Annotated in this window: 60 protein-coding genes (2 of these 60 only partly in view); 29 read left to right on the top strand and 31 right to left on the bottom strand. The window is 63.6% G+C overall.

Annotated features, from left to right (window positions below; translation table 11 throughout):
- On the top strand, positions 1–456 hold the 3' portion of the coding sequence (locus tag CK218_RS20970) for a 2OG-Fe(II) oxygenase (RefSeq protein WP_095828809.1). Its footprint begins 288 nt before the window's first position; only the last 456 of its 744 coding nucleotides appear in the window; the start codon falls outside the window, past its left edge; it ends in the stop codon at positions 454–456.
- 28 nt (positions 457–484) lie between these two features.
- Here CK218_RS20970 and CK218_RS20965 read toward each other — a convergent pair whose 3' ends face one another.
- A complete protein-coding gene (locus tag CK218_RS20965) occupies positions 485–811 on the bottom strand; it encodes a GYD domain-containing protein (protein WP_170950344.1) in 327 nt (108 codons plus the stop codon).
- A gap of 217 nt (positions 812–1,028) precedes the next feature.
- Here CK218_RS20965 and CK218_RS20960 point away from each other — a divergent pair, with 217 nt between their 5' ends.
- Positions 1,029–2,651, top strand: a complete 1,623-nt coding sequence (locus CK218_RS20960) for an ABC-F family ATP-binding cassette domain-containing protein (protein ID WP_095828752.1) — start codon at positions 1,029–1,031, stop codon at positions 2,649–2,651.
- Positions 2,652–2,811: 160 nt separating this feature from the next.
- On the opposite strand, the gene htpG is transcribed toward CK218_RS20960, so the two are convergent.
- The 3 genes from htpG to groES all read right to left on the bottom strand — a co-directional run bounded on the left by htpG (position 2,812) and on the right by groES (position 6,972).
- On the bottom strand, positions 2,812–4,704 hold the full coding sequence (gene htpG, locus CK218_RS20955) for a molecular chaperone HtpG (RefSeq protein ID WP_095828751.1): 1,893 nt from the start codon (positions 4,702–4,704) through the stop codon (positions 2,812–2,814).
- A 271-nt stretch (positions 4,705–4,975) separates the two neighbouring features.
- Positions 4,976–6,604 carry a chaperonin GroEL gene (gene groL, locus CK218_RS20950; protein ID WP_095828750.1) on the bottom strand — a complete coding sequence of 543 codons (1,629 nt, stop codon included), beginning with the start codon at positions 6,602–6,604 and terminating at the stop codon, positions 4,976–4,978.
- A gap of 53 nt (positions 6,605–6,657) precedes the next feature.
- Positions 6,658–6,972, bottom strand: a complete 315-nt coding sequence (gene groES, locus CK218_RS20945) for a co-chaperone GroES (RefSeq protein WP_066992870.1) — start codon at positions 6,970–6,972, stop codon at positions 6,658–6,660.
- 348 nt (positions 6,973–7,320) lie between these two features.
- On the opposite strand from groES, the gene CK218_RS20940 reads away from it, so the two are divergent.
- The 3 genes from CK218_RS20940 (at position 7,321) to CK218_RS20930 (ending at position 10,200) form a co-directional block, all read left to right on the top strand.
- Complete coding sequence (locus tag CK218_RS20940; protein WP_095828749.1) at positions 7,321–7,800, top strand: Hsp20 family protein; 480 nt, start codon at positions 7,321–7,323, stop codon at positions 7,798–7,800.
- Between the two features lie 84 nt (positions 7,801–7,884).
- Positions 7,885–8,394 (top strand): Hsp20/alpha crystallin family protein, encoded by a 510-nt coding sequence (locus CK218_RS20935; protein ID WP_066993187.1) that lies wholly within the window; start codon positions 7,885–7,887, stop codon positions 8,392–8,394.
- A 378-nt stretch (positions 8,395–8,772) separates the two neighbouring features.
- The gene (locus tag CK218_RS20930) at positions 8,773–10,200 is read left to right on the top strand and encodes a hypothetical protein (RefSeq protein ID WP_066992875.1); all 1,428 of its coding nucleotides are present in this window, start codon (positions 8,773–8,775) and stop codon (positions 10,198–10,200) included.
- Between the two features lie 41 nt (positions 10,201–10,241).
- Here the strand turns inward: CK218_RS20930 and CK218_RS20925 are convergent, their stop codons facing one another.
- A complete protein-coding gene (locus tag CK218_RS20925; RefSeq protein WP_095828808.1) occupies positions 10,242–11,135 on the bottom strand; it encodes a hypothetical protein in 894 nt (297 codons plus the stop codon).
- A gap of 555 nt (positions 11,136–11,690) precedes the next feature.
- Between CK218_RS20925 and CK218_RS20915 the strand changes: the two genes are divergently transcribed.
- On the top strand, positions 11,691–13,247 hold the full coding sequence (locus CK218_RS20915) for a serine hydrolase (protein WP_095828748.1): 1,557 nt from the start codon (positions 11,691–11,693) through the stop codon (positions 13,245–13,247).
- 66 nt (positions 13,248–13,313) lie between these two features.
- On the opposite strand, the gene CK218_RS20910 is transcribed toward CK218_RS20915, so the two are convergent.
- Positions 13,314–14,249 carry a hypothetical protein gene (locus tag CK218_RS20910; RefSeq protein ID WP_095828747.1) on the bottom strand — a complete coding sequence of 312 codons (936 nt, stop codon included), beginning with the start codon at positions 14,247–14,249 and terminating at the stop codon, positions 13,314–13,316.
- A gap of 181 nt (positions 14,250–14,430) precedes the next feature.
- Here CK218_RS20910 and CK218_RS20905 point away from each other — a divergent pair, with 181 nt between their 5' ends.
- From CK218_RS20905 to CK218_RS20890, 4 genes are all read left to right on the top strand, one after another.
- Positions 14,431–15,537 carry a KamA family radical SAM protein gene (locus CK218_RS20905; protein ID WP_095828746.1) on the top strand — a complete coding sequence of 369 codons (1,107 nt, stop codon included), beginning with the start codon at positions 14,431–14,433 and terminating at the stop codon, positions 15,535–15,537.
- A gap of 79 nt (positions 15,538–15,616) precedes the next feature.
- A complete protein-coding gene (locus CK218_RS20900) occupies positions 15,617–16,453 on the top strand; it encodes a BA14K family protein (RefSeq protein ID WP_095828745.1) in 837 nt (278 codons plus the stop codon).
- Between the two features lie 538 nt (positions 16,454–16,991).
- Positions 16,992–17,864 carry a ferritin-like domain-containing protein gene (locus CK218_RS20895; RefSeq protein ID WP_095828744.1) on the top strand — a complete coding sequence of 291 codons (873 nt, stop codon included), beginning with the start codon at positions 16,992–16,994 and terminating at the stop codon, positions 17,862–17,864.
- A 90-nt stretch (positions 17,865–17,954) separates the two neighbouring features.
- Positions 17,955–19,475 (top strand): FAD-dependent oxidoreductase, encoded by a 1,521-nt coding sequence (locus CK218_RS20890; protein WP_095828743.1) that lies wholly within the window; start codon positions 17,955–17,957, stop codon positions 19,473–19,475.
- A 91-nt stretch (positions 19,476–19,566) separates the two neighbouring features.
- Here CK218_RS20890 and CK218_RS20885 read toward each other — a convergent pair whose 3' ends face one another.
- Both CK218_RS20885 and CK218_RS20880 read right to left on the bottom strand, forming a co-directional pair.
- Positions 19,567–19,755, bottom strand: a complete 189-nt coding sequence (locus CK218_RS20885; RefSeq protein WP_095778968.1) for a hypothetical protein — start codon at positions 19,753–19,755, stop codon at positions 19,567–19,569.
- Between the two features lie 217 nt (positions 19,756–19,972).
- Positions 19,973–20,182, bottom strand: a complete 210-nt coding sequence (locus tag CK218_RS20880) for a cold-shock protein (protein ID WP_066992896.1) — start codon at positions 20,180–20,182, stop codon at positions 19,973–19,975.
- A gap of 516 nt (positions 20,183–20,698) precedes the next feature.
- Between CK218_RS20880 and minC the strand changes: the two genes are divergently transcribed.
- The 3 genes from minC (at position 20,699) to minE (ending at position 22,755) form a co-directional block, all read left to right on the top strand.
- The gene (minC, locus tag CK218_RS20875) at positions 20,699–21,562 is read left to right on the top strand and encodes a septum site-determining protein MinC (protein ID WP_095828742.1); all 864 of its coding nucleotides are present in this window, start codon (positions 20,699–20,701) and stop codon (positions 21,560–21,562) included.
- A 108-nt stretch (positions 21,563–21,670) separates the two neighbouring features.
- Positions 21,671–22,486 carry a septum site-determining protein MinD gene (gene minD / locus CK218_RS20870; RefSeq protein WP_067321964.1) on the top strand — a complete coding sequence of 272 codons (816 nt, stop codon included), beginning with the start codon at positions 21,671–21,673 and terminating at the stop codon, positions 22,484–22,486.
- Positions 22,483–22,755: a cell division topological specificity factor MinE gene (gene minE, locus CK218_RS20865; protein ID WP_042638296.1), complete on the top strand. Its 273-nt coding sequence runs from the start codon at positions 22,483–22,485 to the stop codon at positions 22,753–22,755. The genes minD and minE overlap by 4 nt, the downstream gene beginning before the upstream one ends.
- A 362-nt stretch (positions 22,756–23,117) precedes the next feature.
- Here minE and CK218_RS20860 read toward each other — a convergent pair whose 3' ends face one another.
- The 4 genes from CK218_RS20860 to CK218_RS20845 all read right to left on the bottom strand — a co-directional run bounded on the left by CK218_RS20860 (position 23,118) and on the right by CK218_RS20845 (position 28,288).
- Complete coding sequence (locus CK218_RS20860) at positions 23,118–24,890, bottom strand: ABC transporter ATP-binding protein (protein WP_245435120.1); 1,773 nt, start codon at positions 24,888–24,890, stop codon at positions 23,118–23,120.
- Entirely contained in the window at positions 24,887–25,912 is a 1,026-nt protein-coding gene (locus CK218_RS20855; protein WP_095828740.1) for a glycosyltransferase, read from the bottom strand. The genes CK218_RS20860 and CK218_RS20855 overlap by 4 nt, the downstream gene beginning before the upstream one ends.
- Positions 25,913–26,024: 112 nt before the next feature.
- A complete protein-coding gene (locus CK218_RS20850; protein ID WP_095828807.1) occupies positions 26,025–27,137 on the bottom strand; it encodes a glycosyltransferase family A protein in 1,113 nt (370 codons plus the stop codon).
- Positions 27,137–28,288 carry an acyltransferase gene (locus tag CK218_RS20845; RefSeq protein WP_095828739.1) on the bottom strand — a complete coding sequence of 384 codons (1,152 nt, stop codon included), beginning with the start codon at positions 28,286–28,288 and terminating at the stop codon, positions 27,137–27,139. The genes CK218_RS20850 and CK218_RS20845 overlap by 1 nt, the downstream gene beginning before the upstream one ends.
- Positions 28,289–28,866: 578 nt before the next feature.
- Between CK218_RS20845 and CK218_RS20840 the strand changes: the two genes are divergently transcribed.
- From CK218_RS20840 to CK218_RS20830, 3 genes are all read left to right on the top strand, one after another.
- Positions 28,867–29,754, top strand: coding sequence for an EamA family transporter (locus tag CK218_RS20840; protein WP_095828738.1), 888 nt, complete (start codon positions 28,867–28,869; stop codon positions 29,752–29,754).
- 238 nt (positions 29,755–29,992) lie between these two features.
- Positions 29,993–30,571 carry a hypothetical protein gene (locus CK218_RS20835; protein ID WP_348628730.1) on the top strand — a complete coding sequence of 193 codons (579 nt, stop codon included), beginning with the start codon at positions 29,993–29,995 and terminating at the stop codon, positions 30,569–30,571.
- A gap of 592 nt (positions 30,572–31,163) precedes the next feature.
- A complete protein-coding gene (locus CK218_RS20830; RefSeq protein ID WP_095828736.1) occupies positions 31,164–31,652 on the top strand; it encodes a hypothetical protein in 489 nt (162 codons plus the stop codon).
- A 182-nt stretch (positions 31,653–31,834) separates the two neighbouring features.
- On the opposite strand, the gene CK218_RS20825 is transcribed toward CK218_RS20830, so the two are convergent.
- Positions 31,835–32,479, bottom strand: a complete 645-nt coding sequence (locus CK218_RS20825; RefSeq protein WP_066992920.1) for a response regulator transcription factor — start codon at positions 32,477–32,479, stop codon at positions 31,835–31,837.
- Positions 32,476–33,876, bottom strand: coding sequence for a sensor histidine kinase (locus CK218_RS20820; protein WP_067321944.1), 1,401 nt, complete (start codon positions 33,874–33,876; stop codon positions 32,476–32,478). Before CK218_RS20820 ends, CK218_RS20825 begins: the two co-directional genes overlap by 4 nt.
- A 567-nt stretch (positions 33,877–34,443) precedes the next feature.
- Here CK218_RS20820 and CK218_RS20815 point away from each other — a divergent pair.
- On the top strand, positions 34,444–34,617 hold the full coding sequence (locus CK218_RS20815; RefSeq protein WP_210201073.1) for a hypothetical protein: 174 nt from the start codon (positions 34,444–34,446) through the stop codon (positions 34,615–34,617).
- Positions 34,618–34,634: 17 nt separating this feature from the next.
- On the opposite strand, the gene CK218_RS30705 is transcribed toward CK218_RS20815, so the two are convergent.
- Both CK218_RS30705 and CK218_RS30700 read right to left on the bottom strand, forming a co-directional pair.
- Entirely contained in the window at positions 34,635–34,793 is a 159-nt protein-coding gene (locus CK218_RS30705) for a hypothetical protein (protein WP_164747355.1), read from the bottom strand.
- 493 nt (positions 34,794–35,286) lie between these two features.
- Positions 35,287–35,481, bottom strand: coding sequence for a hypothetical protein (locus CK218_RS30700; protein ID WP_179294548.1), 195 nt, complete (start codon positions 35,479–35,481; stop codon positions 35,287–35,289).
- Between CK218_RS30700 and CK218_RS20810 the strand changes: the two genes are divergently transcribed.
- Genes CK218_RS20810 through arsC form a run of 3 tightly spaced genes read left to right on the top strand, consistent with a single transcriptional unit; the run spans position 35,467 to position 36,919 of the window.
- Positions 35,467–35,817 carry a metalloregulator ArsR/SmtB family transcription factor gene (locus tag CK218_RS20810; RefSeq protein WP_095828734.1) on the top strand — a complete coding sequence of 117 codons (351 nt, stop codon included), beginning with the start codon at positions 35,467–35,469 and terminating at the stop codon, positions 35,815–35,817. The genes CK218_RS30700 and CK218_RS20810 overlap by 15 nt on opposite strands.
- The gene (locus CK218_RS20805) at positions 35,814–36,512 is read left to right on the top strand and encodes an MIP/aquaporin family protein (protein ID WP_095828806.1); all 699 of its coding nucleotides are present in this window, start codon (positions 35,814–35,816) and stop codon (positions 36,510–36,512) included. The genes CK218_RS20810 and CK218_RS20805 overlap by 4 nt, the downstream gene beginning before the upstream one ends.
- Positions 36,509–36,919 (top strand): arsenate reductase (glutaredoxin), encoded by a 411-nt coding sequence (gene arsC, locus CK218_RS20800; protein ID WP_067321933.1) that lies wholly within the window; start codon positions 36,509–36,511, stop codon positions 36,917–36,919. Before CK218_RS20805 ends, arsC begins: the two co-directional genes overlap by 4 nt.
- A 178-nt stretch (positions 36,920–37,097) precedes the next feature.
- Here the strand turns inward: arsC and CK218_RS20795 are convergent, their stop codons facing one another.
- Complete coding sequence (locus CK218_RS20795) at positions 37,098–37,280, bottom strand: hypothetical protein (protein WP_066992937.1); 183 nt, start codon at positions 37,278–37,280, stop codon at positions 37,098–37,100.
- Positions 37,281–37,484: 204 nt separating this feature from the next.
- Between CK218_RS20795 and CK218_RS20790 the strand changes: the two genes are divergently transcribed.
- On the top strand, positions 37,485–37,634 hold the full coding sequence (locus CK218_RS20790) for a hypothetical protein (RefSeq protein WP_095778956.1): 150 nt from the start codon (positions 37,485–37,487) through the stop codon (positions 37,632–37,634).
- A 166-nt stretch (positions 37,635–37,800) separates the two neighbouring features.
- Entirely contained in the window at positions 37,801–38,073 is a 273-nt protein-coding gene (locus tag CK218_RS20785) for a PilZ domain-containing protein (RefSeq protein WP_095783349.1), read from the top strand.
- Between the two features lie 212 nt (positions 38,074–38,285).
- On the opposite strand, the gene CK218_RS20780 is transcribed toward CK218_RS20785, so the two are convergent.
- From CK218_RS20780 to CK218_RS20760, 5 genes are all read right to left on the bottom strand, one after another.
- Positions 38,286–38,570, bottom strand: a complete 285-nt coding sequence (locus tag CK218_RS20780; protein WP_095778953.1) for a photosystem reaction center subunit H — start codon at positions 38,568–38,570, stop codon at positions 38,286–38,288.
- A gap of 100 nt (positions 38,571–38,670) precedes the next feature.
- On the bottom strand, positions 38,671–38,994 hold the full coding sequence (locus CK218_RS20775) for a DUF2934 domain-containing protein (RefSeq protein WP_095828733.1): 324 nt from the start codon (positions 38,992–38,994) through the stop codon (positions 38,671–38,673).
- Positions 38,995–39,096: 102 nt separating this feature from the next.
- Positions 39,097–40,206, bottom strand: coding sequence for a mandelate racemase/muconate lactonizing enzyme family protein (locus tag CK218_RS20770; protein WP_095828732.1), 1,110 nt, complete (start codon positions 40,204–40,206; stop codon positions 39,097–39,099).
- Positions 40,206–42,644: an FAD-dependent oxidoreductase gene (locus tag CK218_RS20765; protein ID WP_095828731.1), complete on the bottom strand. Its 2,439-nt coding sequence runs from the start codon at positions 42,642–42,644 to the stop codon at positions 40,206–40,208. Before CK218_RS20765 ends, CK218_RS20770 begins: the two co-directional genes overlap by 1 nt.
- A gap of 148 nt (positions 42,645–42,792) precedes the next feature.
- Positions 42,793–43,791, bottom strand: coding sequence for a L,D-transpeptidase (locus CK218_RS20760; protein ID WP_095828730.1), 999 nt, complete (start codon positions 43,789–43,791; stop codon positions 42,793–42,795).
- Positions 43,792–44,165: 374 nt separating this feature from the next.
- On the opposite strand from CK218_RS20760, the gene CK218_RS20755 reads away from it, so the two are divergent.
- Genes CK218_RS20755 through CK218_RS20745 form a run of 3 tightly spaced genes read left to right on the top strand, consistent with a single transcriptional unit; the run spans position 44,166 to position 44,798 of the window.
- Positions 44,166–44,360: a DUF3606 domain-containing protein gene (locus tag CK218_RS20755; RefSeq protein ID WP_066992956.1), complete on the top strand. Its 195-nt coding sequence runs from the start codon at positions 44,166–44,168 to the stop codon at positions 44,358–44,360.
- Positions 44,344–44,526 carry a hypothetical protein gene (locus CK218_RS20750; protein WP_095828729.1) on the top strand — a complete coding sequence of 61 codons (183 nt, stop codon included), beginning with the start codon at positions 44,344–44,346 and terminating at the stop codon, positions 44,524–44,526. Before CK218_RS20755 ends, CK218_RS20750 begins: the two co-directional genes overlap by 17 nt.
- A gap of 23 nt (positions 44,527–44,549) precedes the next feature.
- A complete protein-coding gene (locus tag CK218_RS20745) occupies positions 44,550–44,798 on the top strand; it encodes a helix-turn-helix domain-containing protein (RefSeq protein ID WP_095828728.1) in 249 nt (82 codons plus the stop codon).
- Between the two features lie 255 nt (positions 44,799–45,053).
- On the opposite strand, the gene CK218_RS20740 is transcribed toward CK218_RS20745, so the two are convergent.
- Positions 45,054–45,272, bottom strand: coding sequence for a hypothetical protein (locus CK218_RS20740; protein ID WP_095824617.1), 219 nt, complete (start codon positions 45,270–45,272; stop codon positions 45,054–45,056).
- 239 nt (positions 45,273–45,511) lie between these two features.
- Between CK218_RS20740 and ligD the strand changes: the two genes are divergently transcribed.
- Positions 45,512–47,281 carry a DNA ligase D gene (gene ligD / locus CK218_RS20735; RefSeq protein WP_095828727.1) on the top strand — a complete coding sequence of 590 codons (1,770 nt, stop codon included), beginning with the start codon at positions 45,512–45,514 and terminating at the stop codon, positions 47,279–47,281.
- A gap of 288 nt (positions 47,282–47,569) precedes the next feature.
- Here ligD and CK218_RS31420 read toward each other — a convergent pair whose 3' ends face one another.
- A complete protein-coding gene (locus CK218_RS31420) occupies positions 47,570–47,692 on the bottom strand; it encodes a hypothetical protein (protein WP_280940525.1) in 123 nt (40 codons plus the stop codon).
- 44 nt (positions 47,693–47,736) lie between these two features.
- Positions 47,737–47,925 carry a DUF3606 domain-containing protein gene (locus CK218_RS20730; RefSeq protein ID WP_095828726.1) on the bottom strand — a complete coding sequence of 63 codons (189 nt, stop codon included), beginning with the start codon at positions 47,923–47,925 and terminating at the stop codon, positions 47,737–47,739.
- 212 nt (positions 47,926–48,137) lie between these two features.
- On the opposite strand from CK218_RS20730, the gene CK218_RS20725 reads away from it, so the two are divergent.
- Complete coding sequence (locus tag CK218_RS20725) at positions 48,138–48,647, top strand: DUF892 family protein (RefSeq protein ID WP_095828725.1); 510 nt, start codon at positions 48,138–48,140, stop codon at positions 48,645–48,647.
- A gap of 51 nt (positions 48,648–48,698) precedes the next feature.
- On the opposite strand, the gene CK218_RS20720 is transcribed toward CK218_RS20725, so the two are convergent.
- The 4 genes from CK218_RS20720 to CK218_RS20705 form a co-directional block, all read right to left on the bottom strand.
- Positions 48,699–48,986, bottom strand: coding sequence for a DUF982 domain-containing protein (locus tag CK218_RS20720; RefSeq protein ID WP_095828724.1), 288 nt, complete (start codon positions 48,984–48,986; stop codon positions 48,699–48,701).
- A 22-nt stretch (positions 48,987–49,008) separates the two neighbouring features.
- On the bottom strand, positions 49,009–49,308 hold the full coding sequence (locus CK218_RS20715; protein ID WP_095828723.1) for a DUF982 domain-containing protein: 300 nt from the start codon (positions 49,306–49,308) through the stop codon (positions 49,009–49,011).
- A 342-nt stretch (positions 49,309–49,650) separates the two neighbouring features.
- Positions 49,651–49,956, bottom strand: coding sequence for a hypothetical protein (locus CK218_RS20710; protein WP_066992982.1), 306 nt, complete (start codon positions 49,954–49,956; stop codon positions 49,651–49,653).
- 362 nt (positions 49,957–50,318) lie between these two features.
- Entirely contained in the window at positions 50,319–50,549 is a 231-nt protein-coding gene (locus CK218_RS20705) for a hypothetical protein (RefSeq protein ID WP_066992985.1), read from the bottom strand.
- A gap of 325 nt (positions 50,550–50,874) precedes the next feature.
- On the opposite strand from CK218_RS20705, the gene CK218_RS20700 reads away from it, so the two are divergent.
- On the top strand, positions 50,875–51,207 hold the full coding sequence (locus CK218_RS20700) for a hypothetical protein (protein ID WP_143749669.1): 333 nt from the start codon (positions 50,875–50,877) through the stop codon (positions 51,205–51,207).
- Between the two features lie 54 nt (positions 51,208–51,261).
- On the opposite strand, the gene CK218_RS20695 is transcribed toward CK218_RS20700, so the two are convergent.
- On the bottom strand, positions 51,262–51,447 hold the full coding sequence (locus CK218_RS20695; RefSeq protein ID WP_066992988.1) for a hypothetical protein: 186 nt from the start codon (positions 51,445–51,447) through the stop codon (positions 51,262–51,264).
- Between the two features lie 270 nt (positions 51,448–51,717).
- Positions 51,718–53,253: an FAD-dependent oxidoreductase gene (locus CK218_RS20690; protein ID WP_095828721.1), complete on the bottom strand. Its 1,536-nt coding sequence runs from the start codon at positions 53,251–53,253 to the stop codon at positions 51,718–51,720.
- A 402-nt stretch (positions 53,254–53,655) separates the two neighbouring features.
- Between CK218_RS20690 and CK218_RS20685 the strand changes: the two genes are divergently transcribed.
- A protein-coding gene (locus tag CK218_RS20685; protein WP_245435118.1) for a GGDEF domain-containing phosphodiesterase crosses the window boundary here: on the top strand, positions 53,656–54,379 show its 5' end (the start). 1,226 nt of this gene lie beyond the right edge of the window; only the first 724 of its 1,950 coding nucleotides appear in the window; its start codon is at positions 53,656–53,658; the stop codon falls past the right edge of the window.

Here is a 54,379-nt window from a genome sequence, read left to right as displayed (position 1 = left end):
CCACGGCTCGCCGGCGTCGCCAATGACTGGAACGAGAAGATGGGCGCCGCGCTCCGTTACCCTTCCGACCACGCCGCCTTCCTCAAGCGTTGCCACGACGAGGGCCAAACCAAGCCGACGCCGCTTCTGCTGCAATACGGCCCCGGCGACTTCAACTGTCTGCACCAGGATCTCTATGGCGCGCTCGCCTTTCCGCTGCAGGTGGCGATCCTGCTCTCCGAACCCGGCAAGGATTTCACCGGCGGCGAATTCGTGCTGACCGAGCAGCGCCCGCGCATGCAGAGCCGCGCCGAGGTGGTGCCGCTCAAGCGCGGCGACGCGGTGATCTTCGCCGTGCACAACCGGCCCGTGGAGGGCACGCGAGGTTACTATCGCGTCAACCTGCGCCACGGCGTCAGCCGCCTGCGCTCGGGCAGGCGACATACGCTCGGTATCATCTTCCACGACGCGAGGTGACACCCCTCCGAGGCGGCTTTTCTCGGCTCTACGTTCCAGGCCGCCGATAACGGATCGATTTCGCCCTGCTTAGCGCGTCCATCGTCTCCTCGACGCTGAGGAGGACGGTGGTCTCGCAGGAGCTGAGTGCCCCTCCGGCACCGATGGCGAGCACGACGGACGCCATCGAAACATTGTCCGGCGCCTCCCACAGGTTCCACCCGTCGTGTTCGCCGAACGCATACCAGAACCCGTGCAGCTTTCCGCCGACCGATTCTATGTATGAGCTGGCCGCCTTGCGGCGATCCTCGGGGTTTTCGATCATTCGCGCCCAGGTCTCGGGCGTGTAGCTGAAGCGCGTCAGGTACATGGCCATGGTTGACCTCCCTTGCCAGAGCCCATCAAGTGGTTGGCTCCAGCACTAAGCGCTCGATCGGTCGGCGACGCCAATCAATTTCACCGCGGCTGGGTTCTGCCTCGAAGGAATAGCCGAGCGCGCGGGATGCGGCGCTTCTGCCTCTTCCCTCCGCACCCTCATTCGCGTATGCCCCGGGCAAATCCCGCCATCTCAGCGCAGTTTCCCGGACCGTCCCATGATCCGTCTCGAAAATATCGGCAAGCAGAACGGCCGTCAGATTGTCTTCATCGAAGCCTCGGCCGCCCTGCAGAAGGGCGAGAAGGTCGGCCTCGTCGGCCCGAACGGCGCCGGCAAGACGACGCTCTTCCGCATGATCATCGGCCAGGAGCAGCCGGACGAAGGCCAAGTCTCGGTCGATCGCGGCGTTACCATCGGCTATTTCAGTCAGGATGTCGGTGACATGGAGGGGATGAGCGCCGTCGCCGAGGTGATGGAAGGCGCCGGCCCGGTGAGCGCCGTCGCAGCCGAGATGCGCGAGCTCGAGAACGCCATGGGCGATCCCGACCGCGCCGACGAGATGGACGCGATCATCGAGCGCTATGGCGAGTTGCAGCACCGCTTCGAGGAACTCGACGGCTATGCGCTCGACGGCCGCGCCCGCGAGGTGCTCGACGGCCTCGGCTTCTCCCAGGAGATGATGGACGGCGACGTTGCAAAACTCTCCGGCGGCTGGAAGATGCGCGTCGCGCTCGCCCGTATCCTGCTGATGCGGCCCGACGTCATGCTGCTCGACGAGCCGAGCAACCATCTCGATCTTGAGAGCCTGATCTGGCTGGAGAAATTCCTCAAGGACTATGACGGCGCGCTGCTGATGACCTCGCATGACCGCGAGTTCATGAACCGCATCGTTTCGAAGGTGATCGAGATCGACGCCGGCGCGCTCACCTCCTATTCCGGCAACTACGAATTCTACCAGGAGCAGCGGGCGCTGGCCGACAAGCAGCTGCAGGCGCAGTTCGACCGCCAGCAGGCGATGCTTGCCAAGGAGATCGCCTTCATCGAGCGCTTCAAGGCGCGCGCCTCGCACGCCGCCCAGGTGCAGAGCCGGGTGAAGAAGCTCGACAAGATCGACCGCGTCGAGCCGCCCAAGCGTCGCCAGACGGTGGCCTTCGAGTTCCAGCCTGCGCCGCGCTGCGGCGAGGACGTGGCGACGCTGAAGGGCATCCACAAATCCTATGGCAGCCGCTCGATCTATGCCGGCCTCGACTTCCAGATCCGCCGCCGCGAGCGCTGGTGCGTGATGGGCGTCAACGGCGCCGGCAAGTCGACGCTTTTGAAGCTCGTGGCCGGCGCCTCCGAGCCGGATGAGGGCTCGGTGGCGCGCGGTCCGAGCGTCAAGATGGGCTATTTCGCCCAGCACGCCATGGAACTGCTCGACGGCGAGCGCACCGTGTTTCAGACGCTGGAAGACAATTTCCCGCAGGCCGGCCAGGCGCCGCTCAGGGCTTTAGCCGGCTGCTTCGGCTTTTCCGGCGACGAGATCGAGAAGAAGTGCCGCGTGCTCTCGGGCGGCGAGAAGGCAAGGCTGGTCATGGCGCTGATGCTATTCGATCCGCCGAACCTTCTGGTGCTCGACGAGCCGACCAACCACCTCGACATGGCGACCAAGCAGATGCTGATCGAGGCGCTGGCGCAATATGAAGGCACGATGCTGTTCGTCTCGCACGACCGCCATTTCCTGTCCGCCCTATCGAACCGCGTGCTGGAGCTCACGCCGGATGGCATCCACACCTATGGCGGCGGCTATACGGAATATGTCGCCAGGACGGGGCAAGAGGCACCGGGGCTGAGGGGGTAGGGCGGCGCTCTGACCTCCGAGCGTAGTAGCGTGGAGAAGCCTTGACCCGTCGGCAGGACAGAGGGGGGCGCGAAGGATCGCGACCGATCTCACCCTTGCGCCGCCTCCTCGTGAGAAGTCACGGCAGGATCCGGGCTCCGTGAGGCGCCCAACGCCCCCACTACTCCCTCGCCAAACCGCGCTCGATCAGGCGAGCAAGCCGCGCCGAAAACGCCCTGGCATCGGCCGGCCTGTCGCCGTCCAGCACGCGCGCCTCGTCGTAAAGCAGATGCGCGGCGTCTTCCTTGAAAGCGCGCTCGCCGTCGCCGAGCTTCGCCAGCGCCGTGACGCGCTCGTGCCGCGGGTTGATCTCGAGGATCGGCTTGGCCGCCTTGTCGAGGCGGCCGGCGGCGTTGAGCAGCCGCTCGAACTGGCGGTCGGGACCGTGCTCCGGTGCGACCAGGCAGACCGCGCTTTCGGTCAGGCGGTCGGAGGCCTTCACGTCCGAGACCTCGTCTCCCAGCGCCGTCTTCACGAAGGCCAGGAAGGTCGCGATTTCGGACGAGATTTCGGCATCCGGCTTGGACGCGGTGTCGAGCAGCGGGATCTCCGACAGTTCGGCCGCGCCCTGCGTCACCGATTTGAACGGCTTGCCGTCGAATTCCGGCGCCATCGTCGTCCAGAAACTGTCGACCGGATCGGTCAAAAGCAGCACTTCGATGCCGCGCGCCCGGAACCCTTCGAGCTGCGGCGAGACCTCGAGCCGGGCGCGGTCTTCCCCGGCCATGAAGAAGATCGCCTTCTGCCCTTCCTTCATCGCGGCGACATAATCGGCCAGGCTGCGCAGCGTCTCGCCGGAAGCGGTCGAGCGGAAGCGGGCGAGCTTCAGCAGCTGCTCGCGCCGCTCGTAGTCCTCGTAGATGCCTTCCTTGAGCACGACGCCGAAATTCTCCCAGATCTTGGCGTAGGCCTCGGCATCGTTATCGGCGAGTTTGCCAAGATCGCCGAGGACGCGGTTGGTGACACCCTTGCGGATCGCGGCGAGCAGCGGGCTTTCCTGGATCATCTCGCGCGAGACGTTGAGCGGCAGATCGGCGGAATCGACCAGGCCGCGCACGAAGCGCAGATAGCGCGGCAACACGTCGACCTCGTCGGTGATGAAGACGCGCCGCACGTAGAGCTTCATACGACCCTTGCGGTCCTGGTCGAAGAGATCGAACGGACGCGAGCCCGGCACGAAGGCAAGCGCGCTGTATTCGTGCCGACCCTCGGCGCGGAAGTGGATGGTGGCGGCCGGCTCGTCATACTGGCCGGCGATGCTGCGGTAGAAGTCGGTATATTCCTCGGGCTTTATGTCGCTCTTCGGCCTCACCCATAGCGCCGTGCCGTCGGCGATATCGCGCGGCTCGGCGCCCGGCTTCTCAACAAGCGTGATCGGCACCGGCACGTGGCCGGACTGCGACTTCGCCAGCCCTTCGAGCCGGTAAGGCGTGGTGTAGGAACTCGCATCGTCCATCAGATGCAGCACGACGCGCGTGCCGCGCCTGGGAGCTGCCGCAAGCGGCACGGGAGCGATCTCGTAGGTGCCCTTGCCGTCGGAAGACCAGCGCCAGGGTTCCTCGCTGCCGGCCTGCCGGCTGATGACATCGACATGATCGGCCACCATGAAAGCGGAGTAGAAGCCGACGCCGAACTGGCCGATGAGTTGCGAGTCCTCAGTCGCCTTGCCGGCCTCGACGCGCTCGATGAAGGCACGGGTGCCGGAGCGTGCGATGGTGCCCAGAGCCTCGGCCATCTCCTCGCGGCCCATGCCGATGCCGTTGTCCTCGACGGCAAGCTGCTTGTTGTCGGGGTCGGCCGAAATGGTGATGCGCGGCTTTGCGTCCTCGCCCAGCAGCTCGGGACGGGTGATCGCTTCGAAGCGCAGCTTCTCGCACGCGTCCGCGCCGTTGGAGATCAGCTCGCGCAGGAAGACGTCCCGGTCCGAATAGACCGAATGTACCATCATGTGCAGCAGCCGCGAGACATCCGCCTCGAATGTCCTGGTTTCCGTCGTCTTGGTATCCGTCGTCATTCAGAATCTTCCCACATAGTAACTCTGGCCCGTCGCGCCGCGGCGTGTCGAACCTGCCGATCTCCGCCGATGAGGGGAGATGTCCGACAGGACAAAGGGGGCGCGTCCCGCCAGCCGATCTGTCGCGGAGTGCTTTCTCGCTTTTCCGGTTCTTGTCAATTCAGAAGGGTGCCGTTTCCCTCGCGCTCCCTTTTGCCCTAACGACCAATCTCCCCCGATTGGACCCTGTCGGGGGAGATTGGCTGTGTCGGCGCCGCGCCTCCCCAGCGTCCTAGAAGTCCATGCCGGCGCCGGCGGGCATGGCGGGTGCCGCTTCCTTCTTCGGCTTCTCGGCGACCATCGCCTCTGTGGTGACGAGCAGGCCGGCGATCGAGGCTGCATCCTGCAGCGCGGTGCGCACGACCTTGGCCGGATCGATAACGCCCTGGCTGAAAAGATCGCCATATTCGCCGGTCTGGGCGTTCCAGCCATAGGCGAAATCGGTCTTCTCGCGCAGCTTGCCGACGATGATCGAGCCTTCCGCCCCGCTGTTCTCGGCGATCTGACGCGCCGGCGCGTCGATGGCGCGCCGCACGATGTCGACGCCGTATCTCTGGTCGGGGTTGTCGGCAGCCACCGCGTCGAGCGCATTGGCGGCCCTGAGCAGCGCCACGCCGCCGCCCGGAAGAATGCCTTCCTCGACCGCCGCGCGCGTCGCATGCATGGCATCGTCGACGCGGTCCTTGCGCTCCCTGACCTCGACCTCCGTCGAACCGCCGACGCGGATCACAGCCACGCCGCCGGCGAGCTTGGCCAGACGCTCCTGCAGCTTCTCGCGATCGTAGTCCGAGGTGGTCTCCTCGATTTGCGCCTTGATCTGCGCGACGCGGCCCTGGATCTCCTCCTTCTTGCCGGCGCCATCGACGATCGTGGTGTTCTCCTTCTCGACCACCACTTTCTTGGTGCGGCCGAGCATCTCCAGCGTGACGTTCTCAAGCTTGATGCCGAGATCCTCGCTGATAGCGGTGCCGCCGGTGAGGATGGCGATGTCCTCCAGCATGGCCTTGCGGCGGTCGCCGAAGCCCGGAGCCTTGACGGCCGCAACCTTCAGGCCGCCGCGCAGCTTGTTGACCACCAGCGTCGCGAGCGCCTCGCCCTCGACATCCTCCGCGATGATGAGCAGGGGCTTCGCCGACTGAACCACCGCCTCCAGAACCGGCAGCAGCGCCTGCAGGTTGGAAAGCTTCTTCTCGTGGATCAGCACATAGGGCTCTTCGAGCTCGACGCGCATCTTATCTTGATTGGTGATGAAGTAAGGCGAGAGATAACCGCGATCGAACTGCATGCCTTCGACCACTTCCAGCTCGGTGTCGGCGGTCTTGGCTTCCTCGACGGTGATGACGCCCTCGTTGCCGACCTTCTGCATCGCCTCAGCAAGGAAACGGCCGATCTCGGCATCACCATTGGCCGAAATCGTGCCGACCTGGGCGATCTCGTCATTTCTGGTCACCTTGCGGGCGTTGGTCTTCAACTCCTGAACAATAGCCTCGACGGCTTTGTCGATGCCGCGCTTCAGATCCATGGGATTCATGCCGGCGGCAACGGCCTTGGCACCTTCCCTGACGATGGCCTGGGCGAGAACGGTCGCGGTGGTCGTGCCGTCGCCGGCGATATCGCTGGTTTTCGAGGCGACCTCGCGCACCATCTGCGCGCCCATGTTCTCGAACTTGTCCTCGAGCTCGATCTCCTTGGCGACGGTGACGCCGTCCTTGGTGATGCGCGGGGCGCCGAACGACTTGTCGATGACGACATTGCGGCCCTTAGGGCCGAGGGTGACTTTCACCGCGTCGGCGAGAATATTGACGCCGCGCAACATGCGGTCGCGGGCGTCGGAATGGAATTTCACTTCCTTGGCAGCCATTGGAACACTCCTTCAGCAGGCAGCTTTCATTCACCGGATCGGGTTGGGCCGGTTCAAGCCGCTTTTCCCAACGCCGATGTCTGCTCGACCACACCCATCACGTCGCTTTCCTTCATGATAAGCAGGTCTTCACCGTTGAGCTTGATCTCGGTGCCGGACCACTTGCCGAACAGGATGCGGTCGCCGACTTTGACGTCGAGGGGAATGAGCTTGCCGCTCTCGTCGCGCGCGCCGGAACCGACGGCGATGATCTCGCCTTCCTGCGGCTTCTCCTTCGCCGTGTCCGGGATGATGATGCCGCCGGCCGTCTTCTCCTCGGCCTCGACGCGGCGGACCAGAACGCGGTCATGCAATGGATGGAACTTCATATCGTTCTCCTTCGGGACAAACAGATTTTGAGAGGTTCCTCCACTCCGGACCGGAAGGACCGGAGCGGGGCTCGCGATCCTTTTCGGCCTCGCGCATGTGGATTTGGTTTTGCACGCGCCGGTTTCAAGAGGCCGCAAGAAATTTTTTGGCACTCGCAACAGCCGAGTGCTAGCGCCGTGAAAACAAAGGTAATTATGCAGCTTTGACGGGCACGTCCCGGACCCCTTGACGGCAAAGGAATCAATTCCCAAATCGAACCTGCCGGCGCCTGAAGTGGCCGGCAAGGTCAAGGAGCGCCGCTGCCTTGGCGCTCCTCGTATCTATGTTGCTCAATGGAGGATGTAGCTATGAGAACCAGTTTCGACTTTTCTCCCCTGTTCCGGTCGAGCATCGGCTTCGATCGAATGCTGAACGCGCTCGAGACCGCAAGCCGCATCGAAACCGCTGACAACTGGCCGCCCTACGATATCGCCAAGAGCGGCGAGGACGACTACCGCATCACCATGGCCCTGGCAGGCTTCAGCCAGGACGAACTGGCCATTACCCAGGAGCAGAACATGCTGATGGTTTCTGGCCAAAAGGCAGGCGAGGACAACGGCGAGTACCTGCATCGCGGCATTGCCGGCCGCGCATTCCAGCGTCGCTTCGAGCTTGCCGATCACGTCAAGGTCGTCGATGCGAGCCTCGTCAACGGCCTGCTGACAATCGACCTCAAACGCGAGATCCCGGAAGAAATGAAGCCGCGCCGGATCGAGATCACGGCGGACAAATCATCGCCAAAGGCCGCGGCGACAAAGAAAATCGAGGCCGACAACAAGGCGGCCTGAGCCTTCTCGCCGCGCTTTGCGCCAAGCGCCGGGTGATGTTCCCGGCGCTTCCTGTGTCTTCCGGATGAACAGAAAGGAGGAAAAATGAGTGTTCGTGATCTGATTCCCTGGGGCCGAAACAATGGCAACCAGGTTCCAAGTGTCTTCCGCGACGGCGAACGCGATCCTTTCCTGTCGCTGCATCGCGAGGTGAATCGGCTGTTCGACGACGTCTTCCGGGGTTTCGGTTCCGGCTTGCCATCCCTAGGCGGCGTATCAGCCTTTGGTGCCGGCTGGCCGAGCGTTGAGATCTCCGACAACGAGAAGGAGATCAAGGTGGCGGCCGAAGTCCCGGGCCTGGACGAGAAGGACATCGAGGTGCTGCTTGATGATGGCGTGCTGACGCTGAAGGGTGAAAAGCGCTCCGAGACGGAGGACAAGGAGCGGCAGTTCTCCGAGCGCGTCTATGGCCGCTTCGAGCGTCGCATCCCGCTGGGCTACGAGATCGAAGAAGACAAGATCGATGCCCGCTTCAAGAACGGCGTGCTGACGGTAATGCTGCCCAAGACCGCGAAGGCGCAGTCGCAGGCCAAGCGTATCGAAATCAAGAGCTGATGTCTCAGTGCAGGGGTTGGACCGACCGGTCCGGCCCCTGCGGCATGACGGAACTCTCGTGGCTAGATGGAACGGCCAACGCTGGCGTGGGTGCTGGCTGGAGCGTGGAACGGCTCCCTTTCCAAACGAGTGATCCGCTCGCAGCGGGCGCAAGAGGCTCGCTTGCGGCTCGATGACGTGCGGCCGACGCAGGCCATTCTAACCGTTTACCGCGCTGAGCGCAGATGCCGCTGACGGAACACCGCGCAAGCCTCTGGAAATCCGCGATAACCTTAATTCCTTCCTTCTTTTGGTCAGGCTTCCCGTACGGAACGTTAAGGGCTAGATTAGCAATTCGTTAAGTAATACGGCGGGTGTGAGCGTAAGAGGTGTGCCGTTATGAATTTCAAATCCCTGATCAAACGGGCCGAGGACGTAGACAAGGAATTTCAAGAGCTCCAGTCGGATCTGGCAGAGGCTTTCGAAGAATGTCTTTCGGCTGACGAAGAGACGTCCCCGGGATACGATTCTGCCGCCGACCTGGCGGCAAGCGAGGAGGATCCGCCGGGCGAGACTCAGTCCGAGGCTTCCGCCTCCCGGCTGACGCCGCACACCCAGACACGGTTGGCCGCCTTGGAAGCCGTTTCCGGACTCTTCCGCGACGGACAGGGTCATCTGGAGGAGATCGGGTCAAGGCTGGCCGAGATCGCCACAGCGCACCACATGACGCGCGATATCCTGAACGCCCTGCATCGCGATGCGCTGCGCGCCAATGAGCTGGAGCTGGAGAACGCCGCTCTGGGCGCCGAACACAAGGCCTTGTCGGAACAATTGCTTGACGCTACGCGCAAGCAGCGCGAACGCGACGGCGCGGCCGAGGCCTGGCAGCAGCGCGAGGCAAGTCTCGTCCAGGACAGGGAGTCGCTGCGCGAGGCGCTTGCAGCGGTGCGGCTCGAAATGGTCGAGATGGGCAATGAGAGCGCCAGGCGCGAGGCTGAGTTCGGTGAGATCGTCAAGACCCTGACGGCCAAGACCGTCGAAGCCGACAGGCGCGCTGTCGAGAACAAGCTGCTGCGCGAGAAGCAGGTCGGGCTTTCGATCGAGCTGGAGCAGGCGCAAAAGCGCGAGGCCGAGGCCCGGCACAAATTCGACGAGTTCGCGGCGACCCACGCCAACGAAGCCACGCGCGTTGCCGAACTGATGGCCCAGCTCGGTAGCCACGAGAAGGAGGAGGCCCGGCTGCAGAAATCGTTGGAGACGACGCAGGCCAAGCTTGCCGAGGTAACCGAAGCCGCCCGCATTGCCGAAAGCGATGGCGCGGCGGAGCTTGCGCGGAGCCGGGCGGAGCTGCGCGGCTTGCGCTCCGAAATCCAGGAGCTGCAATCGCGGCTCGAGCAGGCCTCCATCGACAAGACCGATGCGGTCGCCGAGGCGACAGGACTGAGGGCGCAGTTGAATGACGCCGTGACCGAGCGGCAGATCGCGGAAGAGAAGCTTGCCGTTCTCAGGAACGAGAGCGAATTGGACAAGAAGAATTTGTCGGTGATCAGCACCAATCTCTCGCAGCTATCGCTGCAGCAGGCGTCGGAGCAGATCCAGCTCGATATCCAGAAACAGGAATGCGAGGACCTGCGCGCCGAGGTCGAGACGCTGAATGCCCGCATCAAGGAGCTGCTGCCTTACGAGCGGCTGCACAGGGTGACGGACGCCCGGGCTCGGCAGGATGTTGTGCCCGTGACGAATGGGCATGTCACCAACGGGCATATCGTGGAGCCGGCGCGGCCCACCGCCAGGCGCCGGCGCAACATGAGGGCCGCCGCGAGCTGAGGGAAGGATGTTAGCCAGCTCGGCGCTTCACCGCTCTGGGCCTACTTCCCGGTCATCCGGTCAGCAAGCTGCTGGGCCTCGGCAAGCAGTGCCGGGAAGGCCGGATCGCCCGGCAGGCGCTCGCCCATGCAGGCGCGATAATCGCCGTCGCCTTTTTCCCAGGCGGCGTTGGCGGAATCATAGGCCTGCTGGTCCTTCAGGTCCGAGTTCTGATAGGTCTGCTGAAATTTCTGGGCAGCCGCGTCCGCCGCGGTCCAAAGCGCCTCGCAGGCCGCGATCTTCGGCACGGCCGGTGACGCGGGCGCCTCGGCGATCAGGACGCGGTCGCCCTTTACCACCGCGACGACGACCTGCTGGTCGTAGATCGGTCCGACATCCTGCGTCCAGCCGCCGAGCCGCGCGACGGCGATATCGGCGCCTTCGGGCTTCTTCAGCGAAAAGTCGAGCGTCTTCACGAATGCGGCGTCGCTGCCGATAGCCTGGGTATAGAAGGCGTCTAGCTTGAGCGCCTCGTCGATGCCGGCGGGCAGCCGGAGGCTTTCATCCTCCTCGTCAGCCTTGGACCGCAGCCAGCGCTCGACCAGCCCGCGTGTCGTCGCGACGATGCTCGGGCCGGCGTCGCTCTTGGCGTAGCGCAGCCCGTCCAGCATGCCGAAGCCAATATCGGAGGCGCTCAGGCTCTGCAGATTGATCGTGCCGGTTGCCGGAAAATCCTTGACCGAAAGCGGGCCGAGAACGGCGGAAAGACGCTTTTCCAGATCGGCCAGCGCCTTGGTGTTGGCAGCATCGAGTGTCTCCACTTCCGCGTTCGAGCTCTCTTGCGCCGCGATGTTGGAAATCGCCTTGTCGCGCGCGGCGATATAGTCGTCCTCCGGCGATGCCGCGAAAACCACGCCGCTCGCCAGCGCGAACGAAAACGCCCAGACCAGCCGCATTCTATAACCCCAATTCAAACCAAAGCCCCTGTGGCCTTCGCCTGACTTGGCGGCTTTTGCGTGGCGGAATCCCCGGGAGAACCCGAATTTTATCCGGCCTTCCGCTTCTCTACCTCCGCCTTCCTCAGCAGGAACCGCTGGATCTTGCCGCTCGATGTCGGCGAGGAGGTGAGGCACGCCGCGACAGTTGCGCTCTACGGCGCTACCCTCTGCCCTGCCGGACATCTCCCCCACGAGGGGAGAGATTGGCAGTGCCGCTGACGGCTCTCCCTTTGCACCGTCGATGATTGGCGAAAGCCGGCGCCACATCTGATCTCCCCCCAAGTGGGGGAGATGTCCGGCAGGACAGAGGGGCGAAGGAACGCAAGCTTTCGTGTCCAGAGCACAGCCATGATGTCGGGGACGGACCTTCTAAGGCGGGCGCAGGCCCAGAGGTGAGGGACGCACCCGGCGCCACACCAGTCGATTGGGAGGATGATCAGGGCGGCGCAGGGCTTGGCCAGGCCGGTGCCGGCCTGTACAATCTTAGGGTGAATGCAGGGAAGGGAGCGCGCGATGCGGCTTGGTCGGGATCTCTGTCATTTGACGGTTTTGGCCTTCATCGCCGGACTGGCGCTTTGGCCGCACGCGGCATCGGCCGATCCCGTCACGCCCGCGCGCATCGCCGCCGCCTTGCCGAAGCTCGAAGCGCTGGCGCAAGCCGCCGTCGCCGATGGTGCCGTCCCCGGCCTTGCCATCGGCGTCGTGCATGACGACAAGGTGATCTTCCTCAAGGGTTTCGGGCATCGCGAAGCCGGCAGACCGGAGCCGGTCGACGCCGACACGGTGTTCCAGATCGCCTCCCTTTCGAAGCCGATCTCGGCTACCGTCGTGGCAGCGCTGGTCAGCGACGGGGTGGTATCCTGGGATTCGAAGATCGCCGACCTCGATCCGGCCTTCCGCCTTGCCGATCCCTATCCCACCGGCGAACTCACCATCCGCGATCTTTTCACGCATCGCAGCGGCCTTCCCGGCACTGCCGGAGACGACCTTGAGGGCATCGGCTACGACCGCGCCGAAATCCTTCGCCGCCTCCGCTTTGTGTCGCCATCATCGAGCTTTCGCGCCGGCTATTCCTACAGCAATTTCGGGCTGACCGAGGGTGCCGTGGCGGCCGCGAAGCCGACAGGCAAGCCCTGGGAGACGGTCGCGGAGGAAAAGCTCTACCGCCCGCTTGGAATGGCAGCGACCAGCTCCCGTCACGCGGACTTCATCAGCCGCGCCAATCGCGCCGCGCTGCATGTCAAAATCGACGGCGTCTGGGCCGCAAAGGTCAAGCGCAATGTCGATCCTCAGGCGCCGGCGGGCGGCGTGAATTCCAGCGCGCGCGATCTCATGCAATGGATGCGCCTGGTGCTCGGCGACGGGGTTTATGCCGGCCGGACGCTGATTGCTTCCGATGCGCTGCGACAGACGCATTTGCCTCACATGGCGCTCGGCCGCAATCCCGTAACCGGAGGCGAGTCTTTCTATGGCCTCGGCTGGAATATTGATTTCGGCCGGCACGGCCTGAGCTGGGGCCATGCAGGCGCCTTCAGCGTCGGTGCGCGTACGGTGGCGACGCTGTTTCCGCAGGAGAAGCTTGGCATCGTTATCCTTACGAGCGCCTTCCCGACCGGTGTCCCGGAAGGGTTGTCCGACAGCTTTGCCGATCTGGTCTTCGACGGAAAAGTCGAAAAGGACTGGGTCGAGGCCTGGGACGGAATCTATGCCGGGATGCTGGGTCCGGCGATCGCCGCGGCCAAGGCCGAATATGCCGCGCCACCGTCTCCGCCAAGGCCGGCCCGGCCGGCCAGCGCCTATTCCGGCCGCTACGCCAACGACTTCATCGGCGACGCGACCGTGTCGAGCGCGGGCGACGGCCTTGTGCTCGAGGTCGGGCCGGCCGGAGCGCGGTCCTATTCGCTGACGCATTTCGACGGCGATCTGTTCCTGACCCATCCCGACGCCGAGACGCCAGACCGGCCGGCGGGCGTGAGCTTCGTCGTCGGCCCCGATGGTAAGGCCTCGGCGATCACGATCGAGTTCCTCGACGACAATCGTCTTGGCAGGCTGCAGCGGGTGGGTGACTGATCGCTTCACCCGGAGCCGTGCGGCTATTCTGGGTGAACGACAGTATCAAAACAAAGACCAGCGGGCTCAGGATGCCTGCGCGTAGCGGAGCAGCTTGAAGCAGTCGCCGCTGCCCGACTTCGTCTGCGTCAGCACCGGTTTCGCGCGGTCGATCCATTCCTGCTGCGATTTGGTGTCGGTCTCGATCGCATCGACCGGTGCAAGGGCGACGAAACTCTTTCCCTTGCTGAACAGCCAGCAGGCGCGGGCGAGAAACCGCCTGCTGCGCTGGCGCAGCAGGTCGGCGTCATAGAGGATGTCGAGCACCTCGTGCTTGATCTTCGGTTCCTTGTCGGGCTTGGCGACCGCGGCTTCGACCGCCTCGTCGCCGATCGCCTCATGCAGGTCCTTGTAGTCGAGGGCTAGCTGCGTCGTCGCGTATTTGATCTCGTTCTCGTCGCGGACGATGTTGAACCACAGCGTCGGATCGATCTCGTTGACGACAAAGGTGGCTTCGAGGTCGCGCGACAGGTTCAGGATTTCGAAGTCTCGAACATCGACATCACGTTCGACCAGCAGGATCTTTTCGATCTGCTTGGCGAGCTCCGTTCCCGTGGCGGTGATCGCGGCGTTGCTTCCGCCGTGTTCGGGGCCGACATAGGCGCTGCCCTCATCCAGTATCTCGTCGAACTCGCCCAGCGTTTCGATGACCGGGGCGCCGCGGGCAACGCGCGCCGCCAGTTTGGCGAGAACCTGCTGCAGCTCGGTCTCGCGCTTGCGCTGGTCCTGATAGTTCTGCTGGAAGAAGAAGATGAACAGAGAAACGCCGATGCCGATCAGGATCACGCCCAGCTGCGAAAAGATGTTGCGGTAATATTCCAGCAGCTTTTCGCGATGGCGCAGTTCCTCGCGCACGCTGTGCGCCACGCGCAGATTGACGATCAGCGAAATGATCAGCAGCCCGGCACCGACCAGGATGAGTCCACCGATGAGAAGGTAGCCATGGCCTGCGCTGAAATCCATTCGTGTCCCCCGAAGCCTGCGCCAAATTAGCGCCAATTTCGTCGCGCTCAAAGCCACGAGACAAGCCGGGCATCAGGCCCAGCCGGTCTCGCGCGCCGCTCCACCGCTCTGCGGCAACCAAAACGATTGACCCGGCCATCCATCCGGCCGATATCCCGCGCAAGTTCGTACCGAGACCCCAATGACCTCAGATACCGATCTCAAGGAAGCCGCGCGCGGCCCCGACGCCGCCTGGCAGGACGACGTGCGTGCCGGCGTGCGCCATGTGCGCGACCTCGCAGCCCTGCCGCTCTCACCGGCCGAGCGCGCCGCTGCGCAGCAAGCCGCCGCCGCCCACAAGGTGCGCGTGCCGAAAGCCTATCTCGACCTGATCGACTGGAACGATCCGAACGATCCGATCCGCGCGCAGGTGATCCCGTCGCCGGACGAATTGATCACTGCCGAGGGCGAGCTCGGCGATCCGATCGGCGACCACGCCTTCAGCCCGGTGCCCAGGCTGACGCATCGCCATGCCGACCGCGTGCTCTTGTTCCCGACCTATCAATGCGCGGTCTATTGCCGCTTCTGTTTTCGCAAGGAGTCGCTGACTTCGATCGGCCGCGGCTATACGCGCGAGGCGCTGGAGCCGGCCCTCGCTTACATCGCCCAACATAGCGAGATCCGAGAAGTGATCCTGACCGGCGGCGATCCGCTGTCGCTGCCCGACAAGGCGCTCGCCGAAATCCGCGCCCGTATCGAGGCCATCCCGCATGTGCGGCTCCTGCGCATCCACACCCGCGTGCCGGTGGCGCTGCCGTCGCGCATCACGCCCGGCCTGACGGCATCCCTGCAGGGAAGACTGATGGTGACGGTGGTCACCCACTTCAACCACCCGCGCGAGATCACGCCGGACACCGAAATGGCCTGTCGGACCATGCGGCAGGCGGGTTTTGTTCTGCTCAACCAGAGCGTTCTCTTGAAGGGCGTCAACGACAAGGTCGAGTTGCTGGAAGAGCTCTGCCGCGAGCTGATCTATCGGTTAGGCGTAAAACCTTACTATCTTCACCATGGTGATCTGGCGCCGGGCATGGCGCACCGCCGCACCACGATTGCCGAGGGCCAGGCGCTGGCCGCGGAACTGCGCCAGCGCCTCTCCGGCATCTGCAACCCGACCTATGTCATCGATCTGCCCGATGGCGGCGGCAAGGTGCCGCTCGGCCCCAGCCACATCGAGGGCCGGGACAGCGAGACATGGCGGATTCGCGGGCAGGACGGGAAGGTGAGGAAGTATCGCGAGGTGGTTGCCTAGTTCCTCATTTCGTCAGGCGGCAGAGGAACTCCCATCCCGCCCCCCGCATTCTATAAGCGGGGGCTCGAAGGAGAGCAGCGTGAAGGCATTGTTGGGAATCGTCGGCGGCTTCGTGCTGACCCTGGCCGTGTTTGCCTCAGGGCTCGCCTTCGCCACTTGGCTGCTGGCCGCCAAGCCGGTGCGCCAGGCAACGCCGGCGATCGGCGTTTCCGAGCTCTGGACCAAGGACGCCAGGCCCGTCGATCCGGCGAAGCAGGATCTCGAGCGCATCCCGGCCCAGCAGGCCGCCGGCGCGTCCGTTAAGGCGGACGAGGGGGCCAAAGCGGCGGATACGGCCACGCAGACCGCAGCTCTCCCAACGCCGCAAGCCGCCGCGCCGCGGCAGTTGCAGCCCTTGCCCGAGGTCTCTCCGCCAAATGGTTCACAGACGGGCCAGGCCGATGCGGCTGAACAGCCTTCGGAGCAGGCGCCGGCCCAGCAGGCACAATTGCCCGACGCGCATCTCGAATGGTGCGCCAACCGCTATCGCAGCTACCGCCCGCAAGAAAACAGCTACCGCTCCTACAGCGGGGAGATCCGCCCCTGCATCTCGCCCTATTTCGATCCGGGCGGCGATCGCACAGCCTCGACCGACGGGCACCAATCCGATCAGCCCTGGATGAACAATCAGGGCGAGGTGACTGACGACCAGGCCGAGATGGAAGGCTACCCCACGACACGGGACGGCTACGCGACGACCTATGGCGGCCCGCCGGAAGAGATTTTGCCGGAAGATCAGCCTTCCAGAGATCGGCTGCTGGGCCCGCAAATGTCGGGCGATCATATCGAGTCCTGCTTCAGCCGCTATCGCTCCTACGATCCGCAGGACAACACCTACCAGCCCTATGACGGCGGCCCGCGCCGGCAGTGCGAGTAGGGCAGGCCCACGTTCCTGCGAAGTGACGCTGGGCCGCTGAATCTGGCGCGAGGCACTCTTTTGTAACTCAACATTGGCCGAATGCGTTATTGTTGCGGACGCAGTGGCGGACTGTAGGCGGCCTTCACGCCTCAGGTGCGCGAGGCCCGGCAAGCCGCCTACGGCCTGCTCGCCGGCGTCATGATCGCCGCAGCCGGTGAGGGTGCAACTGGCGGCTTGAGCTCTCGTCAGGCTGGAGCGGGAAGCCGAGCGCGGCAGGCCATCTCCCGGGCCTTTGTTCATGGCGCCGAGGTGAAAGTGAGACACCCGTCGCCGCCCCGCATGCAAGCCCGGCGCCCGCCCGGGCGACAGGGCTCGAGCCATTGCCTGCGCAAAACCGCACCAGCGCCGCGACCGGTCCGTTTTACGGTCGCACAGACTTCGCCGAGCAAAGCCATATCGGCTGCCTTTTCAGGAACATTCTGCCTTCTGCGAAGTTTGGCGGCTGGCCCGCTCATTGAGGCCAAACCGGTTGACAGGCGGGCTTCGGGAGGAAGCTATGACCGCTGTCACGCCTTCACTTCATGTTTGTCGCCGCCGGGCACTGCAAATCGGTCTTGGAGCGACCCTCGCTTCAGCGGCCGGCATTGCTGCGACTTCGTCTGCTGTCGCGCAGGACGACATAAAAGACGAAGACATTTTCCGCTTCGCGCTCAATCTGGAATATATGGAGGCCGAATATTACCTCCGCGGCACCACGGGAAAAGGCATCGAGGACTCGGACATCGGCTCCAAACCCGGCGACGTCGTCGGCGGCAAAAAGGTTGCCTTCGATACGCCCGCGCTCGGTGAATTCATGCGCGAGGTCGCGGAAAACGAACTCGCCCACGTCAGGTTCTATCGCAAGACGCTGGCGTCGAACGCGGTGGACCGGCCGGCGATCGATTTCGATGCCGGCTTCGCCGCGGTCGCCAAGGCGGCCGGCCTCGGCGACGATTTCGATGCGTTTGGCAATCAGATGAATTTCGTGCTCGGCGGTATGCTGTTCGAGGACGTCGGTGTCACCGCCTACGCCGGTGCGGCAACTGTCCTGAAGAACAAGGAATTCCTCGCTGCCGCGGCTGGAATTCTCGCGGTCGAGGCCTATCACATGGGAATGGCGCGATCATCGCTCTATCGCATGGGCGAGAAGGCCTGGAAGGCGGCGAATGCGGTTTCCGACGCACGCGACAAGATCGATGGGAACGAGGACAAAGACCAGGGCATTCAGGTCGACGGCAAGGCCAACGTCGTTCCTTCGACGCCGGATGCGATTGCCTTCACAAGGACGCCGCAGGAGGTGCTGCGCATCGTCTATCTGACCGATCAGTCGGGTGTGAGCAAGGGCGGCTTTTACCCGAACGGGATGAACGGAACGCTCAAGAGCACCTAGCCGTTAGGGTGGAGCCGGTCACGATGATCTGCAACCCGGGCCGAGCAGCATTCGGCGCGGGCATCCGATTTCGTTTCGACGAGGCAGGCAATGAACGTCAGCAGCGAAGCGACCAGATCTTTTTGGACACTCGACACCAGCTTGCCCAACGCGCCTTGCCTCGAGCAGGATGAGCATTGTGACGTAGCCGTCATCGGCGCCGGCATCGCCGGCGTTTCCATCGCCTACGAACTGGCATTGGCGGGACGCAAGGTAGTGCTCGTAGATCGCGGTCCCTTGCTCGGCGGCATGACATCGCGCACGACCGCCCATCTGGCACCCATCTGCGACGACGGCTTGAGCGCGCTGATCGACATGCGCGGCGAGGCTCTGGCGCGGGGATTCCAGGAAAGCCAGCAGGCCGCCGTCGACCGCATCGAACGCCATGTCGCCACGCTGGAGATCGACTGCGATTTCCGCCGGCTGGACGGCTTCCTGTTCCCGGCCGCATGGATGGACGAGAAGGAGGCCGCCAGAGAATGCAACAAGGAGTATGCGGCTGCGGCAAAGATCGGCGCCGAGGCTGAGCATGGCAAGGGTGTGCCGCTCAAGGGCCATGAATCGGCGCCCATCCTGCGCTATCCAGACCAGGCGACCATCCACCCGCTGAAATATTTGCGCGCGCTGCTGGCCGATTTCGAGAAACGAGGCGGCAAGGCATTCGCCGACAGCGCCGTCATCGAAATCGAGGAGGGGGACAAGGTTCGCCTGAAATGCGACGGCGGCTCCACCGTCACGGCTTCGAACGCGGTGTTTGCCACCAATTCCCCGATCAACACCTGGGTCAAGATCCACAGCAAGATGGCGCCTTACCGCACCTATGCAATGGCTTTCGACATTGCCAGGGGAACCCTTCCGGATGCGCTCTACTGGGACATGGATGATCCCTATTACTATGTCCGCCTCAATCCCGGTCCCGGCAAGACGGACTGTCTCATCGCCGGCGGCCGCGATCACAAATCGGGCGAAGCGGATGACGGCGCGGCGCGCTTTGTCGCGCTCGAAGCCTGGATCAGGGCATTGGTGCCCGATCTTGGCGGAGAACGAGCGCGATGGTCCGGCCAGGTCCTCGAAACGATCGACTTTTGCGGCTTCATTGGCCGAAGCCCCGGCAACGGCAACGTCTTCATCGCCACCGGCGACTCCGGCCAGGGCATGACGCATGGCGCCTTGGCCGGACTGCTGATCCGCGATCTGATCGTGGACGGCTCGAACTCCTGGGAAGCCGTCTACGCCCCCGACCGGACGCCGCCCGCCGCGCTCGCGCACTACGTCAATGAGAACCTTACGACGGTGAAGAACCTTGCCGGCTATTTGCTGCCCGGTGAGGTCAAGTCGGCCGACGCCTTCGAGCTTGGCGAAGGCGGCATACTTCAGGACGGCTTGAGCAAGTTCGCCGTGTGCCGCGATCGCGACGGCAAGCTGCACCGGCATTCGGCGAGTTGCACGCATCTCGGCTGCATCGTGCACTGGAATTCGACCGAGCAATGCTGGGATTGCCCCTGCCACGGCTCGCAGTTCGCGCCGGACGGGACTGTCCTCAACGGCCCGGCCATCCGGCCTTTGGGATAGTTCGGCTGGAGGGCATTGGATCGGCGATTCCCAGCCGCGGGAAGTCGAGTCGAATCGCGTCGGGAGAAGTGGGACTTTCCCACCTCTGTCGCTATTTTCGCCTTGCCGGCTTCTTCTTTGGCTCCGTTTCAACCGGCCCGCGGGCGAGCCTGGCCGCGCGGAGCCGTTCCGTCTTTGCCTGCCGCGCTGCCGCTTCGCCCTCGATTATCGTGCGCGCCGTCTTCGTGGTGGCTTCGCTCTTGGCGTCGCCCTTCGGCTTGAACACACTGGTTTCGGCCATGGTCTACCTCGCTATTTGAAACGAAGAAGGCCGGGCAAGCCCGACCTCCCAAAGCATGTCTCCCGAAGTGGGAACCGGTTACGGAAAGACATGCGTGAAATCCCAAAACATGTCGCCCGAAAACGGGAACCGGTTTCGGGCCGAAGACATCCGCAAACCAAAGTGCTCCAAGGCCAATGCCGGTACATCCGCGGTCAAAGGCCATGGATGCACGGCATCAGCCCGCCTGGATATTCTCCGCCGAGCTTTTGCCGTTCCGCTGGTTCTTCACGATGTCGAAGCTCACCTTCTGGCCCTCCGCTAGCGAGCGCATTCCGGCCCGCTCGACGGCGGAGATATGGACGAACACGTCCGGCTGCCCATTGCCCTGCTCGATGAAGCCGAAGCCTTTCGTGGCGTTGAAAAACTTCACGGTTCCAGTAGTCATACGATTTTGCCTTTCAAATCGACGCAAATCATCGTCGCCTGGCTGCGTGCCAAACGTCGCAGTCTTCGAAATTGAGAGGGAAGATCGTCAGGGCGCCGAGGCGCAGAAACAACATTCGTTCAACAAGTTCGATTGGAAAAACATAGCGCTTAACCGCAGCGGCGACAAGGCGAGGCGAAATAATATTATCGACGGCCGTTGTCTGAAAAGCTTCCGGGCGACTAATTGCGCCTGCGTCGCCCGACTCCAATAGCGGGCTTCCGCTTTGCGTCGATGAAAGCGCCGAGAACCGAAATTCCGAGCAGATTGTTGGCCCGCTAGCCCCGCTGAGCGTTCCCTGCCGGCTCACGCCATGTGTCGAATTGTGTGCTGGATAGACGCTGCGGCGGGTACTGTGACCACCCCGCCACAAAACTTAGACGCGCCAGTTCCTCAGCGGCCGCCACCCGCAAAATTAACCTTTTGTTAACCATTCGCCCGGCACCCTTTAACCATTGAGTAAGGATTCGTCTGGCCGTGACCTTCGCCGCCCCTTTGCACAACAAATCCATCCGCTTCCGCGCCCGCTCCTTCGTCGCTTTCACGCTGACGCCGGAGGCGCCGATCGACGAGTGGCTGGAGGGGCTCGATCACTGGATCGGCAACTCGCCGGGCTATTTCAACGGCCGCCCGGTAGTGTTGGATCTCAACATTTTGAAGCCGGGGCCGGAGGAGATCGCAGCACTTGTCGGCACGCTCGCCCGGCGCGGCATCCGCGTCTACGCGATCGAGCTCGAAGGCGCCGAGCTCGGCCCCGATTTGCCGCCGCTGCTCGCCGGCGCCAAGGAGGCGACCGCCGAGGGGTTGCTGGGCAGGGCCGCGCGCAAGGCGAAGGCGGAAGAGATCACGGTCGAGACGGCTACGGTCGAGGACGTGCAGCCGGGGCAAATGAGGGCGCCGCAGGATGAGCTGGCGAAGCTCGATGCGCAGAACGCGCGAGCCGCCGAAGCAGCCAAGTCGGAACCGGCCGGGTCGGGGCAGGGTGCTGCACCGGCACGGCACGAGCCTTCCGCCGGCACCCTGATGATCAAGGCGCCGATCCGCTCCGGGCAGTCGGTCTTTCATCCGCATGGCGACGTCATCGTGCTGGGCTCCGTCGCGTCCGGCTCGGAAATCGTCGCCGGCGGTTCGATCCATGTCTACGGCACGCTGCGCGGTCGGGCGATCGCCGGCTCGGAAGGCAACACATCGGCGCGCATCTTCTGCCGCAAGAACGAGGCCGAGCTGCTCGCCGTCGACGGCTGGTACACCACGGCCGAGGAGATGGAAGGTGTTTCGCGCGGCAAGGCGGTGCAGGCCTTCCTCGAAAACGATGCGCTGTGCGTGGTGCCGCTCGGCTGAGTCTTTGGCCGCGCAAGCTTCGGACCGGTTTCGCGTGCCATTGTCCTTCATGAGTCCGCCGTGCCCGGCACGGCCAGAGAATAAAAATCGCCAACGGAGGCTGGATATATGGGCAAGGTAGTCGTGGTCACCTCGGGCAAGGGGGGCGTCGGCAAGACAACCTCGACGGCCGCGCTCGGCGCTGCCGTGGCCAAGACCGGCAAGAAGGTTGCGCTGGTCGATTTCGACGTCGGCCTGCGCAATCTCGACCTCATCATGGGTGCCGAGCGCCGCGTTGTGTTCGACCTCGTCAACGTTATCCAGGGCACCGCAAAACTGTCGCAGGCGCTGATCCGCGACAAGCGGCTGGAGACGCTCTATCTGCTGCCGGCCTCGCAGACGCGCGACAAGGACGCGCTGACCGAGGAGGGCGTTGCCGAAGTCATCGCCCGGCTGCGCTCGGTGTTCGACTATGTCTTCTGCGACAGCCCGGCCGGCATCGAGCGCGGCGCCCAGCTTGCCATGCGGTTCGCCGACGAGGCGGTCATCGTCACCAACCCGGAAGTGAGCTCGGTGCGCGACTCCGACCGCATCATCGGCCTGCTCGACGCCCGCACCATGAAGGCCGAGCAGGGCGAGCTGATCCAGAAGCACGTGCTGGTCACGCGCTATGACGCGACGCGCGCCTCGCGCGGCGAGATGCTGTCGATCGACGACGTGCTGGAGATCCTTTCGACGCCGCTGCTCGGCATCATCCCGGAAAGCCAGGATGTGCTCAGGGCCTCCAACCTCGGCGCGCCGGTGACGCTCAGCGAGCCGATCAACACCGCCGCCAAGGCCTACCTCGAGGCGGCGCGGCGCCTGGAAGGCGAGGACCTGCCGGTGGTCGTCCCCTTCGAGCGCAAGGGTTTCCTCGAACGGCTTCTCGGAAGGAGGGCGGCATGAGCATTCTCGACCTCTTCAAGCGGCGCACCAGTGCGCCTGTGGCGCGCGAGCGGCTGCAGCTGCTGCTCGCCTATGAACGCCAGAGCCGTGGCCAGCCAGACCTCGTCTCCATCCTGCGCGAGGAGATCATGGCCGTCATTGCCAAGCATGTGCAGATCGACCAGGACTATCTCCAGGTCTCGATGGATCGCGGCGCGACGATGTCGACGCTGGAGATCGACATCCAGATCCCCAACAAGAGCGCCGCGCCGCTCGCGATGGCCGGGTGACTCCTTACCCTCCCCCTCGTGGGGAGGGTCGATCCGAGAAGCGGATCGGGGCGGGGTCGGTGCCGACCCCATGCGGACCTTCGGTCCGACCTCCCCAAGCATGGAGGTAGAACCCCGGCGCTTTTGCACCGGCCTATCAGTCTTGGCCTCTCCGGCGCCGCTAACTCTTCGTCATCCTCGGGCTTGACCCGAGGATCCATGCCGCGAGGTCGGCCGAAGAACGCGGCCGATCAGAATTCTGCGCCGCGGCGTCGCTCTAACGTTCCGGCATGGGTCCTAGGGTCTGCGCGCGTCGCTGCGCTTCTTGCTCCGCCCTAGGATGACGAAGGCGATAGACCGCGATGTTCAGCGCCTCTGCCCCCTCACTCCGGCTGGTACAGCTCATCCATGCTGCGTGCCGCCAGTTCCGCGAACGGCGCCTGCTTCTTCACCCGCCCATGCTCCAGGATCACCAGGTCGTCGCAGAACGCGATGGTCGAGTGGTGATGGCTGATGACGATCGTGGTGCGGCGGCCGGCGCGCGATTTCAGCGTTTCCACGATCGCCGCTTCCGAGAGTCCGTCCACTGCATTTGTGGCTTCGTCGAGGATCAAAATGTCGGGGTCGCGCAGCAGCGCTCGCGCCAGCGCGATGCGCTGCCTTTGCCCGGCCGACAGGTTGACGCCGCGATAGCCGACCACCGTCTGGTAGGCCTGCGGCAGCGTCTCGATGAAGCCATGCGCCTCGGCGAGCATCGCCGCCCGGCGCGCCTCTTCCGCGCTGGCCGTGTCCTTGCCGTAGGTGATGTTGTCGAGGATCGTGCCGTCGACCAGCTCCAGGTCCTGGCTGGCCAGGGCTATATGCGCCCGCCATTCGGCCGGGTCGATCTCGCCGAGCGGCGCGCCGTCGACGAGGATGCGGCCGCCATCGGGCTCGACGAAGCGGCAGAGCAGGTTGACGATGGTCGTCTTGCCGGCGCCGGAGCGGCCGATCAGCGCCGTCGAACGGCCGCTCACGATGTCGAAGCTCGCCGCATGCAGCACCGCCGCGCGCTGCTCCTCATTGGCATAGCTGAAGCTGACGCCCTCGAAGGCGATCTTTCCGCCGAGTCCCGCGAACGGACGGCTGCCCGTGGGCGGCGCGGCCTTGCCCTCGGGGTCGAGCAGCCAGGTCACCTCCTCCAGCGAGCCGGAAAGCCCCTGCAGCTGGCTCCAGGTCATCTGCAGCGCGCGCACATGCGGCTGCAGGCGGTAAAGCAGGATGAGGAAGGCGGCGACCAACGGGAAGCTCAGGCCAGCAAGCCAGGCGCCGATCACCACCGCCAGGAACAGCACGGCGTGCAGCACTTCGGTGAGCGGCGCCAGCGCGCCCTGGCGGCTGGAAAGCGTGAAGGCCGCCCGCCGCACGCTGTCCGATGCCTTCTCGAACGCCGCCTTCTCGCGCGCCTCCTGGCCGAAGATGCGGATGAGACGGCCGGCATGCACCAGGTGCAGCATCTGCGAGGCTAAAGCGCTGTTGCGCGCCGCGACGCTGCGGCTCGGCGCCTTGAGATGCGCCGACAGCGCCATATGTGCCGCTTGCACCAGCGCCAGGCCGAGCATCACCAGCAGCGTCATCTGCCAGGATAAGAGCAGCAGGAAGGCAAGCAGGATAACCGCCGCCGAGGCGCTGACGATCGCGCCCAGCATCCCCTGCATGGCGTCCGACGCCCGCCAGGATTCGTTGGAGATGATGTTGAGCAGCCGCCCTGGGCTCTCCTTCAAGAAGAACGGATAGCCGACGCTGAGCAGGCGTTCGGCGAGCGCGCCGCGGATCGACTGGCCGGCCTTGCCGTAGATATGCGCGGTCAGCACCGCATTGGCGAAGGCAAGCAGGTTCTTGAGCAGGATCGAGCCGAGGATCGCGGCCGAAATCGCGATCAGGCGCTCGCGCTCGCCGAGCCCGGCGCCGACCTTCTGCAGCAGGGCGGAAAGGCCGGCCATGCCGGTCGCCTCGCCATGTCCCATGATGATGCCGAGCAGCGGAATGATCAGCCCGATGCCGAAGCCTTCGAGCGCAGCACTGGCAAGCCCGAGCGCGACCACGACGGGCAGCAGGCCGAGCTGACGGCGGCCGAGCGCCCGCCGCAGCATCGCCAGTGTCGGATGCCCGCTCATGGCGCGCCGGCCTCCGCGCTGACCTCGGCGGCTTCCTCAGCGTGCGGCGGCTGCCGATCGGGCCGGCCGGCCAGCACGAGCGTCATGAATTTCGCCGCGCCCGCGAGGTTCATCAAAACGATCGGCCAGTGCGAGAGCCTGAGATCCTGGTCGAAGCGCGGGCCGCCGATCAGCTCGCGCGTGGCGGCACGCGCCGCCCAATAGAAATGGCGAAGCAGCCATGGTGCGCGGCGGAAATGCTTGAGACACAGCGCGCCATTGCCGAAATGGTAGTCGCGGTGCAGCCGATCGATCGCCTTGCGGCCGCGCCGGCCGTGGTGGTGGAAGATCGTCATGTCGGGCACATATTCCACCGCCATGCCGGCGAGCATGGCGCGCACCAGGTAGTCGGTGTCTTCCGCCGAGCGCAGCGGCCCGCCGGCGCCGAAGCGTTCGTCGAAGGGGCCGATGCGAGCGGCGACGTCGCGATGCATGGTCATGTTGCAGCCGAGCACGAAGCCGCCCGGATGCACGGCGGGCGTCAGCCGCTGGCGCTCGTCGCAGCGCTTGATGGTGAAGGGCAGGTCGCGCGCATCGCCGAGCTCGACGCGGCCGCCGCGGATCAGCCATTTCTCGCCGTTTGCATCATGCCGTTGGAGATCGGCGAGGTAGTTGCGGTCGAGCCTGCAGTCGTCGTCGATGAAGACCAGCACGCGCCCGCGCGCCCGCGCCAGCCCCGCATTGCGCGCCGCCGCCAGCCCGGGCCGCGGCTCTGAGATCGCCGTCAGTGGAATGTCGGAGCTCGCGGCGATCCGGGAAAGATATTCCGCCGTGCCGTCGCGCGAGCCGTTGTCGACCACCACCAGTTCGGCGGCGAAGGCGGGATGCGCAAGACAGGCGGCACGGATCGAATCGATGCAGGCTTCAAGCACCGCCGCGCGGTCACGGGTGCAGACGATGAAGGAGACCTGCGGCCGCTGCCTGGGCCAGGGAGGCGCGGGCAGGGCCGGGTGCCGGGGCAGGGGATGGCGCGCGTCGTTCATGGAGAGGGCTCAGCGCTGAGGCTGCTGACCTCCCCGCTTGTCAGGGGAGATTGGCTGTCGCGCCGGCTTTCGCCGATTTCCACCGCCGGCGAGTGGACGCGGCCAAAGCTGCTCATGCCGCCTCCATCCTGTAAGGCGCCAGCACCGATGCCGCCGGCGTGGATTTGAAGCGGTAGGCGAGCCTGTCGGCCTGCTTGCCGGCCCACATCGAAGCCTGGCTGAGCCACGGTGCCCAGGCCCCGGGGCGCAAGGCATATTGCTCGCGGCGGCGGATCGCGTTCCATTTCGCGGAAAGCGTCAAAAGCTCATGCGTGAGCGCGGGTTGCTCCTCGTCGTTGACGAGCTGGTAGAGGAAATAGAAGAGGTTGAGCGCACCGGCCTCGAAGCTCGGGCGCACCGCCGCGGGCAGCGCGGCAATCCGCTCTTCCAGCGCGCGAATGAAGGCCGCCGCCCCGGCCACCGTCGCGACGGAAACTTGATCGCCGATGGCGCGCAGGTCCTTGGTATCGTCTGTCAGACCCTCGCGCTCGAGGTTTTCGCCGACGATCCGGAGATGCGTGCGCCGCATCTCCTCCACATGCCGGCTGGTCACGCTGCCGGAATGCACGCGGTAGACCAGCAGCCTCTCCTCCATCAGGGCCGCCGGATAACGGTCGGCGAGCCGGCGGAAGAGGTCGAAATCCTCGGCATGCCGGTAGGCGGCGTCGTAATGAAGGTCGGCCTCGCCGATCACCCGGCGGTTGTAGACCACGGTCGGGTGCATGAAGATCGTGAAGAACTTCGCGAGCACGGCGAGGTCGAGGCGGAACACCGGGTCGAACCTGCCGGACGCGATACGGCCACGCACCAGCATGTCGACGATCGAGCCGCAGAAGCCGAGCTCGGGGCGCGTTGCAAACAGCGCCGCCTGGCGCGACAGCCGCCAGGGATAGGCGAAGTCGTCGGCGTCCATACGCGCGACCAATTCGCCTTGCGCGCTCGCCAGCCCCTCATTGAGGCTGGCGACGAGACCGCGGTTCTCGCGTGAAATAATGGATACACGGCTATCCGCCTTGCGGCAGCGGTCGAGGATCTCCAGCGACCGGTCGGTCGAACCGTCGTCGATCGCGATGATCTCGAGCCGGCTGTAGTCCTGCCGCAGGATCGATTGGATTGCAGCGCCGACATAGGGCTCGGCATTATAGACCGGCAGCAGCACGGAGATGAGAGGAGTGGCGCTCGCCATCATCGCCTCGCCTCGGTTCGCTGCAGGTCGAGCGCGGACACGCTGGCCGGCGGGCCTATCCAGCTTGTCTCGCCCGCCATGCCCGCGCGCGACCGCGCGACATAGGGGAAATAGCGCTTGAGACTGTTGAGCGGCTTTTCGAACAGCGCCCAGGAGAGTGAGGCGACAAGCAGCGTGGCGGCGCCTGCGACAAGGAAGCGGCCAGGCCCTTGCTCCGAGACGTTGAGCGGGATCCAGGGCTGCGCCTTGACGGCGTAGGCGAGAAGGATCGGGTGGTAGAGATAGACGCCGTAGCTGATGCGGCCGAGGAAAAGCAGCGGTGGCAGTTCGGCCAGCTTGCCGAGCCTGCCGCCGAGGCCGTTGGAGCAGGCGGCGACGATCGCCACCAGCGGCACCAGCGGCAGCACCTGCACCAGCGCCCAGTGCCCCCACTCCCATGCCGAGTTCGCCGGTCCCGGATCGGACCAGACGACGAGCAGGAAAACGACCGCGAAAGCCGGCCAGCCGAGCCGCATCCAGCGCGGCACATCGGCGCCCCTGGCGCGGCGAACGGCAAGCAGGGCGCCGCAGCCGAGCGCGTCCATAGAGGCCGGCGGCAACAGGTCCCGGGCGAGCGCCGGGTTGGCGGTGAGCGGCCAGTAGAAGCGGTACGCGAACGAGAAGAGGATGACGCCGATCGTGATCGCCTCGATACGCCGGCGCGGCGCCAGCAGCACGATCAGCGGCCAGGCGAGATAGAACTGCTCCTCGATGCTGAGGCTCCAGAAATGGCAGAGGAGCCAGGGGTTCCAGTCGTTGCGCAGCGCATACCAGAAGTTCGAGAGATAAAGCGCATGCCAGGCAAGCGACGAGCTGGACTCTTCCAGATTGGTGACCCAGACCAGGGCCAGCACCGCGAAATAAGGCGGAAAAATCCGGATTATGCGCCTGGCGTAGAAGGCGCGCAGCGCTGGCCCGGAAGCGAATGCGTTGCTGTCACGCGCGTCCAGCAAAAGCCGGGTGATCAGGAAGCCGGAGAGCACGAAGAACAGCCGCACGCCGAGATGGCCGAGGAAGGAGGTGCCGTTCGGCGCAAGGAAATGCGCGTAAAGCACCAGCGTGACGGCTACAGCTCGCACTGCATCAAGCTGGATGTCGCGCTGACCTGTCATTGGCGGGGTCCCCCGGCTCCGCCGTAAGATCCTGCGCTGGACCTGCAAAGCACGCCGGCTCGGCCTGTCGACGAATCTCCGTCCGGGGCGAGAGTGCCGTCCTTGGCTATCAGCGGAATGCCCATTCGGCTCAACGTAGCGGCATCCTCCACTGCCCATGCTGGTTAACATCTGTCTCGGCTTATGTTGCGGCGCAACACACAATGCTTACGGGTTTGAAATAAAGCTGTGATCGGGAAGGTTGCAGAACAAAGTTGTCCGCGGGCGATTTGGCCTATGGTCCTATATACGCAGGGGGCGTTTGGTCCGACTTTGGTAGTATTTATCGCCAAGGATGTTGGGGCTTTTCGCTGCAACCGGAGCGCGTGTTTCGGCCTGTATTTACAGTAACGCCTCACTTAGCTGAACATTGCTAAGCGGCGTTGTGAAAACTGTTTTGACTTTCAAAGTCTTGTGCGGTGCAGCAAACCAGTCGCGAGACCTTAGAGGTCTTGTCCAACCATCCGGCCCCGTTGCCTCAAGACAAGGGAACCGCCAGTCTCTATCTCCACCTCGGACTGGGCGCGGGGGATGGAGAAGTGACGTCGACGCCGATCGCAAAACCGCAGGCGCCGCTGGGGGCCTTGCCCGTGCTTGGCCTGCTCAGCGCCATCCTTTCGGTGCAGGTTGGCGCCGCCTTCGCCAAGGGCCTGTTTCCGGTCCTTGGGGCCGAGGGCACAACGATGCTGAGGCTCGTCATCGGCGCGTTGATGCTGGCGGCAGTGCTCAGGCCATGGAAAGTGCTGCCGACGCGAAAGGGATTGCCTTGGCTCGCCGCCTATGGCGTCACCGTTTCGGTGATGAACCTGCTCTTCTATGCCGCGCTCGAGCGCATTCCGCTGGGCATCTGCGTGGCGCTCGAGTTCACCGGCCCGCTTTTTGTCGCCACACTCGGCTCGAGGCGCCTTCTCGACCTCGTCTGGGTGGTGCTTGCCGTCGCCGGCGTCGTGCTGCTCTCGCCGTTCGCCGATATCAGCCGCGGGCTCGATCCGATCGGCGTGCTGCTTGCGCTTGCCGCCGGCGCCTGCTGGGGGCTCTATATCATCTTCGCGCAGAAGGCCGGCGCCGAGCTTGGCGCCCGCACCTCGGCCTATGGCATGGCGATCGCCGCGCTGGTCGCGCTGCCTTTCGGCTTCACCGCAGCCGAACCTTATCTCACCGACCCGCATGTCATGGGGGCCGCGGTCGTCGTCGGGCTGTTTTCCAGCGCGCTGCCCTTCTGGCTGGAGATGTTGGTGCTCGCCAAAATGCCGGCGAAAGTCTATGGCATGATCGTCTGCCTGGAACCCGCAGGCGCCGCGCTGACAGGGTTTCTCTTCCTGCACGAGAGCTTGAGCGTTTTGCAATGCGCCGGTATTGGCGCCGTGATTGCCGCCGCGTTCGGCGCGGCCGTGACGGCGAGAGCGCCGGTTCCGTCAACCTGTTAAGGATCAATGCATGTCGCCTGAGGGCGCGGCGGTTTTGGGAGAGCATAGAACAACCACTCGCAGCGCGTTGCGCGAAGCGGTTCACGCGCTTATTCACGCCAGAAGAAGCCGTGCGCGCAACCGTGCCCGATCACATCTGGTGGTTGAGATAGGACTTAGGTCCGACATCGCTGCGAAAAAGGTCTGAAAAAGCAAGACAAGGGTCGTGGGCCACTTCCCCACGACGGGTTGATTAGGGATGCTGATGTTGCGACATTGCCGGTGGGGTAGTTCGGCCGAAGGGTCGGATGGCTGGCAAGGGGAGATTGGGATGCGCGTATCGCGCATGGGCTGCAGGCATGTCTTGCGGGCGCTTGTTGCGCTGGCGCTTGTTGTCGCGCCTTTTCATCTCTCCTTCGACGGTCCTGTCGTGGCCAAGGCCTATGCCGGCAAAGGCGGCAATGGCAACGGCAATGGCGGTGGGAACAGCGGCGGCGGAAACGGTAACGGCAATGGCGGCGGCAACAACGGGAACGGGAACGGCAACTCGGGCGGCAACAGCGGAAACAGCAACTCGGGCGGCAACAACGGCAACGGAAACAGCGGCAACAGCAAGGGCGCAACGAACGCTGCCGGAGCCGCCGATGTCGATGATCATGTGAATGCAGCGACCGGCGACAAGGTCGAGGTCAGTGCCAAAAGCATCCAGGTCACGCACCGGAACGGAATGAAGGAGAGCATCGAGAACGGCCGTTTCAGGATGGAGGACAAGTTTGGTCGCACCATCGTCGAGCGCAAGGCCACAGTGGCCGATCTCGATCGCCTAAAGAGTTTGTGAGAGCGAGGTTCTATCTGGATTAGATCTTAAGGGGCCAAAAGCCAGCGCTGCAAAATCAGGTTGCCACCTTTTGCTTCGTCTCTTCGGTCCTGATCGTCTTACGACAGAACTCCCGCTGCTCACCTTGCCCCCGCCTTTTGGCGGGGGTACTTTTTTGGGGCCCTTGAGACGGCTGCCGGATAAGGCGGGCTCTTGGCGCATGCCCCCGCAGTCCGGGAAACAATTCATGCGCAAACCAAAGGATACGGCGCTTTTCCGCCCAGGAGGGTGTATGCGCCGTAGCATGCCGCGGTTCGTTGAGTGTCCGCGCCGTTCTCGCGTGCGACAGTCATAATGAATTGCTAACCGCTTTCCAAGCGATTTTGGTTAACGCGACGGCAGTCGCAGCCTCCAGTTGTGTTCCCGGGTGGTGCGACAATGGTCCCCAAGTGACTGCAAAAAGGTCCGACCGGAGATGGCATGGGTCGTGGGCCGCTTCCGTAACCTTACCAAAGCGTGAATCTTGTCTGGTCAAGACACCGGTTCTGCCTTGGCGGGCTGAGAGCGGAACTTCGGCAGGGCCGAGGCGGAACCGGCATGAACCAAGGACGGCATGCGCGAACCCGCCTCAAAAAGGTTTGTCCGCCTTACGCTGCGCGCCGCGGCCGCGCTGGCGCTTTTTGCCGCGCCTGGTCATTTCACGTCCAATAGCCTCGCCAAGCTCTTGGTGGCCACCGCTTATGCCGACAACGGCGGCGGCAACGGCAATGGCGGCGGCAACGGCGGCGGGGGCAACAGCGGCGGCGGAAACGCTGGCGGCAATTCCGGCAACAGCAATGCCGGTGGCGGCAATGCCAATGCCGGTCCTGGCAACAACAGCGGCAAAGGCAACACCAGCCCCGGCGGCAAGGCCGCCAGCCGTGTCAATGCGGCGACGGGCGACATCGTCGAGATCGACGGCAACAGGATCACCATCATCCACCGCAACGGCATGAAGGAAGAGATCGAGAACGGACGCTTCGAGATGAGCGATGCGCAAGGCCGCACCATCGTCGAGCGCCGGGCGACCGAGAAGGATCTGGCCCGTCTCCTAGGCTTGTGAGGGCCGAGAGAAGCTACCCCCTTTTCCCGCGCCTTCGCATGTCACCCCCGCCTTCAGAGGCGGGGGTGATTTGCTTTTGAAGTGACGGTGAATGGTGAATAGGGAACAGTAATCAACGAAACGCACTTCACCGAATGGGAACGCGCCGACGCTTCACCATTCACCGTACTTTCCACTATTCACTAATTCCTCTCTCTCGCTTCATGCATCAGCAGCGCCGCCTCCGTCCGATTGCGCACGTTGAGCTTGGCGAGCACTCGGGTCATGTGGTGCTTGACCGTCTTTTCCTGCAGCGACAGCCGCATCGCGACCTCCTTGTTGCTCAGGCCCTCCGCCACCAGCCCCAGGATCTCGGCCTCGCGGCCGGTGAGCTGGCTGAGCGGGTCGGGCTTGCGGCTGGTGGGCTGCAAGAGATCCGACAGCAGCCGGGCCGAAAGCGTCGGCGAAACGTAGCTCTGGCCGTTGGCGACGTCGCGCAGGATCTCGGCCAGCGACTTGGAGCCGACGCCCTTCAGCACATAGCCCCGCGCGCCCGCCTTCAGCGCCTGGGCGACATCGGCATTGGTCTCGGACACGGTGAGCATGACGATCTTTTGCTCAGGCGCCGCCGAAAGGATGCTGGCCAGCGCATTGAGGCCGCCGCCGGGCATGCTGATGTCGAGCAGCAGCACGTCGGGCGCGCTGGCGCGGACCAGCTTTTCGGCGTCCTCGGCGCTGGCGCCTTCGCCGACAAGCTCGAAGCCGCCGATCTCGCCGAGGCTGCGCGCCACGCCCTCGCGAAACAGCGGATGGTCGTCGACAATAGCGATGCGGATGGGTGCGGTCACGGCTGCTCCTCGACAGACAATGTGATTACCAGTCTCGTTCCCCCCGGGCCCGAAAGCGTCTCGAACTGCCCGCCAATGCTTTCGATACGCTCCCTGAGACCGGCGAGCCCGAGGCCTTCGCTTCGCGCAGGATTGAAGCCCGGACCGGTGTCCTGCACCTCGACCAAAAGCTTGCCGCCCTTCATCGTGGCCCTCACCTGCTGGCCCTTGCCCTTGCCGTGCCGGAAGGCGTTGTTCAGTCCCTCCTGCACGAAACGATAGATGCTGATCTTCTCCGAGGTGCCGAGCTCCGGCAAGCGCTCCGGCAGCGTCAGCAGCACTTTGGTGTCGGTGCGGCGCTCATGCTCGGCGACCGCCAGCCGCAATATGTCGGCCACCGCCTGCGTCTCGATCTGCGGCAGCACCAGGCCGTTGCAGATGCCGCGTATCTCGCTCATCGCTTCGCCCAGGGTCTTATGGATGCCGGCGATTTCTGCCTCGCGCTGCGGCTTGGGCGTGGCGGGGTCGACCAGCACCGGGCTGTCCATCCTGAGCGCGGCAAGCGCCACCAGCTGCGCCGGGCCGTCATGCAGGTCGGCGCCGATGCGCCTCAGGTAGCGTTCGTTGATGGCGGTGGCTCGCCGCGAGGCGCGCTGGACGCGCTGGCGTAGCGACGAGTTCTGCGCCAGCGCCTCCTGCAACTCGGTGACTTTGGCTTCCAGCGCGGCACGCTGCGTCTGGATGGTGCGGCTGCCGCGAAACACGATGCCCGACAGCAGCGCCAGCGAGGCGGCGGTGGCGCCGGCCACCACCAGCCAGGTCCATCTGAGCGCTGAGTTCAGCGTCTCCTGGAAATCGTCGGCGACTTCGTAGAATTCCGACACCGCCACCACTTCGCCCGACCAGGGCTCGCGCACGGGGTTGTAGATCTCGAACAACGGCGCGGTCACCGCTTTCTCTTCGCTGGTCTCAGGATCGTCGGCGAGGTTGTTGAATTCCGCCACGACATTGCCGGCAAAGGCCGAGATCAGATTGGGGTTGGGCGGAAACGTCTTGCCGATCAGCTTCGAGTTATCAGCGTAAAGCACCGTGCCGTCGCGCCGCCACAGCTTGAATGACACCAGCCTCTTGCCGAGCGCGCCCTGGCCGAGCGTCTCGTCCAGCGCCCGTTTGACCGTGTCGTCGAGCTCGCGGCTCTTGCGCAGGTCCGGCAGCAGCGGCGCGATCACGCTGTCGACATAGAGCGCCGTCGTGGTGGCGGAGTTGTGCATCACGCCTTCGCGGATTTGCGACGTCACCCAGAGGCCAACCACGAGCATCACCGCCAAAAGCCCGATGCCGCCGGCAATCACAAACTGCCAGGCCAGCGACAGCCCGCTCCAGATTTGCACAAGTCGCTTCAAGGTCTCCCTGAGCATTCGCGCGATTCACCCCACCACGGACAAAGAGTATAGGCCAGCCGCGGCATTTGCGACACCGACCTTGGTCCGGCCTTCAGGCGAGCGGTTAACAGCGCGGCCGTCGAGGCTGCAGAAACCGCTTCCAGGTGCCAAGAACGCCTAGTTCGGCCCCCGGCACAGATGCGGGCGGAACATTAGCAGTTTCTAAGTGTTGAGGTCTTTGCGAGGGCTTCCGAAAGAAACTTCGGCCTATGCCCCCTTGGCAGGCGCGTTTCCTGACCGCCGACATGTGGAGAGGACCATGAACAACATCATCTGGATCGTAGGTGCTATCGTCATCGTGATCGCCATTTTGAGTTTTCTGGGTCTGCGCTGATTCGAGCCGGGCCGCTCGTAGCGATGGCGGCGCGAATGAAACGTGCGGCGGCTTGGGGTGGCCTTGGCCATCCGGCTTTTCGGTCGTGCTCGCGGGGATGATCACCGCATTCGTTTTCAGGCGGATGGGCTGGAACGCAAAATAGGGCGACCGCGTTTTGTCTCGCTATGTCGAGGAGTTCTCACCTTCACAAGGCCGAGATGTCAGGCTTGGCCTCGATTGCCGAGGCGGAGCGCCAGGCGCGCGCCGAAAAGAACGCAAGGCTGAGGGATCTTCGTACGCATACATCGTGGCTGGTGCTCGATCCCGACGCGCTTTTCCTGGACGAGATCGACTGCTCGGCGCTGTTCGGTGAAGTGCCTGGCCTAAAAATCGTCGGCTAGGAGAGGCCTCTCGGCTGTCAGGCCGGCTGAAGCCGTCCGACAGGTGCCCCGCGCGAGATCGCAATCAGCCGCGCAACGGCCAATGGCGCCAAGAACATGAAAACCGTCGTGATGCCGAGGAAGATCGACCAAGCCAGATCGATCACGCTGTGGTCATAGCAGACTGCGAATTCCATGGCGCCTTACCCTTTTATCCACCCCGCTGCGCATCAGGTTGCCACGCATTGAGCCAAGCATGATCCTCATTTTCTAGAAATACAAGAGATCGCTAATTTGGGTAGCAGGTCAGTTTGAAGTCCACCCCCGATCAGAATAGGCGCTTTCGCCTAGGCCCCGTCTGGAAATAGACGGAAACGGGCGTCACCGACCAGCTTTGGGAGAATCGCGAACATCGTTGCGCTTGTCGAAGCCGAGAAGCCCACAGTGCGCGGCCCTTACAAAAAGCGCGTGACGCAAAAGAGAAGGGCTCGCGGCGTTTAGACGCGAGCCCTTTTCCTTGCTGAGAGCGACATTGTTGGGTGTGCTCTGGCGGTCGGATAATCATCACAATCAAGGGTTTGGGGGAAGCTGGCGATCATTCACAGTTGTTCAATAGAGCGTGATGGACGGGGGAGTTTGGGCTAACCCGCGATTTCAAACCGACCCACTATCCTAGTTGGGGTGGAAATTTCACCGGCCGGCCGCGTCGTAACGAAACACCAGCGGATTGTCTTGGTAATCAGCCAGCGTGTGGAGCAGATCGCCGATGGTCAGGTCCGAGGATCCAATGGAGGAGCGGGGACGATATTTCTTGTCAGGAGTGAGCATGTCGGCTATGCCTCGTTTCAATATTTCAAGGATTGTTGAAACGTGGATGAGCGACAAGCCCTGATGGCCTTTGGTGCGCTGTCGCAGGAAACGCGGCTGAAACTGCTTCGGTTGCTGGTGGTTGCCGGGCCGGACGGCATCGCCGCCGGTTCGCTTGCCGAACAGGTCGAGGTCTCTCCGTCCAATGTCAGCTTCCATCTCAAGGAACTGGAGCGCGCCGGCCTGGTCGGCACGCGCCGCGACGCACGCTCGATCGTCTACAGCGCGGAATACGATGCGCTTTCCGCTCTGATCCGCTTCCTGATGGAGGATTGCTGCTCGGGCCGGCCGGAAATCTGCACGCCGGCGCTCGCCGCCCCGTGCTGCCGGCCAGGCGAGGGGACCCGGCAATGATCTCTTACGATCTGCCGCGACGTGCCGTTGCTGAAGCCCTGGGCGCCGGCCTGCTGGTGGCAACGGTGGTCGGTTCCGGCATCATGGCGGAGACGCTGACGCATGACACCGCGCTGGCGCTGCTCGCCAACACGCTCGCGACCGGCGCCATGCTGGTGGTGTTGATCACCATCCTCGGACCGATCTCCGGGGCGCATTTCAATCCGGCCGTCTCGCTCGTCTTCTGTTTGAACCGGTCGCTCCCGCCGCGCGATCTGCCTGCCTATCTCGCCGCGCAGTTCGCCGGCGGCATCGCCGGCACGATCGCCGCGCACCTCATGTTCGCCCTGCCGCCCTTGGAAATCGCGACCAAGCTGCGCGCCGGACCGGCGCAATGGTTTTCGGAGATTGTCGCGACATTCGGCCTGGTCGCTGTAATTCTCGCCGGCCTGCGCTTTGAGCGACGGGCTGTGCCATGGCTGGTAGGCCTCTTCATCACCGCCGCATACTGGTTCACCGCCTCTACGTCGTTCGCCAATCCGGCCGTCGCCGTGGCGCGTGCGCTCACCGACAGCTTTTCCGGCATCAGGCCGGCCGATCTCCCGGGTTTCATCGTCGCCGAACTGCTCGGCGCCTTGATCGCGCTGGCGCTGATGGGATGGCTGCTGCGGCCCGAATCCATCGAGCAATCCGAGCCACTGAAAGCCGAGCCATGACGGTCACCATCTACCACAACCCCGCTTGCGGCACCTCGCGCAACACGCTTTCCATGATCCGCGCCAGCGGTGAGGAGCCGATGGTGATCGAATACCTGAAGGCGCCGCCGAGCCGCGAACGGCTACTCGAATTGATCGCGGCGATGGGCATCACCCCGCGCGACCTGTTGCGGGAGAAAGGCACGCCCTACGCGGAGCTTGGCCTCGCCGATCCGAAATGGAGCGACGACGAGCTGATCGGTTTCATGCTCGCCCATCCCATCCTCATCAACCGGCCGATCGTGGAGACGCCCAAAGGCACGAGGCTCTGCCGGCCGTCGGAGGCGGTGCTGCCGCTGCTCGACAACCCCGTGCGCGAATTCATCAAGGAGGATGGCGAGAAGGTCGCCTGGTTGCCGCAAACCTAGAGCGCCAGATGCTTCATGAAGTAGATCGAGGCTCGTGGTTTGCGAACGGGTCGACAAAGTGATGCGGCACGACACCGACTTCTTGCCAGTTTCTGCATAAGGTCCGCCGCTGTCGGAGCTTGGCGATAGATTTGTCGCGCGGCGAACCCATGGCGGCGATCGCTACGCCGGCAGCCGATCAGGCGCAGTCCTTCAACTCGACCACCTCGACGCCAAGGCGGAAGGCCTGACCATCGGCATAGGAGCGCGCATATTGCTCGGCTTCGAAAGGGAAGGTCATCGTTGTGCCGTAGGCGGTGACGCGCACCGTCCACCTCTGGCCCTTGACGAGTTCAACGCCGTGAAGCTTGGCCGTCGCCATCTCACCCTCCTCCAGTCCGGCATGCTCGCGGACGCAAAGACTAACGCCGCGGAAGTCGTTTGAGTACAAATAATCCGACCCAATCGTGTCGCTACCGCGTCGATTCCGACATTCGGCGCGGCGCTTCCGTGAAATGGATCACGTTCGCTGCTGGAACCCTGGACAGGTCGAGTGGATTAGACTTACGAGCAGAGGAGGTGTCCCATGATCCGCAAGCTGAAGTCCGGCGACTACCGGCTCTATTCGCGCAAGGTGGATCCGAGGACCGGCAAACGCCGGAATCTCGGCACCTTCAAGTCGCGCGAGGCTGCCGAAAAGCACGAGCGCGAGGTGCAGTATTTCAAGCGGCATTAGCGTCTTGCGGCAACCTCGTTCGGTCCGGCGCCGCCTGTGCGGAAACGGGATCGGCGAGTGGGCAGTGATTAGAAAACGCTAACGGAACGGAAACACGTCTGCGCTAGGGTGGTGCGTCGGGCGAGGGAGTTTGAGCCCGCCGGGCAAGTTTCGGGACCAGTGCATCATGGCCACCTTTCCCCACTTAGAGCGCCGTCTTCATTCACGAGAATTCGTGCTGAAGGAGGCCACGATCGTCACCGGCGACGCCAGCATCAAGTGCTCCGTCCGTAACCAGCACGAGCATGGCGCCGAACTGCGCGTCGGGCCGCAGGTGGAATTGCCCGACCGTTTCACGCTCATTGTTCCCGATGACGACGCCGTCTATCGGGCCGTGGTGCGCTGGCGCCGCAACGAGCGCGTCGGCGTGCAGGTCTACAGCAATTCAATGAAGGGCTGATGGCCTCCTTCGTTAGCCCCGGCAACAAGCTCGAAATATCCAACCAGACAGTGCGGCTCACGGCAATCTACCAGTTTTTGAGGGGGAGCCGCGGCGGAGCGGCGTCGCCGGCTTCTCCACCGCCGTCGTCTCGTTGAGCGCGGGGGCCACGTGCAGGCCGCCGAGCGCGACCTGCTGAATGGAGGCCCGGCTCTCGTCGGACCCTCCCGTGCTCAGTCGTGATGCTCGGGCATCGACTTCAGCTGGTCCTTCGTCCATCTGGTCACGGCGTGGACGTCGCCGTCCTCGTCGCGCATGAAATCCAATTGGTTGGCGCTGACGGCGACCGGCTTTGCACCGATGCCGAGGAAGCCGCCGACATCGATGACGACCTGGCTGCCATGCATGTGGTCGACCGAACCGATCTTTTCGTCGTCCGGGCCGTAGATGGTTGCGCCTTCGAGAATGCTGGGAGTCAGTTCGGCGTTTGTCAGCCTTACGTGGTTGGTGTGATCCATGACAGGTCTCCTGTGGTTAGACAGGAGGAACTGTCGATGGCAACGAGGGTTCCGCCGACGTCGAATGCCGGCAACCGTCGCACGCGTCGTGGTTCCTGACCTACAGCCCTTTCCGTGCCCGGATGCTCCGCGCCGCCTGCTCGATCGCGGCGCGGTCGCTGCCCAGCCTGTCGAGCAACTCCTGCGCTTCTTGGGCCGATATGCCGGTGCGTATCGCAAGCGCCTCGATCGTCAGCACATCCGCGCTGTCGATCTCGCGCGTTCCAGGCAGCGCATCGCCTGCCGTGAGCGGCAGCGCCGCCTCGCGATCGATCTCCATCTCGGCCTGGCGCCAGTGCCGCTCATGGTCGCCATGCAAACTGCCCTCGCGCTGCCAGAGCTCATAGGCACGCTGCCTGATCTTCTCGGTCCGATCATCATCCATTGCCGTTCCTCCCTTTGCGTGCCACTCAACGCGGGATGAGGCGGAACGATCCCCGAGGCCCAAGAAGTGATCGGCTGGCGCCAGCCAAAGCCTGGCCGGTGGTCAGGCTCCGTAAGTCGCCAGCGGCTTGCCGAATATCCCGGGTTCCGGTTTGACGCCCAGGCCCGGCCGCTGCGGCACGGCTATGAAGCCCTTTTCGATCACGACCGGGTTCTTCCGGTCGAAATGCCCGTCGATATATTCCTGGGCGATCCAGGCCCCCTCCATCCGGCGCGGCTCGACCGTGGCAGCAAGATGGACACATGCCGCCGCGATGATGTCGCCGCCCCAGGCGTCGTCGCAGCTGTGCGGCAGCGAGCGAATGGCGCAAAGGTCGCGCACGGTTGTCATCTTCGTGAGGCCGCCGAGGCGCGTCACCTTGAAGCCGAAGCCATCGGCGATGCCCATGGAGATCGCTCGAAGCACCGCGTTCTGGTCCTCGGTACTCTCGTCGAGATAGACCGGATGCGTCACGCGGCCCTTCAGCGTAGCGACTTCATCCATGGTGTTGCAGGGCTGTTCGAAGACGAAGGGGATTGCCTGGCAAAGCCGGTCGAGGTGGATTGCCGACGCGACCGTCAGGCCCCGGTTGCCGTCGACCGCGATGCGCGCCTCGTAGCGGACAGCTTCCCAGACCTTGTGCACGACGGCCACGTCTTCTTCCAGGTTGCGCCCACCGATCTTCACCTGGAGGCGGGGATAGCCGGCCTTCACCTTGTCGGCGGCGATCCTCGCCGTTTCGTCCGGCGGACCTACGATCAGCGAATAATAGGCCGGCACGCGATCCGTCAGCGCGCCGCCCAGCAGCGTCGAGACCGGCACGCCGAGCTTTTGGCCGAGCAGGTCGAGAAAGGCCATGTCGAACGCGGCCTTGGCATAGCCATGTCCGTTCAGGCGCTCGTCCATCTGTTTTGCCAGCAGTCTGATCGAAGCGATCTCCGCACCGATGAGGCCCGGGGCGATTTCGGCGATCGCCGCGCGGGCGCCCAGCGCATGGTGCGGCTGATAGACCGGTCCGATCGGACAGGTCTCGCCCCAGCCGGTGAAACCGTCTTCGGTCACGATCTCGACAAGCGTGGAGTCCAGCGACTCCACGTCGTCGCTGGCCATGCGGTAGACGCCGCCTTTGACGGGCAGCTGCGCCGAATAGACGTTGATCCGATCGACGCGCATCACATACGCGCCCTGGCCGAGGTCGGATCGTAAGGCGAGTCCGCGATCACCTCGGCGATCTTCCAGTCCCCCAAAATGGCGACCTCGAGCTTGGTGCCGGGTTTGCTAAGACGTTCCGGCAGAAGGGCCAGCGCCACGTCATGGCCGAGCGCATAGCCGTAGCCGCCCGACGTAATGCGCCCGACAAGTTCGCCGTGGACATAAAGGCCCTCGGAGGCAAGCGTGCTCGCGCCGTCGGTTTCGATCTTGAGCGTCACCGACCGGCGCTGGTCGTTCCTCGCCTTGTATTTCAGCACCGCCTCGCGGCCAGCGAAATCGCCCTTGTCGAGGCGGATGAAGCGCTCGAGCCCGCTCTCCAGCGCGTTGAGCTCAGGGTTCATGTCGCGATACATGGCGCGATAGGATTTTTCGAGCCTGAGCGACTCCAGCGCATGCAGCCCGACAAGCCGCATGCCGTGCTTCTCGCCCTCCTTGAGGATGGCATCCAGCAGCTGCCGCTGATAGGACAGCGGGTGATAGAGTTCCCAGCCGAGCTCGCCCTCATAGTTGACGCGCAGCAGCCGCACGTCGCTGGCCAGGGCGACGCTGCCGGTCGCCACGCTGAACCACGGGAACTTTTCGTTCGAAAGATCGATCTCGGTCAGCGGCTGCAGCACTTCGCGTGCCTTGGGCCCGACGACGGTGAAGCAGCCGCGATCGTTGGTGACGTTCTTCAGTGATATGCTGCCGTCGGCGGGCAGCAGCCTTGAGAGATCGTCGAAATTCCAGCGCTCGGCGCGCGGCGTCGAGATCAGGTAGAACAGGTCTTCTCCGAGCCGCGCCACCATGTACTCCGCCTGCACGCCGCCGCCCGCAGTGAGGTGATGCGCCAGCGTCACCTTTCCGACCGCCGGCAAGCGATTGGCAATGATCCTGTCCAGCCAGGCGGCCGCGTTCGGTCCGGACACCTCGAACTTGGTCATGGGCGTCATCTCGACCAGGCCGACGGCAGTGCGCACCGCCTGGACTTCCTCGGCAACGAGGTTCCCCTTCGGCGTCCATCGCCAGCTATACTGGTCCTTGGCTTCGACGCCGTCGCGCGCGAACCAGTTGGGCATCTCCCAGCCATTGAGAACGCCCCAGACGGCGCCGAGCTCGGTCAGCCTGTCATAGGAAGGCGCGGTCTTCTGCGGCCGGGCGGCGGGCATGTCCTGTCCCGGATACTTCTGCTCCGCATGTGTGCCCCAGGCCTCGCGGACCTTTTCGCGCGTCCAGGCCTTGTTGGCGTAGTCGCCGAAGCGGCGCGGATCGAGATCCGAGGTGTCGAGGCTGTTGCCGCCTTCGACGATCCGTTCCGACAGGTAATAGCCGATCGTGCCGCCCCACAGGATGCCGCCTGGCACGCCTTCGGCCAGCCAGACATTGGGCCGGCCCCAGGCCGGCCCCATCAAGGGAAGCTCGTCCGCGGTCATCTGGAACGGTCCGCGCACATTGGCCTTGATACCGACGCGCCCCAGCGCCGGCACCAGCTGCAGAGCCTGCTCCCAGTTCCACGACACCGCCTCGAAATCTTCTTCGACGAGGTCGGCGCCGAACCAGGAAGGGACGCCGTCCTCGGCGAACAGTTTCAGGTTCGCCGTGCGCTCGTAAGGCCCGAACATCAGCCCGTCGCCTTCTTCGCGCAGATAGCCCTCGAACCCTTCGTCGCGCAGGATCGGCATTTCGGGGCGGCCCTGCCTTTTCCGCTCGACGATTTCCGGCACCGCTTCGGTGATCCAGTACTGATGCAGGATCGGGATCGCCGGGATATCGAGGCCGAGCAGCGCGCCGGTCTGGCGCGCATAATTGCCGGTGGCGGAGATCACGTGCTCGCAGGTGATGTCGCCCTTGTTAGTCTGGACGAGCCATTCGCCGCCGGGCGTGCGCCTGAAGCCGGTGACCTCGGTGTTCAAGTACACCTTGGCACCCAGATCCCGCGCGCCTTTGGCCATGGCGATGGTCACATCGGCCGGCGCGATATGGCCGTCATCGGGATGATAAAGCGCGCCCAGCATGTGGTCGTTGTCGAGCAGCGGCGCCAGCTGCCTCGCTTCGCCCGGCGTCAGCAACTCAGCGCGCACGCCCTGGACGTCGGCCACGCTCATATAGCTCTTGAATTCATCGAGCCGATCTCGCGAGTTGGCGATGCGCAGCTGGCCGCATTTGTGCCAGCCGACCGGCTGGCCGGTTTCGGCCTCCAGCCCTTCATAGATCTCGATGGTCTTCTTGATCATGCGGCCGACATTGATGTTGCGGGTATAGGACGGGATCAGGCCCGCCGCATGCCAGGTGGAGCCGGCCGTAAGCTGGGTCCGCTCGAGCAGCGCAACGTCGGTCCAGCCGCGCTTGGCCAGGCCGTAAAGGATGCCGGCGCCGACGCATCCTCCGCCGACGATCACCACTCTCGCATGTGCTTGCATCGAACCACCAATTCCAGATCGTTTTCAAAAGCGCGCCGCCGAAGCTACAGTCGACGGAAGGCCGTGTAACGTTCTGAAAAACTAGGGGTAACGATAAATTGGGCTTATGCAGCGATCCCGCCTTGGCGGCTCGCTCCTCCCGGCGTTTTTACTGCGCCTGCCCGTCCTGCGCCGTCTCGTCCTTGAACTCGACTTTCGTGCCCGGCTTGACCATGGCGGCGAGGTCTTCGACATCCCAGTTGGTCAGCCGGATGCAGCCATGCGAGTAGGTCGTGCCAATCTTGCCGGGATCCGGCGTGCCGTGGATGCCATAGCTTTCGATCGAGAGGTCGATCCAGACCGATCCCACCGGATTGTTAGGTCCCTTGGCGATGGTGAAGGGCCGCTTGCTCTTGACCCCCTTGAAGGCGAATTTCGGATTGTAGTGATAGGTCGGATTGCGCACCACGCGTTTGACCTCCGCGGCGCCGCTCGGCGCCGGCTTTTCCTCGCTGCCGATCGAGGCCGGATAGACCGCAACCGGCTTGCCTGATGGATCGAGCGCGCGGACCTGGCGGGATGCCTTGTCGACCTCGATGGTCTCGATCTCCGCCGGGGCGTCGCCCCGTCCGAGATCGGGCACCACGAGGCTCACATCTGCCTTCCGGAACCCGACGCGCGGGTTTAGCGTCTTCAGCAATTGTTCGCTGATATGGAAACGCTCGGCCAGCCTCTCCCGCGCATTGCGATAGCCGAGGCGCTTCAGACGAGTCATCCGCTCCAGGCGGGTGGGGATGCGCCTGGCAAAGGGGCCGCGCACGTCCTTGACCGTGACCTCATATGTCACCAGAACCGGCTCGGCGGAGCTCGCCGTCAGCTTGTCCCAGGTCTCGCGGGTGAGCTTGCCGTCGGAAGCCAGTCCGTTGGCCGCCTGGAACGCCGCCACGGCTTTGGCAAAATTGTCGGAGAGGCGACCGTCGATCAGGCCCGGCGAGAAGCGGGCGCGATCGAGAAGGATCTGCGCCTTGAGAAGCATCGGACTGACGTCCTTCGGCTCGCCCTCGCTGAATTGCGCCTGATTGACCGCGTCGAGATCAAGCCTGGCCGCCTGAACTCCGCTGCATGCGAGCGCGAACGCCACGGCAGCGACAACGAAGAGCCGGACCATCGACTTCACTCCCGGGTTACGACAGAAACCTGTCTTTATGACGCGGGCGTGCCGATCTGGTTCCTGTCGCAGCGCCGGCGTGCAAATCATTAGAACGTGCACCTTTGGGCGTACGATCTTGAATTTTATGCCGAAACCAGTTCCCAAGAGCGAAAAATGCTGGCATGATCATATAAGGGCCTATGCATTTTGTGATTAGATGGGCCCTTGCCTGGTGACCGGCGGCTCCCCAACGCCCCCCGCCCATGCCGCCGGTTACTTCATTTGAGGCCTCCCCCAGGCCGACCCCATCCCGGCCGTAGCGCTTCACGCACATATTAGCGGTTTGGAACATTCCTGCCTTCCCGGTGTTCGTTTTGCCAGGAGGAGCAACCATGGCAGACGTCAAAACGAAGCGCGATTTCCGGGACCGCGACCGTGTGTCGGCGGACGACGATTATGAGGTTCGCTACTTTGCCAAGCAGCATCGCATCACGCCTGAACAGGTTCGGGAGCTGATCAGCGAGCACGGCAACGACCGTAAGATTTTGCAACGTGAGGCAAGGAAGCTGGGTGACAAAGCTTTCTGATTTGGGGCCGCCGATCTTTGCCCGGTTGCGGGTCAGAGCAGCCGCCAACGAAGAGGACCAGTTCCGGATATGTACCGCCTGCGGGCAGGCAGTGGACTGGGGCGACCTCCGGCAGGTGATCTGGCATGAGCAGCCGGGACACACGAAGCTGGAAATTGACAGCTGAAAAGCCCTAGGGGAGACCCCTTGATGGATTTGACGCCAGAGGAGTCGCGAGCAGCACGAGAACTCCTGCATTGGTCGCAGGTGCGCCTCGGCGCCAAGGCCAGCCTAGGCGAAGGGACCATTCGCGACTTCGAGAACGGGATCAGAATTCTGCGGGTCGAGAAACGAACCCGCATCCGTCGCGCTTTTGAGGCGGCTGGCGTCGTGTTCACGGCGAAGGGGCCCTCGCTTTCGGCCGTCAGGCCCGAAATGAATGGCTATCGCCATAAATAGCGCCGCTAAGCTAGTCGCGCTGCCGCGCTGCTGGCAGCGAGCTAACTGTCCACGCAAAACCGGAGGTCGCGTCCTCCGTGAGGCCTGTGAGCACTCGTGGACGTTTGCCGGAGAGCTTCGACTTCAAGCTGGTTCAACCTCGACCAGGCAAATGAACGACGCGTATGGCTGACTTATTTGTAGGGCAGGACCGCGGCCGCGCGTTGCCGCGTTCCCGAAGGGGAAGTCAGAGATTCCTCGATCTTCGAGGCGGCATCAACTTTCCGGAAACCCGTATCGCAGCTTTTGGCCGGTGCCCGGCTGCTTGACAGCGTCAAGTCCCAGTCGGGTGTGTTCGTGCTTGGCAAAAGCTTTCGCGTCCGCTTCGGAACCGAAACCCTTGATGGTGACAACGCCATCCTCGATAACGCGCACGTAATACCTGTCTTCCAGCGTGTCGATCTCGACCGAATCCATTACGATTGACTTGTTCATTGACGGCCCACCTGAAGAAGATCCACCCCGCAGCCAAACGTCGCCGGCTAAGGATTGTTCCGCACTCAACTGATAAAACATCTACTCAGATAATCGGAGCACTCTGCGGGTCGGAGGGCAACGTGTTGCCTTTGCGAGGCCGCGCTTGGCCAAGTCGGACAAACATACGATTTTACTAAAATGGAAGGAACTGATGGGACTGCTCCGGCTTGACTCGCGGTTCCTGGAGTCGCGCGTGCATGACCAGCGGCAAAGACCGGCTTTCCTTCATCGAGTTCCAATCGCCCAATTTGGTCGAGAAAGCTCCCGAAGACGGCGAATGGCTGCACGAGATCAAGTACGACGGTTACCGAACCCAGCTCATCATGGAAGGCGGAACAGCGCGAGCCTTCACGCGCCGCGGCTATGACTGGTCGCATCGCTACAGGAGGATTGTCCAGGCGGCGGCAGGCTTGCCGGTGAAATCTGCGATCATCGATGGCGAGGCTGTCGTGATCGGCGACACCGGCCTGCCTGACTACCAGGCGCTGGAGCGCGAGTTGGGCAACCCAAACTCTTCGAGATTGGTCTTCTATGCCTTCGACCTGCTGCACCTCGACGGTCGCGATCTGCGACAGCAGCCGCTGGTCGAACGCAAGGCAGCGCTCGAAACGCTGCTGAGGGACAGCGCGCCGACGCTGACCTATGCCGAGCATCTGGAGGTGAGCGGCAGGGAGATGTTCGATCATGCCTGCCGGATGGGCCTGGAGGGGATCGTGTCGAAGCGCGCGGACGCGCCCTACCGTTCCGGCGTGCAGACGAGCTGGGTCAAGGTCAAATGCATCAAGAGCGACACCTTTCCGATCGTCGCGTTCGTCGAGAAGCTTGGTGCTGAGCCGCGCCGGATCGCATCGCTCTATATCGGCAGGCGCGAGGGCGACCGGCTGCTTTATGCAGGCAAGGCTCAGAGCGGTTATACGCTTGAAGTGGCGCGACGCGTTCGCGAGCGGCTCGATCCGCTGATCATCGGCAAATCGCCTTTGTCGGAGCCCATTGTGAAGCCAAAGGCGACCTGGGTGAGACCCGAAGTCCTGGCCGAGGTGCAGTTCAGCGGCGTTACCGATCGCGGGATCTTGCGCGAGGCCGTGTTCAAGGGGCTCCGCGAGGACCTGGGGGCGGTCCCGCCAACGCCGCCGGCGCCGTCGAAACGAAGAGCGGACCGAGATCACGGCGTGCCGCGTGAGAATATCTTGCAGCTGCTGCCCGATGCGGTTTCGCCTTCCAAGGATGAGCTCGTTCGCTATTGGAGTCTGGTCGCCGATCAGGCGCTGGTGCACCTCGGCCGTCGCCCACTGAAGCTCGTCCGTCATGCCTTCGGGGCAACTTTCTACCACAAGGGAATGCTGCCCGAGATCCCGGCAGCGGTGCACCAGCTGCGCGTCGAGAAGCGAGAAGGTGGGGAGGGCACTCGGGTCTGGGTCGACGACCTCGACGGCTTGCTCGGGCTGGTCGAAATGGATGCGGTCGAGCTCCACCCGTGGAATGCCACGGTGGATGACATCGAGCATGCCGACCGGATCGTGCTGGATCTCGACCCTGGTGAGGGCGTGGAATGGGCGCAAGTGACTGAAACCGCGCTGGCGCTGCGGGACATCATGGCAGCGTCAGGTCTGGAAAGCTGGCCGAAGGTCACGGGCGGCAAGGGCATTCACTTGTTGGCGCCGCTGGCGGCGAAAATGACCCACGACCGCGCGCGGCAGCTCGCCAGGTCGATTGCCCAGGTCCTCGCCGACGCAGAACCCGACCGCTACTTGCTGTCGGCCGCGCCGGCGGCCCGCAAGGGCCGCATCTTTATCGACTATCTTCGCAACGGGCGAGGCAACACGGCCGCCGGCGCTTTTTCGCCGCGGGCCCGCCCCGGCTTCCCCATCGCGCATCCCGTTACTTGGGTGCAGGTAGAGCGGCGTATCCGGCCGGATGCGTTTACCATGGACCATCCGTTCAGGGCGGCTCAGCGAAATGCGGCGTAGCGGGCGAGGCCCGTGAAGATCATCTCGAATCTGCGTTCTTAGGCATAGGCGATTGAATTTTCGGGCGGAACCAGTTTCCAAGAACGCAAATTGCTGGCATGATCATATAAGGGCCTATGCATATTTTGATTCGATGGCCCCTGTTCCTGGTAACCGACGGCTCCCCATCGCCCCCCGCCCATGCCGTCGGTTGCCTTATTTCGAAATCCCAAATTAAGGACGCAGCCCCGACCGGTCGAGCAGGGCTGTGGTACGCCGCAAGGTCTTTGGCCTTGCGGCGGACGGCAATCACGAGCCGAACCAAAATAGGGCCAGAAGGGCCACAAAGATTGCGGCCGCAGCGACGCTGCCCCACATGAAGACCCTGCTGGTGCCACGCTGCTCCTCCTCGCGGGATAGGTTGTTAGCCATGTCAAGTCTCCTTCGCAGTATCTCCGCACAAGTGCGAACGCCCGTCAGCGGCTCGCCACCGCCCTTGCTTCGCGCTCCAGCGTCGCACGATCGTTTCCGTGCTTTTTGATGAGGTCGCGAGCCTCGGGGATTGTCAGCTGGAATTTCCTCGCGAAGTGGGCGACCTCATATTCCTCATCGCCTGACACGCGGCCGCGGTCGCGGATATCGCGCTTGGTCGTGTCGTCTGCCATGGTTGTTCCTCCTGGATAGGAATAAAACCGCCTCCCTTTGGGAATGTTCCAGCCTCTGGGAGGTTGGTATGCGGACGCGGCTTCCGTCCTGTCAGCGACGCTTTTCGAGGAGCCGCGGGCCTGCTGCTCGTCATGCCCACTCCCGTCACTCTCGCCACGGAACAATCCGCAGTCCTTGTGGTTCGGGCGCACCCAACCAGGAGGAACAAACTATGTCTGAATCCCGCGAATGGCTGATCCAGTGGCTGAGGGATGCTCACGCAATGGAAGAGCAAGCCCAGACGATGCTGTCCGGCCAGCTGGGCCGGCTCGAGAGCTATCCGGACCTCAGCGAACGCATCCGCGCTCACCTCGCCGAGACCAAGGAGCAGGCGAGACGATTGAAGTCTTGCCTCGATGGCCTGGAAGAAGGTTCGTCAACACTCAAGGACGCAGGCGGAAAACTGACCGCAATGGCGCAGTCGATCAGCGGCGTGTTCGCCGGCGACGAGGTGATGAAAGGCTCTCTGGCCAGCTACACCTTCGAACATATGGAGATCGCTTCCTATACGATCCTCATGGCTGCCGCTGAAGCCGTGGGTGAAACCGAGATTGCTCGGGTCTGCGAGCAGAACCTGCGCGAAGAAGAAGCGATGGCCGAGTGGCTGAAGGACAATCTTCCGCAGGTCACCGAGACATTCCTCGCCCGGGCCGACGCCGACAGCGACAGCGCCAAGCGCTAGTTCGCGTCCTACAGGGGAAACGAGGCGGCGTTGGCCGCCGCCTCGGTCACATCAAGCATGCTTCGGCTGGGCTGCCTTTCCAGTTGGGAGCGGAACTGCTCCCTCCTCGATGAGGATGTCCTTCCGGCGGGCAAAGGCAACGAAGACGCCTCTCGCCGTTTCTGCGTCGATTTCGCCGGCCAAGGCGGCCTTGCAGGCACGCACCGCCGCCTTCTGCTCAGGGCTGTTGCCACACCAGTCGACGACGAACTGATAAGCATCTACGACAGTGTTCAGCTGCCGCGGAAATCCCAGTCCGACCCAGACGCGGATCGGCTTTTCGAACGGTTTTGCAAGCATCGCGACTGCCTCCTTTTTGCTGCTACGCAGCCACGCCGCTGCCTGGGCCCTTGCCGGTCATCCAAGGCAAAGTGACACTCACGTCCTCGTGGATTTTGACCGACTTTGCGAAGCCGCAGAACGCGTCCCTGGCGGCCGCTAGCGGATAGTCGCTGTCAAATGCTCGCTGACAGGCACGCAGGGCGGTCTCGTAGATGGTGCCGCGTCTGTTCTTGGGCCATTCGTAGAGAAATTCCAGGGCGTCATCGAGGCAGGCGATTTCCTGGATGAGGCTGTTCCCGCTCTTCACGAAAACAGGGCTGTCAAACATCCGATCGTTCATAAGATCCTCCAAGTCGAACGAACAATTTGAGTTCTGAGACGGGCCGGAACCGGCAGCGATCCTGGCCTGGCTGCGATATGGGTTTGCGGTTTTTGGCCGTCAAGATGAGGGCGCGTGCGGGAGCGTTCGGCTCGATGGGAACCTTCCGCGGGGTGTTGCTGTTCGGTACGCAGCGGCGGGGCGAATCGTGCTCCGAAATGAGGGCCGCCATCCGTGAGCGGGTCATGTGGCCGCTCTTGCGAAAACCCGCCCGCGCTCCTCCCCGGGCGGGTTTTTGCCGGAGCAATTCTAGAAAGCGTGACTCGGGTTTCCGTCCGGAACTGCCGGCAGGCACAGTCTTCCTTACGCCGGCCGCTGAACCACCGGTGGCTTTCGCGCGGGAGGCTTGCTGGTGGTCACCAGCCTGACCTTGTCGATGTCCACTGTAACCGGTACGCCGAGCTTCACGGTCACCCGGTCCCCATTGACGCGCGTTACATCTCCGACGAGCTCGATCGGCTGGCCTCTCTTCACGGTCGACGTGCGGTCGATGATCGAATGCGGCTGCTCATAGGAGGGAATCGACACGCTGACGCGGTCCTCCGTCACCCGCCGGCGAACCGTTGCGGTGATGGCGACCTCGTCTCCGACCTTGATGCCTCTTGCCATAGACGCAAGACTGGTGCGGCCAGCGGATTCGTCAAGCGATCGCTAATGTATCTTTGCGCACTTTCCAGCGCGTGCCTTGGCACGCGTGCAAGAAAACCGGATCTGGCTCGTCAACAGGCTACTTCCTGCGCGACAGTGCCTTCGCCTCGCGAACGAGCGAACCCCAATTCAAGCCTAAGAAAGAAACAAGTTCTAAAGCCTGCGCTTCGGTAATACCGATCTCCCGGACAAGCCGTTGAACAACAGATTCCTGTGACTGACTGTCAGATGTGAGCGCCATGGGGAGTCCCCTATGGCGGCGCAACGTTCAAGTCAGAAATTAGTTCCCGCCAATTCCGGGCTTGGCTGCCGCCGGCGGTCCGTCATTGGCTGGAAGCGAGCTTCTGGATACGCCCTTTGTCCAGACGGAACACCCCCTCGGTGCCGCCCTGGCGCTCGAAGTCGGTCTGGAGTTCGTCCCACGTACCCAGATATTTGCCGCATTCGGCACAATGGATTTGGGTAGTGGGTTGAGCATCGATGGGGATCTGCAACCGGATCACACCGCAATACGGGCATTCCAATTTGTGATCCAGATACCTACCGGCGATCATGGCCCACCATCTCGCAATCGGCAGGTCTGCGCAAGCCGCCGATTCTTGTGCATGCCGCCAGGAGGCACAGCGATTCTGGGGCAGCGAGACGCACCAACCAACGACTGAAAGCGCTTCGCCACGCCCTCCGACATCGCGCGCCCGCCCGTCTGTATCTATGCAGAACGCGTTCATGCCCGGCGAGACCATCCACAACGATGGCTGGTGTGAGCGGGCGAGGCAGACGGCTGCCGTGCCGGGCCTTGGCCAAGCCGATGGCATTTTCGGCGCAACGCTAATATACATGACGCCCGAATGAGCAGCGCCTCCGCACACGAGGAATGCCATGCGAAGGGTCATCTTCACAGCCATGTGCATTGCCGCCGCAACAGGCGCCAATGCGCATGATTGGTACGAAGACAAGATTGACCCGGTAACGAAATTCAAGTGCTGCGGCGGTCAAGATTGCCGCGCCATCCCGCAGTCTTCGGTGCGGTCCAGAGCCGACGGCGGCTATACCTATTTGCCCGACGGTTTCAACATCCCGCGAGATCGGGTTCAGGAATCGCCGGACGGCCAATATCATATCTGCGAAAACAACTACGTGATAACCAATCAGCCCTATTTGCGCTGCTTCTTCGCGCCGCAGCTCAAGGTTTCTCGGCTGGTCGCACGCTGAGGGGATGGCCGTTTTTCGGAAAGGTCCATCGACCGGCTCAAGCGGCGGCGTGAACTAGACGCCCGAGTGCCTCGCCCTGATGATTCTGGCTTCCCGCAACAGCGCAGGACGATCGCGTCCAACCGCTTTTATCAGCCTCCTGGCTTGCGCGTCCGAAATGCCTGTTTTCTGTTTCAGCAAAATGACGAGCTGCTTGTCGTCGATCCGGTTATGGGAACTGCTTTCGCCGGGTTCGGTCATTGTTGGATCCTCCTCCGACCGAACGGAAAGAAGCCCTGAAAGGTTTCATCGCCGTTGTTGCTTTTCGTAGGCCATTGGTACCGCCGATCGCATGGCGGCAAATCAGCCGTCGCCAGACCCGCCTGAATCGGCAAAACGGCCTTTGGTCCTCAACTGCATCACATTTGCAGCGGTCGGCCGTTCCGGTCGGATGTCGGATTTGAGCGCATTGCAGACCGACGCCGGCCGCCTCCGTGCGTGCGCTGCGCTAAGCGGCCTCTGCATGCTTCATCAGGTAGCGCTCTGGCGTTCCATCTCCAATTCGGCCTTCAGGCTTTCGATGTCGCGAAAAATCGAGGCGACCGCCAGTGTGCGTCCCTTGCGCTTGAAACGCAGGAGGCAATCTTTGGCGGCGATGTCGCCTTCCACCGCGATCTCGTCCCATCGCTCCGCATGTCCAACGTAGTTGATCGGGACGTCATAATGCTGGCTCCAGAAGAACGGCACGGCAGTGTATTTCTCGCGCTGTCCGAGCATGTTCAGAGCTGCCGTCTGTCCCTGCCTTTCTGCGACCACCCAGTGCTCGACCCTGATGTTTTCGCCGGAGTGGGCATCGGGCCATCGCGCAATGTCGCCTGCCGCGAAAATGCCCGGCGCGCTCGTCTCCAGAAAGGCATCCACCATGATGCCGCGGTCGAGCCTGAGCCGAGCCTTTTCGGCAAGCCCGAGCCGCGGCCGCACGCCGATGCCGGCGACGATGAGATCCGCGGTCAGCGTAAGGCCGCTGCTCAGTTGCACGTTCGTGCCGTCGATGGCGGTCGCGGTGTCCTTGAGATGAAAGACGACGCCATTTTGCTCGTGGAGGCTGCGGATGAAGTCGCCCATCTGCGGCCCGAGGACCCGCTCCATCGGGCGTTCGTCGGGCGCGACGACATGAACTTCGATGTTCCGCGCACGCAGGGACGCGGCAACCTCGAGGCCGATGAAACTGGCGCCCAGCACGATGGCGCTGCGGGCCGTCTCGGCTTGCTCGATAATCGTGCTGCAGTCGGAGAGCGAGCGCAGCGTATGGACCTGTGGCTGATCGGCGCCCGGGATCGTGAGGCGGACCGGTTCGGCTCCCGTAGCAAGCAGCAAACGGTCGTAGGCAGTTCGGTTCCCGTCTGCGTGCACGACCTCGCCGGACCCGACATCGATGTCGGCGACGCTGGTCTTGAGGCGCAGATCAATGCCGTTCTTGGCATAGAAGCTTTCCCCGCGCAGCGGAACCCAATCCGACGGCGCCTTGCCGGCGAGGTAATCCTTGGAAAGGTTGGGGCGATCGACGGGCGGCGCCTCGTCGTCGCTGAGCATGACGATGCTGCCCTGATGGCCTTCACGACGCAGTCTTTCGGCGGCTGCGAAACCAGCCGCGCCGCCTCCGACGATCACGATTCTGCCGGCAAACTGGCCAGTGCCTCCGCTGCCGGGCTTTTGAGCCGCTCGCTTGCGCTTCTCGCCCACGAAAATGCGATCGCCGCGCTGTTCCACCGACCAGCAGGCGAGTGGACTGAACGCAGGCGCACGCACGGCTTCGCCGGTGCGCAAATCGAAGCAGGCGTGGTGCCACGGACATCGAACGGTATCCTCCACGACAAGACCGTCGACCAGCGGCCCGCCATAATGCGTGCACGCCGCCCCGATTGCGAAGACCTCTGTCCCGCGGCGCACCAACAGCACCTGTTCATCGCCATAGTGACCGACCAGCTTTGCGCCATCGGCAAGGTCGGATAGCGCGATACCTTGGGCCAGATCCGGTCCGCTCGATTTAGAGTGGTCTTGAGCCATCTTCTTTCTCCCTGCGCTATTCGATTGGAGTCCGACCGAGCCAGACTGACTCCCGACGCTGGTTTGGGCAAATCAATGATCGCCTGGCTTGCTTGCGCCAGTCGATGAGCAAAGTTCGAGGCCCGTCGCGACATCGACGCCCATCCTTTGGTGACCGTAGCGACCGAAGAATGATTTGATGGAGTTTCGTCAGATCGGTTCCCAACGGACCGACAGATTTTCGCAAGCTCCGGCCACACCGGGGGAGGCGGGCCGGACCGTCGCGCCCGCCTATCGATGACTGATGCGCCGTAAGTCGCTGAAATCCTTAACGCGATTTTCATTCCGCTCGTTTAGCCACTAGGCATGAGAGATTCCGACCAGCCTGGCCCAGATTCAGCCCTTCAGGGGCAAAGCGAAGCCGTGGAAGCGGGAATTCTGCGGGATCAGTTCGCTGACCTGAAGAAGGGCCTTTTCATCTCGATGCCCATCGGCACCGTTCTCTCGGCCCTGATCCTGGCCGTGCAGATGCTCTCGGGCGGTGGCCCGGCGGCGGTTCTGTGGTTTGCGGCGGTCACCATCATCAACGGCGCCCGCATAGGGCTGGCGCTCGCCCAGCCGGAAATTGCCTTTGATGGGCCCGATAGCCGGTCGAGTCCGGTCGATGCGCGACTTTCCGTTTACGGGCTGTTGGCGCTGGCATCGGGCATCGCCTGGTCTTTTCTGGCCGTGCTGTCGGATGGATACACCACTCCCCAGGCGCCGCTCTATCTGGTCGTCCTCGCCGGCCTGTCGGCCGGTTCGGTCACCTATGGTGCGTCATACGCGCCGGCTTCGATCAACTTCTTGACATTGCCGCTTCTGATCGCCGCAGGATGCGTGTTGGCGAAAGGCAATATCGAGAACTACGTCCTCGGCTTCACGGTCCTGCTTTTTCTTGGAGGCATGATCAGAAGCTCGCTGCTCGGGCAGGCTCGCTTCAAGGAGACGAGCCGCCTCAAATACGAAGCGCGGGCGTTCGCGGCCCGGATGGAACGAAACTCCAGGTGCGATCCGCTGACGAACTTGCTCAACAGGCACGGGCTCGAGCACGCAATCGGCGAGATGGGTTTTTCCGACGGTCCGTTCGTGACCATGCTGATCGATC

The sequence above is a fragment of the Mesorhizobium sp. WSM3879 genome, from assembly GCF_002294915.1.
Classification (GTDB): Bacteria; Pseudomonadota; Alphaproteobacteria; order Rhizobiales; family Rhizobiaceae; genus Mesorhizobium.
This window is presented reverse-complemented; position numbering and strand designations above follow the sequence as displayed.

Coding starts and splice junctions, on each gene's coding strand:
- CK218_RS20965 (WP_170950344.1), bottom strand. CDS start 811: ATGGCCATGTACCTGACGCGCTTCAGCTACACGCCCGAGACCTGGGCG.
- CK218_RS20960 (WP_095828752.1), top strand. CDS start 1,029: ATGATCCGTCTCGAAAATATCGGCAAGCAGAACGGCCGTCAGATTGTC.
- htpG (WP_095828751.1), bottom strand. CDS start 4,704: ATGACGACGGATACCAAGACGACGGAAACCAGGACATTCGAGGCGGAT.
- groL (WP_095828750.1), bottom strand. CDS start 6,604: ATGGCTGCCAAGGAAGTGAAATTCCATTCCGACGCCCGCGACCGCATG.
- groES (WP_066992870.1), bottom strand. CDS start 6,972: ATGAAGTTCCATCCATTGCATGACCGCGTTCTGGTCCGCCGCGTCGAG.
- CK218_RS20940 (WP_095828749.1), top strand. CDS start 7,321: ATGAGAACCAGTTTCGACTTTTCTCCCCTGTTCCGGTCGAGCATCGGC.
- CK218_RS20935 (WP_066993187.1), top strand. CDS start 7,885: ATGAGTGTTCGTGATCTGATTCCCTGGGGCCGAAACAATGGCAACCAG.
- CK218_RS20930 (WP_066992875.1), top strand. CDS start 8,773: ATGAATTTCAAATCCCTGATCAAACGGGCCGAGGACGTAGACAAGGAA.
- CK218_RS20925 (WP_095828808.1), bottom strand. CDS start 11,135: ATGCGGCTGGTCTGGGCGTTTTCGTTCGCGCTGGCGAGCGGCGTGGTT.
- CK218_RS20915 (WP_095828748.1), top strand. CDS start 11,691: ATGCGGCTTGGTCGGGATCTCTGTCATTTGACGGTTTTGGCCTTCATC.
- CK218_RS20910 (WP_095828747.1), bottom strand. CDS start 14,249: ATGGATTTCAGCGCAGGCCATGGCTACCTTCTCATCGGTGGACTCATC.
- CK218_RS20905 (WP_095828746.1), top strand. CDS start 14,431: ATGACCTCAGATACCGATCTCAAGGAAGCCGCGCGCGGCCCCGACGCC.
- CK218_RS20895 (WP_095828744.1), top strand. CDS start 16,992: ATGACCGCTGTCACGCCTTCACTTCATGTTTGTCGCCGCCGGGCACTG.
- CK218_RS20890 (WP_095828743.1), top strand. CDS start 17,955: ATGAACGTCAGCAGCGAAGCGACCAGATCTTTTTGGACACTCGACACC.
- CK218_RS20885 (WP_095778968.1), bottom strand. CDS start 19,755: ATGGCCGAAACCAGTGTGTTCAAGCCGAAGGGCGACGCCAAGAGCGAA.
- CK218_RS20880 (WP_066992896.1), bottom strand. CDS start 20,182: ATGACTACTGGAACCGTGAAGTTTTTCAACGCCACGAAAGGCTTCGGC.
- minD (WP_067321964.1), top strand. CDS start 21,671: ATGGGCAAGGTAGTCGTGGTCACCTCGGGCAAGGGGGGCGTCGGCAAG.
- minE (WP_042638296.1), top strand. CDS start 22,483: ATGAGCATTCTCGACCTCTTCAAGCGGCGCACCAGTGCGCCTGTGGCG.
- CK218_RS20860 (WP_245435120.1), bottom strand. CDS start 24,890: ATGAGCGGGCATCCGACACTGGCGATGCTGCGGCGGGCGCTCGGCCGC.
- CK218_RS20855 (WP_095828740.1), bottom strand. CDS start 25,912: ATGAACGACGCGCGCCATCCCCTGCCCCGGCACCCGGCCCTGCCCGCG.
- CK218_RS20850 (WP_095828807.1), bottom strand. CDS start 27,137: ATGGCGAGCGCCACTCCTCTCATCTCCGTGCTGCTGCCGGTCTATAAT.
- CK218_RS20845 (WP_095828739.1), bottom strand. CDS start 28,288: ATGACAGGTCAGCGCGACATCCAGCTTGATGCAGTGCGAGCTGTAGCC.
- CK218_RS20835 (WP_348628730.1), top strand. CDS start 29,993: ATGCTGATGTTGCGACATTGCCGGTGGGGTAGTTCGGCCGAAGGGTCG.
- CK218_RS20830 (WP_095828736.1), top strand. CDS start 31,164: ATGCGCGAACCCGCCTCAAAAAGGTTTGTCCGCCTTACGCTGCGCGCC.
- CK218_RS20820 (WP_067321944.1), bottom strand. CDS start 33,876: ATGCTCAGGGAGACCTTGAAGCGACTTGTGCAAATCTGGAGCGGGCTG.
- CK218_RS30705 (WP_164747355.1), bottom strand. CDS start 34,793: ATGGAATTCGCAGTCTGCTATGACCACAGCGTGATCGATCTGGCTTGG.
- CK218_RS20805 (WP_095828806.1), top strand. CDS start 35,814: ATGATCTCTTACGATCTGCCGCGACGTGCCGTTGCTGAAGCCCTGGGC.
- arsC (WP_067321933.1), top strand. CDS start 36,509: ATGACGGTCACCATCTACCACAACCCCGCTTGCGGCACCTCGCGCAAC.
- CK218_RS20795 (WP_066992937.1), bottom strand. CDS start 37,280: ATGGCGACGGCCAAGCTTCACGGCGTTGAACTCGTCAAGGGCCAGAGG.
- CK218_RS20790 (WP_095778956.1), top strand. CDS start 37,485: ATGATCCGCAAGCTGAAGTCCGGCGACTACCGGCTCTATTCGCGCAAG.
- CK218_RS20785 (WP_095783349.1), top strand. CDS start 37,801: ATGGCCACCTTTCCCCACTTAGAGCGCCGTCTTCATTCACGAGAATTC.
- CK218_RS20780 (WP_095778953.1), bottom strand. CDS start 38,570: ATGGATCACACCAACCACGTAAGGCTGACAAACGCCGAACTGACTCCC.
- CK218_RS20775 (WP_095828733.1), bottom strand. CDS start 38,994: ATGGATGATGATCGGACCGAGAAGATCAGGCAGCGTGCCTATGAGCTC.
- CK218_RS20770 (WP_095828732.1), bottom strand. CDS start 40,206: ATGCGCGTCGATCGGATCAACGTCTATTCGGCGCAGCTGCCCGTCAAA.
- CK218_RS20765 (WP_095828731.1), bottom strand. CDS start 42,644: ATGCAAGCACATGCGAGAGTGGTGATCGTCGGCGGAGGATGCGTCGGC.
- CK218_RS20760 (WP_095828730.1), bottom strand. CDS start 43,791: ATGGTCCGGCTCTTCGTTGTCGCTGCCGTGGCGTTCGCGCTCGCATGC.
- CK218_RS20755 (WP_066992956.1), top strand. CDS start 44,166: ATGGCAGACGTCAAAACGAAGCGCGATTTCCGGGACCGCGACCGTGTG.
- CK218_RS20745 (WP_095828728.1), top strand. CDS start 44,550: ATGGATTTGACGCCAGAGGAGTCGCGAGCAGCACGAGAACTCCTGCAT.
- CK218_RS20740 (WP_095824617.1), bottom strand. CDS start 45,272: ATGAACAAGTCAATCGTAATGGATTCGGTCGAGATCGACACGCTGGAA.
- ligD (WP_095828727.1), top strand. CDS start 45,512: ATGACCAGCGGCAAAGACCGGCTTTCCTTCATCGAGTTCCAATCGCCC.
- CK218_RS31420 (WP_280940525.1), bottom strand. CDS start 47,692: ATGGCTAACAACCTATCCCGCGAGGAGGAGCAGCGTGGCACCAGCAGG.
- CK218_RS20730 (WP_095828726.1), bottom strand. CDS start 47,925: ATGGCAGACGACACGACCAAGCGCGATATCCGCGACCGCGGCCGCGTG.
- CK218_RS20725 (WP_095828725.1), top strand. CDS start 48,138: ATGTCTGAATCCCGCGAATGGCTGATCCAGTGGCTGAGGGATGCTCAC.
- CK218_RS20720 (WP_095828724.1), bottom strand. CDS start 48,986: ATGCTTGCAAAACCGTTCGAAAAGCCGATCCGCGTCTGGGTCGGACTG.
- CK218_RS20715 (WP_095828723.1), bottom strand. CDS start 49,308: ATGAACGATCGGATGTTTGACAGCCCTGTTTTCGTGAAGAGCGGGAAC.
- CK218_RS20710 (WP_066992982.1), bottom strand. CDS start 49,956: ATGGCAAGAGGCATCAAGGTCGGAGACGAGGTCGCCATCACCGCAACG.
- CK218_RS20705 (WP_066992985.1), bottom strand. CDS start 50,549: ATGATCGCCGGTAGGTATCTGGATCACAAATTGGAATGCCCGTATTGC.
- CK218_RS20700 (WP_143749669.1), top strand. CDS start 50,875: ATGCGAAGGGTCATCTTCACAGCCATGTGCATTGCCGCCGCAACAGGC.
- CK218_RS20695 (WP_066992988.1), bottom strand. CDS start 51,447: ATGACCGAACCCGGCGAAAGCAGTTCCCATAACCGGATCGACGACAAG.
- CK218_RS20690 (WP_095828721.1), bottom strand. CDS start 53,253: ATGGCTCAAGACCACTCTAAATCGAGCGGACCGGATCTGGCCCAAGGT.